The organism is Pseudomonas sp. GW-45, assembly GCF_056896675.1.
In genome coordinates this window covers 57672-115342 of record NZ_JBXHBH010000002.1, presented here as the reverse complement: position 1 = coordinate 115342, position 57671 = coordinate 57672, and the positions used below count along the sequence as shown (strand labels likewise).

Sequence of the window (57671 nt, the reverse complement as noted above, 5' to 3'; positions counted from 1 at the left end):
CTTCGTTGCGACGCTGGGTTATAGCCGCGCCACCTACGTCCGGTTTTCCGAGCATGAGCGTCAGGATGACTGGCTGCGGGGTATTGAGGAAGCATGTCATTATTTCGGCGGAGTGCCTCAGGAGATCCTGTTCGATAACGCCAAGACCATCATGATCGAGCGCGATGCCTACGGCGAAGGCCATCATCGTTGGAATGCGCAACTGCTGGCGACGGCGCGAGATTACGGCTTTATCGCCCGCGCTTGCCGGCCCTACAGAGCACGCACCAAGGGCAAGGTTGAGCGTTTTAATGGCTATCTGAAGAACAGCTTCATCACGCCTCTGGCGGCCACACTGAACCAGGCTGGCCTGCGACTGGATGTGCCCACGGCCAACGCTCACATAGGTCCCTGGCTTGAACGTGTGGCGCATCAACGTATCCACGGCACTACAGGCATTAAACCTCAAGTATTACTGGATCAGGAACGCTTCCAACTCAATCCCTTGCCGTCGCAGTCAAAACAGGCAGTACAGCAAATATCTATCGCCGCAAGGCCTGTGCCCAGGGAGAGCTTCCAGCATCCGCTAAGCACCTATGACCGGCTGCTAGAGGTGCGTCCATGAACCTGCAACATCAGCGTATCCAGTACGCCTGCGCGAGCCTGAAGCTCGATACGCTCGCCAGTGAATGGTCTGCGATGGCCGACCGTTGCGCCTCGCAAGAAGACACCCTGGCTGACTTCCTTGAGCAGCTATTGCGCCTGGAACTGGACGCACGGTCACTCCGCTCCCGGGAGACGTTACTCAAATTTGCCGGCTTCCCGGGGCGTAAGCTGTTTGAGGATTATGACTTCAAGTTCGCCAGCGGAGCACCGCGCAAACAGCTGAACGAACTGACGAGCCTAGCCTTTGTGGAGCGAGCAGAGAACGTCGTGTTCCTAGGCCCCAGTGGCGTTGGCAAAAGCCACCTCGCGATCAGTCTGGGTCACAAGGCCGTCGCCCAGGGCATCAAAACGCGCTTCATTGCCGCCGCTGACCTGATGCTGCAACTGGCGACCGCCCGCAAGCAGGAGCGTCTCGATCAGTACTTGAAACGCAGTGTTCTGGCTCCCCGGCTATTGATTATCGACGAGATCGGCTACCTGCCGTTTGGTCGTGAAGAGGCCAATCTGTTCTTTAACGTCATTGCCAAGCGGTATGAGCACGGCAGTGTCATCGTGACCAGCAACCTACCGTTCTCGCAGTGGTCCCATGCCTTCGCTGACGACACAACGTTGACGGCAGCGCTCTTGGATCGGTTGTTACACCATGCGCATATCGTGCAGATCCGGGGTGAAAGCTATCGACTGAAGGACAAGAATGCTGCCGGTATCGCGCCGATCTCGGCTAGCAGCAAGGATCTATTAAGCAACACTTAATCGCCAAGGGTGGGTCAGTTTTAAACTGGCGATATCGCCGTTAAGTGGGTCAGTTTTAAACCGGCGTTGACAGCACGCTCTGTTTGTACAACTGCTGGTTTAATACAACGATAAAGGTGACTTATGTTTGAAGGCGTCGAGAGCTTTGGTAGCAATATAAGTGATATTTTTATTAGTTTAAGCAGTGAATATCCTGCGATTCTCGACGCTTTTCTTATTTTCTTTGGCGCAGTTGGTGTATTTATCGGAGCAACAGCTGTCTTTGATGTAATTAAGATGGGTGGTCAGACTGGGCGTGGTCAAGGTAGCAGCGGGGTAATAGCAGGGAAGCTTATTGGCGGTGTTGGTCTGATTGACTTAGCGTTTTGGGCTAAAACATGGAGTTCTACAATATGGGCAAACGATGATCCTTTAGGTATTAGTTCTTATTCAAACACTGGTTCTTCTGATAATTCAGAAGCTGCTATAGCAGCTGCTCTCGGAATTATGGCCATTGCTGGTTACGTTGTAATAGGGCGAGCATACCTTGGCATAGCGAAATTAGGTCACCTTCAGCCAGATGCTAGAAGTGATTTAATAGGTAACATATTTGCAAGAATAGTTGCTGGAAGTGCTTTGATTTCAGCTACTCATATTGCTGCAGCATTTAAGAATTCATCAGGTTTTTAACTAATAAATGAGGTTTGAAATGGCATATTTAAAAGAAATATTTGTAATGCAGGCTTCAAAGGTAAAGCACTTAGTTCCATTGTTTTTAATGCTGATTTTTTCCCGTAACGCTTTTGCTTTAAAGGTAAGCGATTTAACAGCTGGGATGAGGTCTGAGACAAGTGAAATTGTGCCAGTATTCTTAATGATTGTTGCTGGCTTAGGTGTTTGCTTTGGGTCTGTTGCAGTTATTTCAGCAATCATAGCTAAGAAAAATAACCAGCCTTTGTCATGGCAAGTCTTTGGTGTAGTTGGTGGAGCCTTAAGTGTTGTCATTCCAATTATTCTTCTTGCTGCTGGCGGTTCGATGACTGGCGGTGAAGGTGATGGCTCAAACATGATGAATTCCCTCAACATTGATTACTAAGGATTAACTTTATGCAATTGAGCACTGTTCAAAATACTTCAGTTTTCGATAAATTAATGAGTGGCGCTTGGTTAGAGCATCCTTTGTTACTAGAAAATGGTATGGCAGTGCTCAAAAGCAATAATTTCACATGCACAATTTGTGGTTTTAAAAGTAAGCCATCAATAGGTTTAGATAATCCCCACGGATGGCTAATACCTGGACAAATGAGCCATGCAGGATATTTGCCTGTTACTAAGTCATCTAGTAAGTGTTATTGCCCTTTTTGTATTAGTTCTTTAGCGATCAATTGGGGCGTAACATCTAATATTCAAAATGGTCGCGAGACTGCAGCACCTGGTATGTTGATCAGTTTCTCGGGGATTTCACAAATACAGCTCAACAGGCTTTCAGTCTATATTGTTTCTGTTTTGTGCTCCCAACGTGTTGGTAATTCAGGTGGTGGTGTTGTTGCTGTTGCTACTGCTATTAATAGTGCTATGAAAAGTCGTCAGCTTAACCTTCAATCTGATTTACCCGTGTATATTGAAGGGCAGGACTCATCATTTGCTCGCTCTCTAGCTTTACTGCCTGAACATTTATACGAAAGTCGGTCAAAGGTCATGCACATGGTTCGTTGGTGGCCTAATTACGAATATTGGTTGGAACAAGGTAATTACTGGAATAAAACAACTTTCTCAAACTAAAATCTATTTGCTTTAGGGGTCTTGATGTCTACACAATTTGGTGTTGCTCTCTATGCAAATGGAAACCCAAGCTGTCGTGAGGGTAACTTTGCTTGTAGTCATCGAGGACAACCATTTGAATTTGCATCAACAAGTGATTTGCCGAGCCAAACCTTATGGGTAACTAATTGTTCGTTAAGTGATTTAGTAGAATTTGGCCTCCATAAGAATCCGAAGATTGCGCACAACGGTTATTTCCGTACACGCCTATCTCAGATGATTCAAGAATTAGGCGCTCATAAGTTAAACACATCGCAGCAAGCTGCTTTGTTAGCTGAATTGCTTGGTAACGCTGCAAATATGTCACGGTTACAATTAGGTCTTACTCAGTATCCTATTCGTGGTATTGCACAGGGTGTTGGTCAGCTTTACGGCAGTAATGAAGCTTCCAAAAAAAGCGTTGTTGGCCGCATAGCTGAACAAGCTTGTCAACGTTATACGTCATGCGAACGTGAAAGACGATATGAGCATGTAGATATATTTTCATTCTGGATGCCCAGGCATCAATGGGCGAGTATGGTTTTAGAAACCCCTTTACCACGTAACGATAGTCTTAATCTGTTATCACCCCAAACACTTCCTAATAATGGTCAAGATGCTCAGGCTTTAGTCGATTGGGCAATTGAAAATTCAATTCCTTTATTCGTGCGGGTGAAGATACACGGGCTTGAAGAAACTGTTGGCCGTCTTATGAATTACGGATCAGGGGCGCAGACAGTTGAGCGCATGGGGCAGGGCGGTGCGCATTATTCAGCACGGAATCTAAGAGAGTGGTGTTCATTACCCGAGCTTGAGGTTCTTGCTCAAGCAGGTGATATTCAGATTTTACAGGTCGCTACTGCTTCAGGCTGGGATCGTAGTGGTCTTCATGTTTACAACAGCAAAGTAGCATCTGTTTCTTACTCTTACGGACTTGTGGCTGAAAACCTATGGGCAGGTATCACTCGTAAACCTGACTCTTCAGGTGCTGTATCTAATAATTTGTCATCAGCGTGGGTTCAAGCTGTAGACCGTATGTCTTGTTTACGCATCGCTGAGCGAATACATAATCTCGGATTTGAGGTTATGAATTACGGTAATGGTCGCATTACTGTAGCTTGTCCTCCATCTGTTAGAGCTTTAATTCCTAATGTGGCGCGCGAAGAAAAGCTCATGTATCCCGCCTCACTTGATGGTCTTAACCACTATAAGCCAAGACCAGACAACCCAATGCATGTCCTCCAGCATCTTATTAATTCTCAGGACTTTGCAAATCTAATTAAGATTGATCAGGTGCTCCTTAAGGGCATGGGTGATTCTAGTGCAGCTTAATCCCCAACAGGTTGCTGTTGTAACTCACCCGTATGAACAATCATTGTTAGTTGTCGCTGGAGCTGGCAGTGGTAAAACCACGGTGCTTGCTCACCGGACTATCGCCATAGCTAACGCGCTTCCTTCGCACCAATCAGTTCAGATGCTTACCTTCAGTAACAAAGCTGCTAAAGAAATGATGCTGCGTATCAAGCGTATAGGCACCACGGCCCTTGATCGTATCTTATGTGATACTTATCATTCATGGGGAATAAAGCAGCTTAAGGCTGACCCTGAGGGGTTTGGTTTGAGTGAAGGTTTTACCCTACTTTCTGACTCAGATACTAAGCGAAGTATTAGGGCACTAGCTAAATCTCATGGGCTTCCCAAAGAGATTCCCCAAGAGGATCGCCGTCGATTAAATCCAAAAGCGTGGCTATCTACTTGGTCTCTAGCTAGACAAGCTGGTTTTGATGTGAATAACCTAGATAATTATCAATCACTGACTGACAGATTAGCCAAGGCACACAATCTTCAAGGTGACGAAATAGAACTAGCGTGGCAAACCCTTCGTGGTTATGAAATTGAAAAACAGAAAGCTAACAGTGTTGACTTTGATGACCTGATCTATTTGCCACTTTTGCGCCTAGCCAAGGATATCAATTTCGCACCTTCAATTAATTGCTCAATTGGTCACGTAGTAATTGATGAAGTGCAGGATTCTAACCGTATCCAATACGAAGTCGTTCGTCGCTGGGTTAATGGTTACTGCCCGGTAACAGCAGTTGGCGATGATGATCAGTCAATCTATGGTTGGCGCGGTGCGGAAATTAGCAACCTTCGTCGTTTCAAATCACATTTTTCAGCCTCTGAGCTTCGTCTAGAACAAAACTACCGATCTACTCAATCTATCGTAAATTGCGCGACATCATTGATTCGGGTCAATGTTGATCGTCTTGAGAAAACACCTTTTTCGACTGCCGATGTTGGGTCTGATCTGACAATGCGTCTTTTTGATACTAGCCGTGATATGAGTGAAGATCTTTGTGACCTAATCGCTCAAAAAATTGAAGCTGGCGTACCTCCTAAGGAAATTGCTGTTCTATATCGTACTAACAGAATGGCTATGTTAATTGAGCAAAGCCTTGGCAGGCGAGGCATCCCTTTTCACGTAGTTGGTGGTATGTCCCTTTTTGATAGAGCTGAGATTGTCGCTATCACTTCAGCAATTCGTTTGTCTTTCAATCCCCGTGATGTTTATGCCCTAAAGAACCTCACGCCTTATATCGACGGTATTGGTCCCGGTTCAGGTTACGTTGTACAGGAATGGCTTGAGTCAGATGATTCGTTTTCGCTCAGTAATTTACCGGATGAAATACCCGGTTTGTCTAAGGCTCGTAGAGATGCTTTAGATATTTTCTTTAATGACCTGGTTATGGAGGTTGGTACTTCTTCTTCTGCTGAGCAATTTATTCAGTGGTCTATAGACGGACCAATGCAGCTTTTGGTTAGAGAAAAAGATGACCAAATGCGAGAAAAGCGGGCTGTTTTTTTATCCGCATTGGCTGTTGATCTTACCCTTGAGTCGGCTGAACGCTTTGCAAGTGACGGAAGGTCGCGATGGCAAGATGTTTTGCTTGATGCTGCGTTGCGTGACGCTCGCCAGTCTGAGAGTGAAGGCGGACAGATCACACTAAGTACTGTCCACCGTGCTAAGGGCCTTGAGTGGGATTACGTTTTTATCCCCGGCTTCAGCGAAGGTTTAATGCCTCTAGCAAACCGTTCTGAACTAGATGATGACGAGGCTGGCTTTAGTCATACCGAAGAAGAGCGTCGATTGGCTTTCGTTGGTGTTACACGTGCCCGCCTTGGCCTGGTAGCCATGCATGCAGACGAGTATTTCTTTCCAGGCTCAAAAGATGAGCAAACGTTTACCCCTTCTCGTTTTGCTGAAGAGCTTGGTCTTTTTCTCAATGACTTTAGAAACAAGCCTTCAGTTGACGTTGACAACATTAATTTTGAAATTGGTAGGGGTTCGTTCGCTTCTGAATTGAGCCGCTTAATAACTCCAAGGAGTATGTAGAAATGATCAGTTTTCCAGACCGGATTATGGAAGGTGTTGACGACCTTATTCGTGGCGTGCGGGGCTTGACTAAGGCTGATCACTCTACTTACTTTCCAATTGTTTGCCCCCATAGCACGGAAGTTCTGGCTCTTCATAATGGGTCTTTGCTTAGTGTCATTAAGCTCAATGGGTATATGGGTCAGTATTTCCCCGGTGCGTTCGACGCAATTAAGGACAAGTGGTCTGACTTTCTTCGCAATATGTCAAATGACAAATCAGCATTAGGTTTTGATTTGTACTGGTCGTATGAATATGACCCTCAGGGCATGGGCATTAAAACCAGCCATTATCGTGAGCGCATGATTGAAGCTTCAGAACGTCGAGGTATGGATGTACGGGACATCTTGGAAGAAGAAGCAGCTTTGTATGGCCGCATTTGTGCAAATGAATCCCAGTATCTTCTGCTAGTCACTCATATTGACTGCCTTCCAAAAGCTGATCGTAAGCAGGCTACTTCTCGAATGGGTGCTGACTCGGCAAAAGCGATCCGTGGTGCCGGCGCTATGGATTTACAGCGAGGAATTAAGGGTATTGAAGCTGTTCATGAGCAGCACGTTAATAAAGTTACTACTTTTCTGGAAAATGCTGGGAAGGGTTATACCTACAAGCGATTGGATTGCTATGAAGCTCTGACGGCTATGCGGGTAAGCTTTACCCCAGATACTACCGCTGAAGAGTGGAAACCACGCTTGACCATGAGTGACTGTAGATTTCGCCCTACGGAAGATGTAAAGGCTTCAGAGCAGCAGCGTCAAGACAAGTCTGTTCCTCTTGATTGGTCATTCACAATGCCATCCAAGCTAAGTGAGCAGATGGTTCCTGATGGTGTTGTTGATTTGGGAAAATATGTTGTTGTTGGGTCTCGTACTTATGCCCCTATGTACGTTAGCGAGCTTGCCGTTCAGCCACGGCCAATTGAAGAGCTTTTAAAGATGTGTCACAAGCGCCGGCTACCAATGCGTTTGATTTTTAGCCTTACCTCAAATTCGGATGTAGCGAATTATTGGAATCGCTTATTCGCTAGCTATTTTACATTTGCTTCTTCTAGTAATCGTCAGATTCATAAAGCTGACAAAGCAATGAAAGCTTACCAAGAAGGTAATGGCTCAATTTTCGGATATGGAATATCGGCTACAACCTGGGCTGATACTGAGGTTTCATTCAATCAGGATGGTTCCGCTCAATACACAGTCGCTAAGCTGCAGCGCGCGGCAAGTGATCTTGAGACCCTATTACAACAGTGGGGCGGTCAGCAGGTTGACAGCATTTTTGGCTGCTCTGTGGAAGCTGTCATGGGATCAACGCCGGGTTATTGTTTGCCGACATCGAGCCCACTTGCGCCACAAATTGAAATGGATATTGTCACCCAGCTACCTCTCATGAGACCGGCGACTTTGTGGTCACCTGAAGAGTCAATCTGGTTCAGGACGCCAGAGGGTATTCTGTCACCCTATCAGCCTATGAGTAGCCGCCAAACATCTATGCTGCAGCTTATTTTGGGTGGCATGGGTTATGGTAAATCTAACCTCTTATCTGAAAATATTTTCTATTTTGCAAATCATCCAGGCGCTAAAACTATGCCTTATATCAGGGGTGTAGACTTCGGTGCTAGTTCAGCTGGTGTGATTGACATGATTCGCGAGTCACTGCCAGATGACAGAAAACATGAAGCTGTTTTCGAGATGTTTTCCGCAAATGGGAAAATGATTAAGAACATGCTCGATTGCCCTCTTGGTATGCGATATCCGCTTGAGGATCAAAAGCGATTTTTGGTTACTTGGTTGATGATCCTTTGTGATGACCTGATAGGGCCAGAGGGTCAGGTTAAGGACTTAGCTTCTGTGCTGTCGGCTACGATCCAGCGAGCTTATGAGAAGCGTGATGACCGCCATCAGCTTTTTGAAAGCGTAGTTTACGATGAGAAGGTAGCTAATCCAGACGTAGAAAAGGCGAGGCTCAAGGTTGGCTTAGAAATAGATGAGCACAGCAACTATTGGGAGGTCACAGACGCTCTAATAGCTTACGGGCTTGAGCATAAGGATAACGCTGTCCTGTATGCCGCTAAGGTGGCTCAGCGTTACTGTGTGCCGCGTTTTGAAGACCTGATTCATAGCTGTGACCAGCTCCGCGAGCAGTTTAAGTCTATGCCCGATGTAAAGGGTAAATCTATGGTCGAAGCTGTCGTCAACAGCCTGATGAATGCCAATTCTATCTTTCCTGTTTTCTCAGGGATCACGAATACAGATATTTCTGAATCGCGTGTGTGTGTATTTGATATGTCTGAGGCTTTTGGTAGGGGCACTTCAAAGTACGACGATTGGATGCGAAGCGTATATTTCTCTGTTGTTTATCGACTTTTGACTGAAGACCTTTTCGTCAACAAAACGCTCAGCGGTGACCAGATCATCACGCATCAAGACCATTTGGGACTGACTGATGAGCTTGTCGAGCATCATTTGAAGTATATGGAGGAACAGGATCAACTCATCAAACTATTCTGGGCTGATGAGCTTCACCGGCTTGGTGGCGCCTATGGCTCGCTGCAAATGATCACCTCAATGTCGTATGAGGCACGGAAATACAGGGTCGGCATGATTTTGGGTACTCAAATGCCTCAACATATCCCCGAGGACGTGATAAAGTTGTGCACCTCAGCATTTATTTTTGGCGTCAATCAATCGTCACAAATTGCAGCAACGCTGGGCGAGCTTTTTTCTCTCTCAGAAGATGAGCAAAAGTCTGTTTTAGAGATTACAAAACCGAACGCTCAGAAGGGCGCTGAGGTATTTGTTGTTCACAGAGTAGACTCTGGATCTCAAACGATGAAGCTTCATTTTCAGCTAGGCGCCATCAAGCGTTGGGCCTATGCAACTGAGAGTGAAGAGCGAACGTTGCGAAGCATTCTATACGCTGAGGGTAGCTCTACGAGCTGGGCACGTAAGGTTTTGGCTTCCAAGATTGTGGATGTCAAACACTCCATCAAGGCCAAGCAGAGCATGATGGGTTCACAATTGAGCGAGGTCGAAGCTATCAGGCAGATAGCTGACGAGCTTTTAGCTTTAGAGCGAACAGCATATAGAGAGGATTAGTCGTGCTGATAACTGAATATCTTGTAGGGCGTGATGACGATGGCAAGCCTATGTGTTTGGTCGTTAAGGATGTCTTGATGACAGATTGCAGCCCAGGTGCCGCAGCTTTAGTGGTCAAGGCGACACGGCGTGATTTAGTTCAGGCTTTCATTCAGGATGATGGTGGCCTTGAATTTATCTCCTTTCCAGATTTGCCAGCAGATGTGGCTGAACTTTTATCGTCCGGTCGAAGTCTATCAATCGTTGACGCGGTTGATAACATGACGATTGATTGTGTTCTGGAAACCAATACCCCTGCACAGAAGGTATATGCAAAGTGAAGGCTTCTTTAATTCTCGCTCAGTGCTCTTCTTTTGAGAAGCGTGGTCCTGCACAAGCCTCTCTTACAGAGGTACAGGGTCATCGCACCTTTATTCACAGGCAAGACACCGATTGGAGTGATATTGTTGGTGATAAGCCTGTAACTGACAACCGCTGTTCTGATTTGGCTGATTTGTACCCAAGGCCGCGTGCTGTCTTGTCTCAGATCTTGGGTGAGATTGAAAGCTCACCGCAGCAAAATCCCGGCCTTAAATTCCCATCAATGGGCTAGCTTTTTAGACAGCCTCAACGATGGTTATTGAACACCCTTGCTTGAAAGGCAGGGGTATATTCCCAAGCTGCGAGAAGTCAGACCGCTTTGAATGGTGACGCGGCTTATTGAATCTCACACGCTTCTCAGGCCAGATCCCTTCGGGAATAATAAAGGGCATGCTGGCGTAAAACATTTGACGCCGGCTGTCCTCTTTACTACCCCAAACCACGTTAGCTCGCACATGCGGCGCTACAGGCTCATGCCAACGAATATGCTTAGCCCCGCTATTGTTCACTACTGCAGCTATATCGAACGCCCCAAACTTGTTGAGTATTTCGTTGACTTCAACGAGAGTCATTTGGCTACTCGATTCTGAGTTTTTAGCGACGGTGAAGCCAACAGACTGAAGGTCTGTTTCTTCAAGGATGGTTACTTGTCTCCATGCATGCTTGGGATGCAACCTTGACGCTCCCATTGCACGGTAAATTTTCCGCATGTCTATTCTTGTGCAGCCTGCACTTTCAGCTGAATTCACAGCGGACTGAAAAGCGGCTTTAGCGATATTTAGGCTTTTAATGTCAGTAAGAGAATCATCGCTTACACAGAATACGCCAGGGTAGCGATTGACGTTGCCGTTCTCGGCATCGGTTGGGATTGATAAGTCACCAAGAGCTGATCGCAGTAGGTACGTTGGAGACCCTTCAATCTCAGAATACGTCGCAGAATCAAACATGATCCCGCGACTACTGGTTATACGGCCAAGAATCTCGTGTGATAGACACATGAGCTTTTCTAAGCTGGCTTCAACGGCGGTCTCTAGGTCTCGCATAATGACCTCACTACTAATCTTCAGTCTTCGCTCGACGCACAAGCTTTTTCTTAACGACACCGGTACGAACTGCCGAGCCATCAGTGGTGCTTGATTGGTAGCGGAAGACAGGTTGTTCTTTACCCCACCCGCCCTGAGTGAAAACGGTTGTTGGGTCTTTTATACCGCGTGCTTTTGCCTCGGTCAGAATGACTGATTTAACCAAGCCCCAATTATCTAGATTTTCCGAAAGAATTTGGAAGACTAGCCAAGCGAGAACTCTTGTGGATTGAGATGCTTTCTCAAATCCCTTATTAATTAGTCGATGGCCGCTTGTAACTTCTAGGCCTAAGATCGGTCCTATCGCGTAGTCAGGAAAGGATGGCTCGACCTTTTGAATTAGCTCAACTAAATCTGTCAATTTAGGTGGATCAATTCGAGGTATTTTGTCATCGAACAAGGCGTAAAGACGGAGCAGCAAGCTGACGTTCGTTTGCAGCGCTTGAGATGCCTTCTGCTTTCCATACAAAGCAGACGTATTAATGCCTAGAGCATTGCCTGTTTCTGTAAGCTTTAGGTCGTAATGTGTGGTTATTTTTTGAAGCTCAACACCTGTAAGGCACTTGGCTTCAGCAAATTCCTTCAGATTATTGTCAATTTTGCTATTAATATCACTTTCGTATTGAATAGGCATCTTGGGTTCCTCTTTATTTTATAATAGAATATCAGAAAATAGTTACCGGGTCGGACAATGCCTCAGATTAGCGTTGATACAGTGTTATTTTATAAGGGAGACAGCGATCAGCTCCCAGTTGAAAAGCAACTAAATTTTGAGGGTATCAACAAACGGTTTTCAGGCCTTCGATTGCCCAGCAATGGGCTGACATTCTTGTATGGCCACAAAAACCCCGGCCTTAATCACCTTATTGGTCTTGGCCCTTTGGTTGGCCTCGAAGCTATCAAGGTGGAGGCGACTGTTGATATCCAGAAATGGATTAAGCATAAAGTCACTTTGGCTGACGATCCTGAGCGAGGCTTGGCCTACTCACGCTTCCTCAGCTTTTCACGGGCGACTCGTGAGGTGATTTCGGCTATTGACGAAGCTTGCCAAGAAGAACCTGGTGTCAGCATATTTGGTGACAGTGGTGTTGTAGACAGACCTGATTTGCTTGACAGCCTCACTACCAACGATGCTTTCAAACACCTTTGGGTTATCGCTTACACAGTTGATACCAAAGAGGTAGGTCGTATGCAGGTAGCAACCGTATTTAATACGGATGCCATTGAGGACGTAGAGGGCAGTAGCGTGCTTGATGTCATCGAATTGATCATTTAAACGGTAAGCCCCTCCTGTTCTGCTCATCCTTTCTGATTTAACGAAAACCCCTTAGCTACACCGCTGTATCCCCCAGAAACTCTGATACCACAACGAATTGTTCCCACACCATAGGGGGCGGTTTGCTTGTGGTTTTTTTTTGCTCTGTTAGACTCATCCAATCGTTTAATAATACGAAACAATATTATGAAGCTAATCGAGCACCTGCCACAGAAAGCTGTAATAACCCCAGAGGATGCCAAGCGCTGGGTTGATGGCGTAATGCGCTTCGAGACTGAGCGAGCTGAGTGGCACGTTGATCGTTTAAGCGGGTTTGGTGGCTCTGATATCGGCGCGGTTATTCGTGGCGTTTCTGGTTCAAGAGAGTCTGGATTTTCGACGCTTGAAAGAGTTGTTGAGCAGAAGCTCATGAAGCGCCTGCCACTGCGCCAAGACCACAACATGCAGAGGGGTACGGTTCTCGAAGAGCTTGCGGCTCTGGCGCTCATGTACCGGCATGGCGCTGTGCGTGATACCGCAGCAATGGCAAAGGTAGCCTCAGGGAGTACTCGACCAGGTTATGAATGGCTCATTGGTAACCAAGACGACATCGTATTTATCAACAATAAACGCCTAATTGTTGATTACAAAGTCCCATCTACATTTTCCGAAGACATTGATTTTGACTACGTTGCCCAGCTTCATCATTACGGTCTGATGGCTCGTATGGCTGGTGTAAAGCTCGACGGCTATTTGTTAGCCAAAATGGAGTTGGCTCCAGAGCTTGCCAAATCATTGGTTGCAAAGTTTCCAACGATGTCAGAGGCCGACAAACACCAATTGGCGAAAACCATTGCTACGACTGACGTTCCCGGTATGCGGATCGTTGCCTTGGGTGTAGAGCATCGCAGGTCAATGGATTTGGATATCTTGGATATCGGGGGCTACGCATGGGAAGAATACGTCTTGAAGGGCGTGGTTCCTTCAATGAAGCCCACCGAGCTAGCTGTTTTAAGCCAAGAACAGATTCTAAATTTAGCCAACCTGCAGCAGCAGTTCGCTATGGCTAAATCAGGCATTTCTCACCTCGACACAATTGCTTCTCAAGCAGTCAGCAAGATGGGCGAGCTTTTAGCTCCTGTCGATCTGGCCAGTCAAAAGCTGCCTGTCAATATTGTGAATATCAGCAAGAAGAACTACGACAAGGTTCAGTTGGTTAACGAGGCGATTGCTCGTGGCGCTAATGAATCCGAGTTACTACCTGACTCACCTGCCTATTTAGTCACCGCTCTTGTTGAAGAGATTAAGCGTCTCCAAGGAGACCCATTAGCTGACCACCTTTTTGATCGCTCTCCTGATTCAGGTAAAGCCAAAACGTTCCTTGAATCCATCGAGGGCTATGACGTTGAGAGCTTGAGACAGGAAGGCATCAACGTTTTGTTATCTCGCAAGAAGGCTGACAAAGAAACTCAGCTTGGAATGATCGACTCAGCTGAAAGCGCTATGGCGCCTTGGTTTGAGCGTCATGTTATTGGAAATGATTTTGATGCTGATGCAGTTGTTGATGATCAGCTTGAGAGCTGGGGAAAAGAAGCGGCTACGGGGACGCTTCTTGGAACCGAGCTGGCAGCAGCCAGTGATGAAGAAAGTACTACCCATAAAAGCCCCATGACTAAGAGCGCAGGCTTGCGCTAGGAGATTCACAGTGAATATTGAACAGCAGGTTGCGCAATCATTTCAAACGCAACGTAAAACACAGTCTCGGAAGCCGTATTACCTCGCTATTGAGGTGGCGCACTTCGCAACAGAGAAGGGCAACCCTGATTCGTTCCGTGTTATGGGCAGAGATATTCACACTGATGAGCAGGTGGCTGTTTATTCAAAGCTGTCGGCATCAGGGCAAGCGAAGCCAGAAGTAGGCTCTATTTTTCGAGCTGACAAGGTTGAAGATTTGGGAGTTGCGAAGGATGTGAAGCGATTCAAAGCACCTTATTTTCACTCATACAACGAAGACTTCTTTATTGCCGCCACTATTCAGCCTCAGGCACCAAAACAGTCGTCTGAAAACAGTATGTGGAGCGCTTCTGTACGAGCATTGGACCATGAGGTGAACTGCAAGAGTGTATCGGCTGATCATTTTAACGCTGATGATTTACCCAACATCCTCTTGCCCTTGATGAAACCTTGGGCTTCAGAGAAGCAAAGCAGCATTACTCACGACCTCGCGGGGAAGGGCCTGTGGGATGCCCCGGTTAAAGGGCTAAATCCATTGGTTGCGATACGGATTGCGGGCACACCAGTTAATATCTTTGGTAAGCCCCCGGTCGAGGATGCTAATGGGAATATGCGCCATCCAACCGACAAAGAGATACTAGAGCACCTAAAGACCAGTATCGAAAGAAATAAAACCTTAGTCGCTCTGTTGTCTGAAGTCGGTAAATTCTCCAAGGACCAATTGGCAACGTTCTCTTTTGCCGCCATTCCCGGCTTCACTGTAAATGTCGGTATGGGTAGCCTTGGTGGCGAAACTCAAAAATACTTGAGTGCTCCGAAGATGTTTGGCCAAACAGAGGGCAACCGCCCAAACGAGATTACTGGGAAACCCAACGTCTTTTTTGGATGGAAGGAGGGCGCTTTCGCTCACCTGAAATTGTCTCGAACCAACCGCATGATTGTCGTGGATGTTGTACCAGGTAATGCAGGGAAGCTTCACAAAGCGATTCCACTTACCGTGCATGAGCTAGAAGCTCAGAAGCTTCAGAGCCCAACAAACGACACCTCGGCTCCAAACGAGCAGGCTAGCAGGGTTAAAGAACCCATCAACGACAAAGTACCTGACAGTAAGGTGAGCCCGCAGAATGATGTGGGTGACCAATACCCCGCGTCTGTTTCACCATCTGCAGGTGATGATCAATTCCCAGATTTTGACCCCGAAGATTATGAGCAATTTGCTGATGATATTGCGGCTATGGAACAAATGGGCTCAGGCACTTCTATGCCACCTCCCGATGACGACTTCGATGACATCCTGAACGTGGCTGAGGCACGTCTGCAAGCGCGTCGTTCACGTCCAACTATGTAATTACTTAAGAGCCCACCTGCTTTGGTGGGCTTTTAATTTGGAGGGGGGAGTGTTATGGAAAAGCCTTGGTTAGATTTAAAAATGTACGGGCTTCATCTTTTTATGGCCCGCGATACGACTGGCAAAACAAGCCATGTTCTTGTGGTCGCTGGCCCAGGAATTGAAAAGTACAAAGACAGGCTTTCAGCGCTTGGATTCAAGCACGACACACGATTTGTAAAGCAGTCCTATTGGACTAGGCCTATGTCTGGCATGACACATGGGCTGATTAAGCAACAGTTTGATCGGGCACCATTGATTATGATGCCGGTCGAAAAGATTATTCCGGCCATTGCTGTACGCCATAAGGCACCGGTCAAAACACAACAGAAGGGTTCAACCCCGGAGACTTCCAATGTCACTGAACTCACCACACCACGAGTCCTACCTGAACCTGCCCCTCGACGCGACAATGATGCCGGAAATGAAGGGAATGCCTTATTGGTCTCGGATGGTCCACGAGATAATGCTGAAGAGTCACCCTCAGTTGATGGCCCGCCTGAGCGAAAGCAACGAGCTGGAATCGTTTCTCAACCGACAGCAAACCCAGTTGCTCAAGGAGGCGGATCAGTTGGAGCGCCAGTGGCGCAAGATGAACCCTCTGACAGAGGACGCGGATCACATGCAACGAGTGAGCTGGAATCGACACGCGAAGATGTCGGCTCAAGAAATACTGATCAGCGAGATAGTGAAAAGTCTGGAACTGATGAGCCAAGAGGACCAGTAGAATTTGGAGGTGAGGCTCAAAATCTTACTTCGCTGAATTCAACAGAGCCAGAGCTTGATGAGTCATCTCAAGGCCATGCAGACGTAGCTTTATCGTCCGATATTGATGATTCGGTCAATATCAGCGTAGGAATTCAGGATGACTCAGAGGTTGCCGATCAAGCGTTTGTTGATGAAGACGAACTTTCAGTTCCAGCCATTGACCGCGTATGGCGCGGTATTACGCGCGAAGACATCGCTTTTAATGAAAACGATTATGGTGCCCGCGTAAGAACGTGGACAGCAATGGATGCTTTTTCTGTTTTGGATGGTGCTGAAACCAATGGTATTGCCAGTCTTACTCCCCGCGAGAAGAAGCAAATTGTTGCCTTCACTGGTTGGGGTGGCATTTATCAGGAGGTAAGAACTGACAATGCTAGGGATAGCAAGAACTTCTCAGGCAAGAGAGTGGCGGTTCACCTGGGAATGGATAGTGGGCGTTTTAATGAAGTCGTCGCAAAGAATCGCCTCGAAAGTTATTACACACCAAATGCCCTAACTCAGCAAGTGTGGCTTGCCGTAGAGCGTGCTGGCGTTCCGTCTAGTGGACGTTTCTTTGAACCTGGATGTGGTGCCGGCCATTTCTTTGCGAACGCTCCTGAGAGTGTTCAGCAGCATGGCACGCTGGTTGGGGTTGAGTGTGACCCTATTGCATTACGCTTTGCCCGTGTAATTGCCCCAGACGCTATTTACGTAGAATCAAGGCTTGAAAGTGCGGTTCTTGACAACAATTTTGACGCGGTTATTGGCAACGTGCCCTTTGGAGAAAGTAAGGTCTTTGATCGGCGCTACCCTAAGGCCACTCACGTACATGACTATTTCATTGTTCGGAGTCTAGACCACCTTAAGGCCGGTGGCGTTATGGCGGTACTTACATCCAGTGGCAGCATGGATAAAGCATCTTCAGCCATCCGAGAGCAGATGATGGATAGAGCTGATTTGGTAGCTGCCTTTCGTCTCCCAATTCAAGTATTCGGCAATCAAAATGCTTCCGTTACTACCGATCTACTGATTCTGCAGAAACGGCCACCAGGCACGCGGCCTTCATACGATTTCACTAGAACGGTATCGCAGCAGTTTGCTACGGGTGGCGAGCCTGTAGAACTTAACTTCAACCAGTATTTCCACGAAAATCCAGATCACATCATTGGCAAGCAAGCTGCCGTGATGGGTGCCTTTGGTTATGGTTTGCAGACCACTACAGGGAATGGCATTGGCACAGAAGCAGATGTTTACCACAAGCTATCTGAGCTTATCGTTGAAAATGTTCCTGAAGGCTTGGTAAACAAATCTTCGTGGGTTAAAGCCGAAGGCACCAATGTAGTCGCCAACAAAAGGATTTCGCCAGATTTAAGTGAAATAAGTACTGGTTTCATCAGCGAATATGCCGGGTTTATTGGTGACTACGCGATCAATGACGGCAAGGTAATCAGTATTTTAGATATCGTAGATACCTTTGACGACGAAGGCATTCACAACGGTAAACGGTATCTCATTGGTGACCCTGGTTACAGAGGTGACAAGCAGGAGCTGATCAAGGCATATATAGGCCTTAGGGATGCCGCTAGACAGCTTGTCACAGCACAGATGAGCGATGATGACGATTTGCTTGCCAGTGCCCAAGGTACAGCTTCCATGCTGTATAGCGAGTTCGTTGAGGCCTATGGCCCTGTCAATGGCAGTGCCGGCATGTTGTTCGGTGACGATGCTGGCTCTTCAGAGGTGCTGGCTTTAGAGATATGGGATGAAGACCAAGAGTCTGTTGTTGCCCTGTCCGATATTTTCACAAAGCGGATCATGCGCAATACCACTCAAGCCGTTATTGAAACTGCTGAAGACGCATATTTCGTGTCGTTTGACCGAACAGGTAAAGTCGATCTTGAATTGATGTCTTCGCTTTCAGGAATTGATGAAAGTGAGATTGTCCAATCGCTTAACGGAACCCTCATTTTCCAAGACCACCAAACGGGTTTGTGGGTAAGTGCGGACGAGTACCTTTCAGGAAACGTTGTTGCCAAACTTAAAGAGGTTGAAACCTCCCTTGCACATAGCGACAAATTTAAAATCAACTATGACGCTTTGCTCGATGCCCAGCCTCGGCTTGTACCTTTCAGCGATATCGCAATCAACCTTGGGGTGAACTGGATACCTGATTCAGACATCAGGGATTTCGTTTCATCGCTGGTTGGTGAAAAGCTAACAGAAGCTGATTTCAAAGCCAGATATAACGCAACATCCGGCATGTGGACCATAGATGTATCGGCAGGCTTTAAGCGTGAATTTGATGCCCAGCGTACAACCATATATGGCACAAGTAATGCGTCATTTGAAATTCTCCTAGAGAAGCTAATGAATGGGCAAAGGCCTACTCATACCTACAAAGATGTGACAGGTAAGACCCAAGTTGATGGCACGGCCACCCAGGAGTCGCGAGGGAAGCAGGACGAGATTAATAATGGCTTTTACAGCTGGGTGTGTGCTGACCCTGAGCGTGCAGAGCGCTTTGCGGAGATTTACAACGCTACCTGTAACGTGGTTCGTTTACCGAACCCAGACGGTAGCCGCATAACATTCCCCGGTCTCTCCGAGACGTGGAAGCCAATGCCCCATCAGTACAACATGGTTGCTCGTGCCATGATGGGCCACAACACTATGGCAGCACACCCAGTGGGAGCGGGTAAGACATTCGAGATGGTTGCCATTGCAATCAAGCTGAAGCAAATAGGGATGCACTCAAAGCCTGTCATTGCCGTGCCTAATCACATGCTTGGTCAGATTACTCGTGAAGCCAAACAGATGTATCCAGGCGCACGAATCCTCATGGTCACTAACGACGACTTAAGTGGCAACAACCGTAAGCGCTTCCTTGCTATCGCTCGTAATAATGATTGGGACATGGTGGTTTGCACGCATAGCCTCCTTAATCAGATTAGCGCGCCGCTTGATGTCCAGCTCAACAACCTAGAGCAGCAGATTGATGTATGTAACGCAAAAATATCTGAGACTGACTCAAGGAGGGCAGAGCGCTCCCTACAAGCACGCTTAAACACGCTCGTAAGTCAGCGATTAGCATTGATCGAAGCTCATGAAGCCGACACTGAACGCGCGCGTATCATCAGCATTGTGGATCTGGGCATTGATTGCATGCTTGTGGATGAAGCTCACCTGTACAAGAACCTTGCACTTAATAGCAGCTTGAACGTTCTAGGTATCACCACAGGTGGATCTAAACGTGCTGAAAATATGAGCAATCTGGTTGATTACCTACGTGACTTGCATGGCAAATCATTTGGGGCATTCTTTTTCACTGGCACCCCTATCTCAAATTCGATGTGTGAGATGTACGTTCATAACCGAATTTTGCGGCCAGAAATTATGGAGCATATCGGGATTGGTCATTTTGATGAGTGGGCTAAACGATTTGGCAGGGTAGTCAGTAACCTCGAAGCGCTCCCAGAAGGTAACGGTTTCAGAGTCAATGAGCGCTTTGCTCAGTTCGTGAATTTGCCTGAAATGATTAAGCTGTTTAGGACATTTGCTGATGTGAAGTCTAAGACTGAGCTGAAGCTACCTACGCCGCTTGTAAACACCAAAATCATAGCGCTTGAACCTACCGTTTGGCAGCAAGCATTTATGGGTCACCTCACCCGGCGCGCTGTCGCTATCCGCAATGGGTCAGTGAAGCCAGACGAAGATAACATGCTGTCAATTGCTACTGGTGGCCGTAAAGCTGCTTTGGATATGCGGTTACTGAATCCAAAGCTGCCAGATGACTCATCAAGGAAGATGACTGCTGTAGCCAAGAATGTTTATGAGGTTTACGAGCGGCATTCAGACATTAAAGGCACTCAGCTTGTCTTTGCTGATTTGGGTACACCTAACAAGAATAAAGAGTTTTCTGTATACCAGCGGCTTAAAGATGAGCTGATGGCTTTGGGTATGCCGGCTAAAGAAGTTGTGTTTATTCACGACGCTAAGACCAACGATGCAAAGGAGGTTCTCTTTGCGAAGGTGCGAAGCGGTGAGGTGCGCGTTCTTATTGGTTCAACAGAGAAGATGGGGGTAGGCACTAACGTTCAAGATCGACTGTGTGCTCTACACAACGTTGACTGTCCGTGGCGACCATCCGATATCGAGCAGCGAATCGGACGTATTGCGAGACGCGGTAATCTCTTCTTTGATGAGGTTGATGAGTACCGATATACCACCGTAGGTAGTTTCGACATATTTTCGTGGGAGACGAATAAGAGGAAGCAAGACTTCATTACTCAGGCTCTTATGGACCCAGACAACTGTAGCCGCGAAGCCAGTGAAGAGATGGATATGGGTCATGCTGAGGTATTGGCTGTGACCACCGGTGAGCCCAAGGTGCGCGACAAGGTTATGACTGACGATAAGGTTGCAAAGCTGCTGAGGGCTAAAAGGAATTGGGAGGGAGACAAAGTAAATCGTTATTCGGCAGCTAACCGGTACAACAGGGAGCTGGCATTTATTGATACTCGGCTAAGCATTGAAGCAAAGGTACTGGCTGCTCTCCCAGATTCAAAATACCGCGTAGCGACTGTACGAGGCTCAGTCATGGGCGTGCAGGATGCTGATACATCTTGGCTATACGCTAAGGAGGTTGGCGAGGCCATCCAGTCTCGGGCACCAGTTCTAGAAGCCAAGTTAATGAGGTCTAACGAAAGCAGAGTCCCACTCAATATCAGCGTTGGTGAAATACAGCTGAGTATTCACATGAATAACCTCAAGGAGGTGACTATTCGCGGGATGATTGGCGATCAGGAGCTTCCTACGAACATAACGAATATTTCCAAGAATTCAGTCGTGCTAGGCCGTGGGGCACGTGACTGGTTTGCAGCTGATGAACGGATTGAAAAGCTCAAAGTTGATCAAGCCAGGTTACACCGCTCATTGGAGATTCTGGGGGCAGTTGATTTCGATGAGGTCTGGGAGCATGAGCAGGAGCTTGAAGACGCATTGATGGCTAAGGATGAGCTGGATAAATGGTTCTCAGAGCAAAACTTTAACAAGGTTGATAACGGTCCCGACCCGTACCTGACCATGCTTGAGGACTACCTTACTGATCTGATCACAGAGGATGAAGACAGCTTATTACAGGCTCATGATGGAAAGCTTATTGAAAAAGACCTTTTTACCGATGATTTGGCTAATAGCACTGAACAACAGGTGATATCGGATGTAGAGCACCGAATGAAGGTCGGTTAGCTAACATAAATTACCCTAAGTATATGAACCGCCTTGATTATTCAGGCGGTTTTTTTGTTTCTGTATGGTGTTTTTTTCAGCATCGCTCGTGTTGACTTCAGCAGTAATTCGGTAGAGTATTACAATACTGAATATTAGTGAGGTTCAAAGTGACACGATTCTTAATAGTTTGTGCTCTGGCAATGTTGGCCGGGTGCGCAGCTTCTCCCAAGCAGCCGTTGATGACGCATGGCGATCCAGCTGTCGATGCACTCAATGAATCCGCACTACGAATTGCCCGTGCTGCTGAGCAAGCGGCGTTAGCTGAGAGCGTTAAGAATTCCCCCTCACGTGTAACCCAAGAATACGGAATCGACCTTTCAACGGTGCCAAGTGAGCTTAGAGCGCCGCTGTTGCTGGAAGGCGGATTTCATGGGGAGCTTGAGGTTTTTTTGAAATCCTTAACCTCCGCTATTGGTTGGGCTGATCCAGTCGTCTACGGCAGCAAGCCTCCGGTTCCAATGATGGTTGTTCTGACTGAGCAGCGTAGGCCTCCTATCTATTGGCTAGCCGATGCGGGCTATCAGGCCTCAGATAGCGCGGAGGTCATCGTCAATATCGACATGAAAGCGGTTGTTCTCACATACAAGCTGCCAGGGGATTCAAGGAAATGAGTGCAACTGTTTTTCGTCGCCAACTACGGATGCAAATAAAGGATGGGGAGGCGTCCATTGACTCTCTTCTCGTTAAGCACATTGAGGCACTTGAAGAGCAGAGCCCTCATGTAATGCAGGAGTGGATGCGTCATGCCCTGCGAAACCAATTTAGTCGCGATCAAGCGATTCTGAACAAAAGGTCTGGGGGTGGGGTTGATGAAGCATAGATTTGTGGTGGCAGCGGGGATGGCCTGTATAGCCTGTGCATCATTCGCGGAAGCTGGCTTTGCACTTCATGGAAGCGGCGTTACTTCTGATGAGCAGGGCTTGATGGGTGCTCGCACTCATGCTTCACCACAAGGCTTCGGTGCGTTTCGCCAATCACCAGCAGACATGAGCGCACGTCAACGCCGGTTAGCTGATGCAGAGCTTTTAGTTGATCTGGCATACATGCCTGTCACGCAGCGTGGATCTGGTACACCAAGTGTTGTTGAAGGTTTTGCGGATGAGGTGCCTTTCCCTACCGGTATGTCAATGATCGTTCCTCATGGTTGGCAGATATACCGAGACCCGGATCTGAAAAGCAACAAAATCCCAGACGATATTTCCTACCTTGGGGGTGAAGCTTGGCCAGATGTTTTGGCCCAGCTGGGTGATCGTTACGCTTTGCAATTCCACATCGACTGGTATGACCGCGTAGTAATGATGAAGCCTGGTCGCGCTGGGTTGTTGGCTCAAGTAGAGCGTGTACGAATTATCGAAGAGCCAAAGCCGGCAGTTGTTGAGAAGCCTCAGGTAGAAGAGACCAATTCAGAATTAGCCGCAGCCAATACTGAAAAAATGGAAGCGGGCGTGAAGGTCATCGCACAGCCTGAAATCCCAGCAGCTGAGCCAATCAAAGTAGTGCCAGTTCATACCATGCTTGTCCTCAAAGGCACGCTCTTTGAAAACGTAGTGCGCCTATCCGAGCTTAATGGCTGGAATGCCCCTAAGTGGGACATTGAAGGTGATTACCGCATTCAAGCTGACTACACCATCAAAGCAGAAACCTTCCAGGAGGCGATGGCTAAGTTACTTCTGCTTCATCCAATTGAGGCTGACGTAAACCTGAGTCAGCGCAAAATCTATGTTCTGAAGGAGATTCGTTGATGCGTTTTTCAATGCTTGCGCTGAGCTTAGGCTTAACAATAGGTGTGGTCGGCTGTACGACTCCGAATGGCCAATATACGACCACAACCAAAAGACACAGCCAAGAGGTTGCGGATTGGCAGAAGCAAATGGAAGCGCCAAGAGAGTCCCGTGTTCGGATTACTGATACGCCTAATGTTGGTGAGCGTATCGAGCTTGAGCGTCACCGGTGGTTGCGTGACAAGAAAGTAACTCTAAATCCATCACGCGGACAAACAGGCATCACTGCCCACACAATTGCTCAAATGCTTCGTGAGCAGGGCATTGCTGTTATGTCCACGTTGGCTCTTGAAGGCTACCGGTACAACGGTTTCGGTGTAAATGGCATTGATGGCGTATCCGCTATGCGGATGCTGTTCGGCCCTATGGGGCTGGACTATGAAGTAAGTGATGAAGGCAATTATGTCGTCATCATGCCAAACCGGGCCAGAACGTTCTATGTGAAGCTGGGAGAGCGTGTAACGGAGTATTCATCAGGTTCGATGACCGGGAATATCGGTACTGAAGGTGGTGGTTCAAGCGGCGGATCGTCGGGCACTGGTAGCGAATCTACTTCACTGGGCGTTTCAACTGGGCTTGATACCGGGACTGGTAAGGTCACCATAGAAGGTGATTTCTGGAAAAACATTAATGAAGAGCTGCAAGCTCTAATGACGCAATGTATTCCAAATTCTGTTGCGCCTTCTTCTATTCCTACGATGGCAAATCTACCCGGCCTTGCTGGAATAACAGGCATGCCAGCTGCAGGCGCTGGACCATCAGGGGGAGCGTTTGGAGCACAGCTAGGGGCGATGGCTAACATTCAACAGCCGGATTCTGGTTCTGCTAGTCAGTATTGCTCGCCCCAGCAAATTGGTCAGGCAACAGTAAACCCATCAACAGGCGCCATCACAATTCAAGCACCTCATTGGGTGGCTGAATCGGTTGCCAAATACATAGACAACATTAAAAACGACAACGGCGTAACTCTCATTTATGAAGGGATGCTGATTGCGGTAACTACCTCAAAGGACCGCCAAGAAGGTGTGGACATGGCTGGGTTCGCCTCATTTGCAAGCGGCGAGCTTGGGTTGGCGGTCACTAACAATGCACTGGGTGGCGTAACCGTATCACCCTCAGGTGTAGCCGCTCCCGGAGGTGACGCTATTGCTGGCAGTCTGATCGGTATTCAAAAGCTAACAGGAAACCCAGCGCAGGCATTTCTTGCCTACCTAGAAGCTAACGCTGAGTTCAGTGTTATGCAGCGCCCCCGAGTGGCAGTAACTAATGGTGTTCCTGGTGAGTTCGGTCAATACGACACTTTGTTTTACAACCAGATAAGCCAGGACACCGCTTCAGGTACTGGCGAAGGAAGTGTTGTAGGAACTCGGAATGAACTTGTTCCATTCAAAGTCGGCAATTTGCTGCGGATCGTTCCTTATTTTGACGCAACGACTGGCTACGTGCGGTCGCCAATAACATTTAGTCAATCTGTCCAAACAGGAATTTTTGAATCTGTCCAGTACATCACGGGATCAGATGGCGAAATACAAAGCATCCCTAGTGTCATTCCGCTAATTCGAGATTCCAATTACAGCGGAGAAGTACTAATGCGCGATGGCGATATGATGATCATTGGGGGACAAATTTCAGAATCATCAGACTCTTCAGGATCAGGTATTCCAGGTTACAACGCCAACAATAATCCATTTTCAGCATTCATGGGTCAAAAGAAGTTTTCTGACTCAAAGAGTACCTATTACTTAGCATTAACACTTCGGGTGAATAAATAAATATGAAGATGATGCAGCAGCGCCATAAAAGTGATGGTTTCACGCTTATTGAGCTAATAATAAGCGTGGTAATACTCGGCATATTGATTGCTGCTGTAGCGCCGCTAGTATCGTCAGCATTCATGTTTATGGAAGCAGCGAAGAAAGATGAAAATGAGATTACAAACCGAAATCTTGCAAACGCGATGATAGACTTTTCACGTACAAGAACTGGGGTTATGAAATCTCGTTTGCCAGACCCTGTGAACACTTCAGCACCAATTGTTGCAGGTTTGTTTAACGAGGCCTCAACGAATTCAGAATCAATAGCACTTGGTGTTTTATTAAAAAGCACGGGTGTTGGGCCTAACCAAATTAACTTTGATAATGCTGTTGTACAAAATGCAAGGGTATACCAGCGTGTTTCTGACTTGACGTTCAACATGCCTTTATTTGTTACTACAGGGCCGTCAATGCGTCTCACGTATGATTATGCAGTTGTATATAGTACGAGATGTGGCGCAGCGACAGCATGCTATACGTCAGCAAGCTCAAGTAACCCACCAGGTGACAGCCCGGTTTTAACTTCAGGAAACTATTCTAGTTGGAAAACAGTAGGATCAGATTATGGCGCAGTAGCGTTTAGTAGTCTTTCAGAGCAGAAGAATTTGCTAAAGATTACAGCGGGCCGTTTAAATATGTTGACTGAAAGATTTAATGTCGATTTTCATAACAAGGTTAGGCTTTCGTCAGCTGATTCAACTACGAACTTTTTTCCAACGAACAATGGTGGGTTAGATCTAGGTAATACAAATCCAGTCGCAAATATGGGTTGTCGTGATGGGTGGTATACATTGTCTGCGGCAAATGTCGATGTTTTAACGCAGCTTGGTTTGGACAAATCAGAATATGGAGTAACACCGTGGGGCGGAATTATTAGTTACTGTAGGGATTATGACCCAGCAGGAACGGGTACACATAATTCACCGCCTCATTATGGAGCTTTAAGAATTAACAAAGGTACTACCTCTTTAGGCGTGCCAACAGTAATAAGCGATGCAGCAATACTAACTTTTTAACTAGTAAACAAACGGAGCAATACAATGAATGTAAACCTGATGTCCAAGCGCGCCCCGAAGAAGAATCAAAAGGGTTTCACGCTTATTGAATTGATTGTTGTTGTTGTAATCCTTGGTATCTTGTTTTTCCTTACTGTCTCTGCACTAGGCGGCGGTACTAACTCAGCTAACGCAGCAGCAGTGCGGTCTATGAGCAATGAGCTGGGTCGAGCTGTAGGCTTTTTAAACGTCAACTTAGGTACAGGGATTAATACGTCTGCATCAAACCCCATCTCAGCGTCAGGTGACGACATGATGGATGTACTTGTAAAGGGTAATGAATCTGTTGCAGCAGCATATAAGGATCGTTTTGACCAGCTTAATATGCGTCCATTGCAAGGTAAGATTGTTGTTAATGGTGCCAACTTTACAATGATGAACTATGACGTAGGGTTCACTATGACCTCCTGCCCAACTAACCGTGTATGTGTCGAATTTGGTCGCGTTCCAAATGAAGTGTTCCGCGAGGTCGCTTCTAAAGAAGGTGTGGCTTACACGGATACGGCTAATACTACCGGTGAGACATTGCGTTGGACTGCGCCTACTGGTGGTCTACGCACTATCACAATGCTAATTTACCCATAAGGTAAGCAAAAATGGCCATATTGATATCTGTCGTGCTAAGTGTCTTCTACATGGTAGCAATTGATATGGCCACTGCTCCAACATTTGAAAAATATGGTCAATCACGTAGCGAGTTGATTGCAGGTGATATCGCAGAATTACAGTTTGCAATTCATGACCAACGCTTAGCAGCAGCCTCGTTAAGTTATAATGATGTACAAACAGCTAGAGCAGAACCAGGTTATGAATACCTAAATGTAAATAATAGATCAAAGCTTATCAATAGCGATGCTACAGGCTCATATTTAACTCTAAATGGATGGCGTTTTTGGCGAACCGGTCTATGGTACGAAAACCCTAAACTGCCTCTAGGTAACACAGATTATGTATTAGGTGTAAATAATACGTGTGGAAGTGGAGATTTTCAGACAGGTTTGTTGTGGTGCGGTTCGGTTAATAGTTTGTGGGCCAAGCTTGAGACCCTTGATGATTATGAATTAATTATGCAAGGAGAAAGTGCTCGACTGAAGCGTACAATAACAAAGTTGTTTAGGCGATATAGTAGCGATTCCGTATTTACTGATATTGTTGATGGCACAACAGTATCCTTGCCTTTAGCAGTTGGGTACACCGGTAACGCAGTCTCATGCCAAGGGGTATACATGTTAGATTCTGTAGTCCCTTTAACATGTGATGATTTGTTTAATTATTGGGGCCAAGGGATATTATTAAGTAAGCGTAGTAAAAACTCTATAGCCTTAATCAATCGAACATCTTTATATAGATACAATCAGCCCGTTATATTGGCGGAAGAAGCTATTCTGGAGTAATCATGGCAGCGAATCTGAACGATACAGAAGTAGACCTGTTGATCAATAAATGGGGCTTTTCGGAAACAGCAAATGAACTCATTTATGAGCACGCTGCCAACGTTCTGGGATTAAAGGGTAAACGTGTAGGAGAGATTCTTGTCGGATTAGAAATATCAAGTTCGACGATTGTGGATAACCTTTTGCTGTCGAAACCTAAAGATGTTCGATCACTTGAATATCTAAGGGGTTCTATTAAAGGTCTGAGCACACGCATTGATGAAATCCTATGTGTTCAGATCGGATTACCGTACATATCGAGAACAATGCAAAGTATAGTTGTTCATCCTTTTGCTAAGGGTGTTAAGAACAACCTAAGCCACGAAATGAATCTGTTAGATGTGATTCCTGTTTTATGTGGTGAAACAGTTGTTATGATGTTCGGTGATTTTGAAAAGATGATGCATTTTCGGACTATGGGCAAAAGTGAAAGATTACAAAACCCACTTTATACCAAGTTCGCCGAAGAGATTGGTAAAAGACCAGATCGAGTTGAGTTCCATACTGCCGTAGCTGAAAGCACAGTCTTCTCATCTTATCACCAGCAGATTAGTGATGGTGATGGTTCTCGGGTAGCTCAAGAACAAGCACTGCAGATAATTTCGCAGTCTGAAGGGGCTAAAGACCCAGTAATAGCTCAGATTGTAAGGATTTTAAATGAAGCTATCAGTCAAGATATCAATGATGTCTCTATAGTTCCTGACTACGAAAATGGAAAGGGAATTATACAATTTCGACGTTACCAGCGATTAGAAAACACTCAAATAAGTTTGACAACAGAAGAGCGAGAGTCTGTTGTCAGACTATTAATTGCACGTAGCCGAGCAAGTAAAACTGCTGGAACGTTACGTCAGCCAGCTGATGGGAATTTAAGCTTCGAGGGTAAATTCGGTCAGGCGTTCCTTAGATTGTCATTTATACCGCTAGAGGAATCTAGGTTTCCTGCAATTTCAGTTTCAATCCGTATCATGCCGAAAACTACCAAAAGTATTAGCTTGGCGTCACTTAATATTAGCGCGCTGGTTCAGAAAGAACTTAATTATGCCGCTCGCAGGAAATATGGCTTGTTCGTTGTTTGTGGTCCGACTGGTTCAGGCAAGTCAACCACTATTGGAGGCATGATTTGCAGTCACAATGATGAATATGGAAGTACGCTTAAGCGCGTCAGTGTAGAGCAGCCTGTTGAGCGTATCTTGCCAGGCGTTCACCACATTGACGTTTCTCAACATCATTATGTTGAGACAGGTGTTGATAAATTCGGGATGTCATTAAGGTCTATACTTCGGCACGATCCAGATTTGATATTTGTCGGTGAGGTACGAGATAAAGAGAGCTGTATGGTCTCGATTGATGCGGCTAACACTGGTCACCTTGTACTAACTACAACACATGCTAATGACCCCGTTCTTGGCTATAGACGCTTAGCTAGCTTTTTGGACAAAGAGCGCCGATTTGATTTGGTAAATGTTCTAGATGGAATATTAGCTCAGCGGTTGATTCCGACATTGTGCCCTGTTTGTAGCACCGAAAAAGAATTTACAGATGAAGACAGGTCAAAGTTTTTACCTTATGCAGCGAGCAGGGGGCTAGACATTAATTCTGTCAAAATGCCTAAAACGCATCGGGTTATTAATAAGGAAGGCTGCAAAAGCTGTTCGATGGGGTACAACGCAATGGTTCCTGTGCATGGTCTCATGACAATGAACCCTCAAGTGCGCGAGCTGTTGCTTAGTAACGATGAGTCTGACTGGATGAAGGCTCAAGGGGCTTCTGACTCTGATATAACACTGTTTAAAAGTGCCTTTGTCTTTTTTCTAGACGGAACAATTGAATTGGACTCAGTATTACTATGAATAAATCAGCTAGTAAGATAACAAAGGCCTCCGAACTTCGTGATGTCGCATTTATTCTGAGGAACCTTTTAAATGCCGGCTCCTTATCCGCATCTGAGGTTTTAAAGAACACTGGTGATTTACTACCAAAATACCGTACACGGTTACACCAGGGCGCCATCGCAATTAACACAAAAGGTGTTCAGTTTTCCGAGGCTGTAAGCTCTTTATTCGATGAATCAACGCTTTCAGTTGTTCGTGCAGGTGAAGAGTCTGGAACGCTCGGCAAAGTTTTTGAGCAAATCTGGATTGCAGCAAAAACCCAATGTGAGATTCAAAAGATTCTGAATAAACTAGTTTTGCCTGTTGTGCTTACATTTTTTGGAGTAATTGTTTCGTTGGTGTTTTTTATTGGGCTCATTCCTATGATATATGAAAGCCTTTCAAATGGGGCTCCTGCTAGTTATGAACCCAGTATGATGATACAGATGGCAATTGCTACCAATGCCTTCTTTATTTCAAATATTGAATCAGTATCTATAGTTTCACTAATTATATTAATTGGTTCGGCATTCATGATTACAAGACCATCTGTTCAGTCGTATATGGTAGATCTAGTCATAAGCTCTATCATTAAGGTGCGTTTCATTGGTTCTTCTTATGCCAATCTTAAATTTGGCGTTTTAGCACAATATATTCAGACCGTCTCTGCAGCTGGCCTCGACGCGAACCGCCGTATTGACCTCGTAATCGACATCCTTCCGCCCCCATTACGAGCAGGGATGTTAGCTTTCCGTAAAGATTTCCCAATTAAAGGAATTGCCTATGCTGCTAGGTCGGAGGGCAAACCTGAAAGTGATCCACGCCACTCAGATGTATTATGGCCACCGTATTTACGCCTTGCTTTCGCACAAGCTGATGATGGTGATTGGGAAACTCCTATGCGTGAGTTTGGAGCTGTCATGCTAGAAGATGGTAAAGAGATTATTCAACGCCGCATCGGAACTCTTCAAACACTTGCATTGGCAATAGTTGGCGTTTTGATTGTTGCGCCTCTTGGTCTTCTTTATACAACAATGGGCGAAATGCTCGCCTTGCGTATGTCAGGTCTTTAATTGAGGGTCTATTAATGATTTATGTATCATCTAATTTACAATTAGATTCTCTTATTTCTGAAGGCGTTAAAGAGCCAATATGCCTTGGTGGTGAGCTTTGTTTTTTTACACATAGTAAAGAGGCAATTGATGATCTTGATGACATGGATAACGAAGAATATGTTATCCAGCCAAAACGTAAAGCAGCCAAAGGCCGTGGTAAAGGCCACCTTTATGTAGCACTTGATAAGCAAGCCGTAAGTATTGTCAATCAATACCAGGGTTTAGTATCTGTTTCGGTTGATCAATATCTGGCTTACGGTTTAGCTCAGAAAGAAAATACAATTATTATCGGCGGTGGAATAAATACATCTAGCTCTCAGGTTTATCTTGAAGTCTTAGTATTTACTGGTTTTGCATTACAAGCGACTTATGAAAAGCATTCTGATTTTAACGGCATGATGGTTGACCTCATGCTTAAGGAAATCGTAGACGCATACCCTGATCATTTAATTCAATGGTGTGATCCGCTTCCTGAGCCTCCTTTATGTGATTTGGTCGAGTTGCCTCAATTTTCAATGGCAGGCAGGGTTGTTCAGAATTCTTCTATTAAAAGAAAGATCTTTTCTAAAAAACAAGGTGTTGAAGAAAGCTGGGAACCGTTAGCTGGTGTGATGTTGAGTTTAGGGGGTTTGGCTATATTCACCGGCGTTTTAGCTTGGGCTTGGTTTGGTTTGCAGAATGAGCGTGATATTTATTATAGGGATGTTGCTGGATTTGAGGAAACTTACCAGAATTCAACGCAATCATTAGATCTGTTGCGTTACCGCGATTTTTTGTTAGGTGAGGACAATAGCAATCGTAAAGTTATCGACATGTTAGATACTCTCCTTGGCCGTGTTTCAATGCTTGATGGTGTTGTAATACATAATATTCAGGTATTTGGTTTTGATTCTGATAAAGCGGCACAGATTCAAACTCAGGGTGGTATGCAATCAGTTGGTGATTTTGTTGTTGAAATCTCATTACCTCAAGTCAATGATAGTGCGCGTGTACAAGGTGAATATGTTATTCGGGGATTAAGCGAATCCTCTGGTTTTGACTTTCGTTTAGTCTCTCATCGTGAAGAGGTAATTGCTTCTAATGAAATTGAGCGTGATTACTGGCGTTATCAGTTAATGGGGAGTAAACCGCATGCTAACTAAAAAAATGATTTCTTTAATTGTTGGTATTAGCTTTGCGTCGGCATTCATCGCTTCAATACCGTCAGCCGTGAACAATATTAATGTAATCAAAGATCGTCAACTTTCAGCCAATCAAAGATTAGCTGAATGGAAAGCAGCTTATCAGGCTTTACAACCAGTTAATGCTGTATGGGAAAGAACCTTTACTTCATCAGATAACACTAACGATCTAGTCGAGCTTTACCGTGGATTTGATCTTGAACGCTATGGTCTGATGGTTAATGCTGACACTATTTCACAAACAGGTTCTGATGTAATAAGTGTCCAAGGAGTTGATGTTGGGCTTCAGAAGCTTTGTATCGGTAGCCAGGGTAATTTCCTAACGGTTAAAGCAAATAATATCGGTCAGCTACGTCAGGGCCTAAGATCTGTTTCAGAGCGCAAAGATATTTCAATTGGTTCGGTTGCAATTGGCTTTGATAAAGATTCGAGAAAGCCTTTTGCTGAGGTTAATGATTTTTGTTTGAAGGTACGCACATGAAAATTGAAAATAGTCTCAGCTCAGAGCATTTGAACTTATTAGTATTAGCTGCGGGTGTTTTTGCATCTGTTGTTTGTTGGAATCTTATTTCAGGACGTACTGCTGAGCTTCAATATGAACCTGTATATGGCGAAGTTAATTCTTCTCCAATAGAAGGTTCGATTAGTGCGAAATTTAAAGATCTTCCTCTTGTTGAGGCTAAAACTGATGTACAAGCTGTAGAGGTCACTCAATTGAACGATATGTTGATTGAGGCTGCTTTCAGAGAGCCAGTTTTCTCAGTTCCAGCCGAGGTAGCACAAGAGCGCCTACAGTCAGAATCAGATAATGGAAACCTCTCACAAAGTCAAGTTGCAACGACTAGTCAGCTTTTTCTACTCAACTATAGACCGCTCATTGGTGGTGTAAATAAACTTGGTGCTGTTGTAAATGGTGACTTTTGGGGTTGGGGCAAATCAATCACAACTATGCCTATTCGTGACACACAAACTGAAGAGATTCTGTTCCCAAAGTTGAAAGGGCTTTCCGGTAACAATGTTATCCTCTCAGTTGCTAATGATGATCTTAGCGTAGAGTTTGAGCGATTCTAGGAGCAGTTGATGAGTGATGATCAGCTTGATCAGCGAATTGCTGATCTGGATAAGCGTTTAAGAAGACATAAAGCAGAGCATCATAATCTACAGAAGATGATTTTGAAAAAGCCTAAACCAAACGATAGTGGGTCGTCTGAATTGTTTGATGCCTATACTCAATGGAGATACGAGCATCCGACTGCGGCCAGATGGTCTGCGCGTGTATCCTGGTTGTTTTTAGTCGCGATTCTTTCTGTTTCCTTTTGGTCTGTATCATCATCATCGGTAGGTAGAGCACTTGGTCTTGAAAGCGTTAAAAACAGAATTGTTTATACTTATTATGCTGGTGTATGGGCTGCAAAGGTTGGTGATCAGGCTAATTTAGAAGTCATGAAAGCAGAATCATATCAAGGCTATATTGAGCGTGTTGTTGGTGACATGATGGTTGTTAAAATCTATTCAAATGGGCAGCAGCAGCGTCGGATAATAAAAGCAGCTAATGTTGTCGTTCAAAATCGTGGCCAATTTAAACAATGGGCTGAAGGCTTTAAGCTTAAGTCAGTACGTTTAGACTTTTATCTTGTTCTCGGCCAGGTAGGAGGTCGTGACGTATGGGCCACTGTTATTTGGTTAAACCGTGAACCGATTAATGTTCAGTTAGTTGAGCAGGATATTGGGTATCCTGAGGTTTCCCCACCTACAGCTGTAGTCAACAAGCTCTACAGCCTCTATTACTGGCGCAAAGCAATTAACGGTGACTGAAGTTGACTTTTATAATCACGAATGTTCTAGATTGGAGATTTAAAATATGATTGTTACTGGAATATTTAAAGCTCTTTGCGTCACATCAGCTTTGGGTCTGGCTTCAATGCCGGTGTTGGCTCATGCGGCGAGCTGGTACAAAGATACGTTTGGAGATTCGACTTATTCAGGGCAGATTTTATTAAATAACGGTATGGGGTCTGAATCTACTTTTGAGCGTTATGACTCATCGGCCACTGCGCCTTTGTGGGGAACATCCGTTGTTCAAAGCCCTATCGTTGTTGCATCAGCTTCTCAAATGGAACTGGATATTTCAATGATGCGTACTGGTGTGGAAGCTACTAAGTACCTATGCGATGCTGGTCAGGACTGGAACGTTACTTTATCTGTTACTAATTTTTGTGCTAATGGCGTAGCTCACGATATTTCTGGTGTCCGTTTGAGTGTTGATGACATTGATGCGACTACCTGGAAGCCTTTGATGCACGTTCATGTTGCTGGCTATGGGTGGCTTGAGGTTAGCAATAGTGATTGTGGTGTTGTAGAAGCTAAGCAATTTTGCACCGCGCCTTGACCTGATTTATGCCACTTTCTACTGAGCAGTCCGCAATTGTTGTGCATCCTATTGATAAGCATGCTGTAGTCCTCGCTGTTGCGGGCTCCGGTAAGTCATTTACGATGATTGAGCGTATCGCATACCTCATTGAAGCTAAGAGGGTCGATCCAGCACATCTCATTGCAGTGATGTTCAACAAAGCTGCTTCAGAGGAGATGTCAGATAAGCTCTCGAAACGTTTAGGTAAGCGCAATTCACCTTTATCGGTCACCTATCATCGCTTGGGTACTCTTACGCTTAAGCGGCTTGTTGCTTCAGGCTTTGCGCCTGCTTGGGAGTTTGACGCCAATCCGAATAGGGCACGGTATTTCACTGCAAAGGTGATCCAAAAAGAATGCGAAATCCGTGGTCACAAATACCCGAATCTTGTGGCTGATGCCTTTTTAGGGTTCATTGACCGCGTTAAAAGTGATCTTTTAACGCCCGGTCAGGTTTGGGCTAATGGTGATTGGCCTTCACAGTACATCTGGTTCATTGATTATTACGCTATTTTTGAGAAGGCTCGTGCGTCTGCTGAGCTGCGTTTCTTTTCAGATTTGATTTACGACCCCGTTATGATAATGAAGTCAAACACCAAAGCTGCAGCAGCTGCAGCAGATCGTTACAAGCATATTATCGTTGATGAGTACCAAGATATCTGCGAGGCCCAGCAAGCTCTAATTCGATTCACAGCGGGCTCTGTCGCGCGCGTGATGGTTGTTGGTGATGATGACCAGACGATTTATACTTGGAGGGGTGCAAAGCCGTCTTATATCCTGCGTGACTTCCTGCTCGATTTCCCCGGTGCGATTAGCTACAGGCTAACGCGAACTTGGCGTTACGGTCACTCGTTGAGCTGTGCAGCAAACTATGTAATCACAAACAATACGGATCGAGCTGATAAGCTTTGTATTTCAGGTGATCAAGCGCCAGTCACTTCCCTAACGCTTCTTATCGAGCACCCTAAGACTAATCCTGTTAAAGACACCATCAATCGTGAGATTACAGCTGGGCGCAAGCTTAACGATATTGTCTTGCTGGCCCGTGCTTACTCTCACACGGCTTCTGCTCAGTTCAGCCTTTTAGAATCATGCATTCCTTTTCGTCTAGAAGGAGGTGACAACGCTTCGGTCCTTGATAATCCGTGGATCGTCTCTCTTCTTGGTTGGATGGGCATTGCCTCTGGCCGCATTGCACCCAGGGCGTATGTTGGTGAGCCCGATATGAAGTCTATTTTTGAGCTACGCAAGATTATTCAGTGCCCACCATTTCTACAGTCATTCGAGCACTCCAAGCAGCTTTGTGCATGTGTTCTAAATGAGCCTGATCAGGGTCGCGGCTTCGCTACCTTCGCTTCATCTCACTTGAAAAAAACTGAAGGTCTTCTTTCTGAAAAACTCCATGAAAAAAGATTGCTCTGGAATAAGCTTCGCGCCCTCACGCCTAAAGCTAAGCAGGTAAACCCCTTTAAATTGTTAGACTCGATCTGTAGTCAGCTCGACATCGAGACATTAATTAAAAACTCAATGTCTAGTGCTGCTGATGCGGATGATGCCATATCTCTAGTTCTCGCATTTAAGAATTACGTTAAAGAGTTCGGTGGTTTGTCGCTTATTGGTTTCCTAAACCACATTGATGATTTACGTTCATTTTCAGATCGTGCGAAATCCTCAACTGACGCTATTCATATCACAAGCATTCATAGGTCAAAGGGACTTGAATGGCCGGTTGTTATGATGATCGGGCTCGCTCAGGGTCGGTTTCCAATGAAGATGAAGGCTCAAAAGGATAAGGTCATTTCATTTGATATGATGTCTGCACACCTTGAAGACGAGCGCCGGCTTTTTTATGTAGGGATGACGCGGGTTCGTGAAAAGCTTTTCCTTGTCTGCCCGCCAGATGATATTTTGGCTAACTGGCTTAAAGGTGGCTCTGCAGGTAGCCCGCCACTTACCGATGATGGGACACGCGCAAGCCAATTTGTATATGAATCAAATCTCTTTTTATCTAGTAATATGCACCGACAGGTGATTCGACCAAGCCCTTTAATGGCTACTGACCCTTCTATTTTTAACGATTATCTTGAGTGTCTTGGTATGACTCACAGGGCAATAAAAGCGTAACTGAGGATGAATAATGTCTCTATATCTTGAACATAGAACTAAGCTGCAAGCACTTGAAAAGCTGAAGGCCGAGCTATCCCAATTAGAGGAATCACAGGCCTTCAAGCAAGAGAAGGGTTTCACTGAGGGCCTAAAGAAACTGATGAGTGATTACGACATGACCCCTAACCAGGTTCTGTCGGTGTTGAACATCAAAAACGAGTCTGAGGTTTCAGCTAAATCTAGTCGTAGAAAGAGCGCGCCGGTGACCTATACCAACCCGAATAGCGGGGAGAAGGTTATCGCCAAAACCCGTGCTAATAAGCGTGTAAAGGCTTGGATTGCTCAGTATGGGCGTGGAGTCGTTGAAGGTTGGGCGTCCCGCGATTGAAGCGCTAATTTCAGTCTGCGCATTTGTTCGGCGCCCTTTCTGGGCGCCATCCAACATCCTTAATTTTCTTGCTTGATCCTCTCTAAAACTTCCAATCGAGCGTTACGAAACGCGACAGGATTGTTGATTGCCGCTAGTGCTACTGGCGTACCTCCCATTCCGCGAATCGTCAACGTGCCGTACCCGAGTAGCCTGCCGGCGATTGATTGATCAAGGTTTACAGACTCAACTCGGTAGTTATCGAACTCGAAGGTGTTTCGCGCGATTAGACCTGTTTTCCCGATCACACGCTTATTCGTAGCGCCAAGCTCAGTTGAGAAATAATAAATGCCTCTGACCACGAGCTGCACAAGCGATGCTGCATAGGCGAGGGCTGCAAGAACTTGGACGGGGAACAGCCCATCGAAAGCGCTCCCTGCAATGCTAATTATTAAACCGAAGCCCGCCCACATTCCGGCCCCAAGAAAAACGACCCAGTGAGGCTTAGCGATATGCTCTATGTGTTCTCCTGGAGCTAGGTTCGCACGAATGTAACTGTCCATTGATTAACCCTTTTTATTCAGTAGGGGAGCTAACAAATCTCGTGCAGTCTTGATGTCTAGGCCTGCGCTCTTGATGTCTGTTTCTGGATACACCAGCTGCTGACCAAGGAAGTCGAGACCTTGCTCAATGCTTGTCTTTGCAGACAGTTCATTGGAGTTGAATCGCATTTCGGTCTCAACGAGCGCGTCATAAGACTGCTCATATTCAACAGAGCCTGCCATCCAAGGCATGTTGTGGAGATTTCTTTCAACAGCTCTTGCCATCGAGCTTGTAGGGACCACAAGTGATTCGGTCTGAGCCGTTGCTGGCTGATTATTAGGATCTGAACCCATAACAGCTATAGCCGGTTCGCTTGCCGTGCTGCCACCGGGCTCTAAGGAGTCACTTTCGTCGAGGAACATGTTGAGCAGGCTATCGCTTGACTCAACGTCAGTTATTGCATTGTGCTCAGGCTTGTTACCCATCCCGCCTGTCCCGGCTCCGCCATCATCTCGATCATCATCTGTTGGATTGAATAGATCTTCGTCGTCGTTTGGATCGTACATAGCGAGGTTCACACGCTCGGCTGTTTTGCTTAGTTTGACCTCCGCGATACTGTCATCTTCGGACATTTTCGCGAGTAAAGCCGGTGCGTCTCGGTAGCTATTTAGTGGTGCTTCTAAAACCTTTGCTAATACACCAACAATTGAATCTGAATCGTCCAGTAAACCTAAGTCGTCGTCGTCTTCTTCTCTACCGTTTACAGATTCAAGAATCTCCATCAGACCTGCTGATTTACGGTACGCAGCTGATATCGAGTTGATGCGCAACATTGAGCTAAAGTAAGTTGTCATTTCGGACAGCATCATCCGAGTGTCGTCACTTACCATGACGGCAAGCTCTTGCCACTCTTTGATATCCGGTGCCAGCTCCATCAACTCCATCATCATATCAACGTCAGGTAAGCGGACCTTTGGCATCCGTACCGAATACCAGTGACCCAAATAACACATGGTTGGGTCTTTGTGTCTCTCCTGAATGCCGTGGTTAAAAACTTGTGTTTGGTGAATACGGCCTTGGTACATGATGAAGGCTTGGCCTAACCCTTGGCGCTTGATCGCTGTTGAATCCAGACGTTTACGCCGCTCTATGGTCACACCCTCATCGGCGTACATGGTTCCAAGGTCGCCCTTGAGGTTGAAGCGATTGCGGAACATAACTTGGGCATCGCCAGAAAATTCGATGGCAAGCTCAGTCGTCTCTTTGTCATCCAGGTACATGATCTGTTTGAAGGCAGAGTTCGCCATGATCTGTTTCGTTGTCTTTGAAATATTCTCAAGCATGCCGGGGGCATCCTGCGTCCCTGTCATTACCCCAAAACCAAGGCCCCGTGCCTGAGCGTTAATCATCTCTTGGCCTTCTACCAGCATGTACGCATTTTCATCATTCATTACCCCATAGGGGATGTCTGAGTTTGTTGGCAGGTTGTGGACGATATCGTCTGCGCTACCTTCAAATGCGGTTCCCAGACCTACGACCATGCCGTTGCGGGTGGCTGTTAAAACGATCTTGCCAAGGTTCGCTAGTTCGTCGCCTGACTTCTCCATTGATGGCAAAAGAGTCATCAGAATTCTTCCGTTCAGTACTGCGTCTTGGTAGTCAATCTCACCAAGGGCCGTCAGATAGATATGGCCGTAGGTGTCGGATAGAGATGCCAGTGAGCGCGTGAAATACGCTTGTGCGAAGCCGAACTGGCGTGAAACCTCTTCAGGCTGTTTGGATACTTCTTTGGCTTCATCGAAGCCAGGCAGCGATTCCAAATAGGCCAACATTGCATTACGCGAGCGCATTGAAATGAAGTTATTACGGTACAAGTCACAGAACTGCTTAAACCCCATGAATTTCCGTATTACAGCTGGGTCGATTTGCACCTTTGCTTGTCCGCGTAGGTCTACCAGAGCTGGCATAACCGCAGATACCAACGCAATTGCTCGCTCTGAAAAGAGCTTATTGTCGCCTTCGCTTGGTGGAAGCAACGCAATCAGGAGCTGAGTATTTGATTCGGCGGAGCCCCTTGCAAATACAGCTGCATCGTTTGAAAGGCGTTCGGCTGGGTCGCGTTTATCTGAGGTGTTACCGGTGATGTAGTTGGTAACCCTAAAGTCATCATCGCGACCAAAAATCCGGCAGAATGTTGCCATCTGAATCATGGCCTTTGGTGCAGCTTTCGCGTCCTGAAACGCTACACCTGAACCGACAGCCAAATAATTGACGATATAGCTCACAATGCTTTCGGTCTTCCCTGAGCCAGTGGTGCCGAGGATAAGGAAGTGCTGTGTCAGAGCTTTGAACGAGGCCCAGACCTCAATGCCTGTACCAATTATTCGACCGATAAAGAATGAACCGCGAGCCTTGTAGTATCCATTGCCATCACCAGGCTTTGGATCGTTAAGGTCATCCTTTTTCGCGTCCATAGGGAGGTGGATTGGTAACGTGTCAGGATTCATGCCCACGGCCATCCACAAAATGAGCTGTACAAGCATCATAGGGACGATAAAGGCTGGCTGTATCACGATAATAGGTAGCGCGATTAAGGCCCATGCTAGCGGAATCCAAGGCTTTTCAAACCAGTCCCATACTCTCTTCCAAAACGAACGGGGATCTAGAACAGTCCTAGCTTGGCTTACCTCTTGGTGCTTTTGAATGATTTCGTTCTTGCTCATGGTTCATCATCCTCAGTCGCACCGTTCTTTCGTCTTTGCGGTGTAGCAAAGGTATTTCCCAACATGCTTTGCTGGCCACCCTGATGGGTGCCGGTACGTGTTCTGCGATTAGCCCGCTCAGATTCTTTGGTTAGCAATTCGTTTGCTGCAACCACTTGCTGTTTTTGGAATTCTTCGCTGTACTCGCCAGGATCAATCCAGTGCTCTTTTGACATGGTTGTTTTCAGCGCATGAACTGCGCCGGCAACCATTGGCTTTGGTATCTTTCTACCCATTTTCACTTCTACTTGAGCGTGCGCCCACGGGCCTGCAGCCTCCCAGTAGGGAACTTGCCCACCTTGACCGCAGAGTGCGTACCACAAGGTTCGATTTACCGGCTTTAGCCAGAGAAAATTTGCATGCATCAAGCGCCCTTTTTTGCGCGCTAATGCCAAGGTGGCAGTCAGGACGTTGTTTTTATGAGCATGTAGGTAGGTGATGGATAGGATATCTTTTCGATTTCCGTATTTTTTGAGCATCTCATCGGTGCCCGTAGTATTTGCATAGTGCGGAGTGACTAGCTTGCCCTTAGCGTCTCGCTTGCCTTCACGAAAGCTAAATCCAAGCTGCTCAATCATTTTCCAAGCCTCACCTTGCTCACCACACCCTTGCGCGCAGAACGCTGCATAGAGCGCTTTCTCTAGGGGAGGTAGCTTTCCTGAGCCTGACCAGAGTTCACCTGTTTGCTGAATGAAAAGAGCGTTTGCGCGCTTCAGGCTTAACAGAACATAACGCCAGGAAGGGAGCATTAACCGCTTTTCTCTGAAGTGCTGAAGCTTTTCATCGGGCAAGAACGCCGGGATAGGCGCCATCTTGTTTTCGTCTAAGGTGTCAGCGCCTGTAACACGCTTTGTGGATGTCCATAAGAGCTGATTATCAAGCGCAAAGTCGAGGGGGAGGGTATATGTGGCCCACGGGCCTTTGTAGGGATGTGTAGCAAGCAGGTTCTTACCTTTGATGATTGCGCTTGCAGGGAAGTGCTTTGCTTGGATGTCGATTAGGTCGTACACGGATTTAATGTCACGACGATATTTAAATCTAACGACATGCCGTTTGGATCTGAAACCCACCCAGAGCATGATAGGAACAGCCAGCCATCTCAGAATGTACCCATGTATCTCCATGAGCATTATCAGAGCGCTGAGACCCTGTTCGGGAGGCTTTACAGATGGTATCGCTGCCTTGGCATTGATGAGCGTATTGATTTCGCTCTGCGTCATTAGCCAGGTCAAATGTTGATAGAAACCAAACATGTAATATGAGCTATAAAAACAGATATAGAGCAATGGGGTCTTCAGTAAGAACCACAGGCCGACAACCAGAAGAAGTGCAATGATAGGGAAGAAAAAGGCTTCGGACGCTTCATATCCGCCTGGACCCTTATTCATCGCGCAGACCCCTGACTTGCGTACAGTCGGCTAAAGGCATTTCGCAGCAGGCCTGCGTATCGTTCGTTGTGTACTGGGGTTGCAGAGTGGTATCGAGCTAATGCCTTAAGGTATGAGTCTTCATCGTTGATGCCGCTTAGAACACGCTCATTCATCACAGAGCGCTGAAGAATCCATGCGGCAACATTGGCATTGGTGCATCCATTATTACGCAGCTGTGACTCTGTGATGCCCTTCGTCCGTATCTCAGGTAGGTGCATCGAGTTGATTTGAAATGGGCCTATGTCGTAGGTGCCATTGGTATTGCCAGCGTTGTCTTTGCCTACAGTGCCGCCCTCTACCATCAGAATGGCGAACAGGACATCAGTATGAATCCCGTACCGTTGAGAGACATCTTGTAGGCATTGATAGCTTAGAGGCGTTATTGGCTCATCGGCTTGTGCTTGTGTGGCTATACCCGTCACAAACAGGCTGATTGCTACTGCTTTAAACAGGAGATTGTGCATGCTTAATTTCCAGATTTTGTTCACGGCCCGGTGCGAGAGTTCGCAGAGCGCTGAGCGCTGAGATTTCGAGGCCTTGGTAGACATTGTTGAAGTCACTGAAGACCTCATCTAAAGGACAGCCACTCAAGACAACCTCACGCTGTTGTTCTTTGCTGAGGCCCTTAACGTACCCAAGCGTCTGGCTTATGTTATTAGCCCATGAATTAGCTAGCGTTCGCCCTGCTTGATGTAGAAGGCTGACGCCAAGGTAGGCTTTCTCTTTTGCCCCAAGGTTAAATCGTTCGGTTAGGTCATTAAGCGTGCCGTGAATTACCCGATCATCAAGAAAGTCAGTGATTTCCTGAGACACAGATTCGGCGTCGGTCCTGAAGTAATTAAATGAGTGGTACTCAGCCATAACATCGGCTGTGGCCATCGTCAGTGAATTGATCAGCTGCCAATTCGGGTCGGATGGTGAGCTGTAGTACGATTCACTAATGCCCGCTGCTTTCTTACCTAAGTTGATGAGGGGCTGCAGGTATCGTGAATCACCGGGTTCTAAGATCGCACCGTTGTTCCGCTCAATAGCTGAGACTAGCAGCGTCATTATTTGACCGCTGACTTGAGATGTCAGCCAAGTTGGCGCGTCTGCAGGGCCAATGCCGTATGCCTGAATAACCTTTAGAGCATCGTTTCTGACTCTGCTAAGAACCTCTCCAACAAGAGCTTCAAATTTATCGGGCTCTGTATCTGGGTTTGTCCACTTCGAGGCCGCTGCTAATAGGGGCGAGAGAACTTTTACGCCATGACTTGCAGCTTTAATAGCGGAGTCGATTTCGTTGTAGGCATCTTGTTCCTCGCCTATCTCACTCATCGCGCTGGCTAGAAGAAGCTCGATATCACTTTTGTGGCTAGCTGCGGAGCCTGAGGGATTAGCTTTTGACGTGACCGGAATGTCACTCATCGAGCTTAGCTGGCGGTCCAGCTCATCTTCGCTAAGGCCTGATGGTGATTGCTGGCTGAGGTATAAATCAAGAGGGATACCTTTTGTCATTTTATTGCCTGCTTAGCTTGGTGACGACATGTTTAAGATGCGACTGCGGTTCAAGCTCGAATCCTTTGAGAGCGCAGCACCGGGCTTAGCTGATTCCAAGGTTTGAAAATCGAGCAGGGTAGGCCAATTTAGAATTTGGTCCTTGGTATCGCCTTGTTCTAAAGCTTCGGTAACCCAGCTGGTTTGTAGATCAGCAAAGTAAGGCTCTAGAGGGATGACGCGCTCGTTCTCGGGCAGCTGGTCCCATTCAGATGGCTTGTAGCCCAGGTTGTGCATGCCCACACAAATAGCGTGCTCTAGAGCGGCATCGAGTAGGTTGAGTGCAAGGGCCATCGGGAGCCTGCCCTGTTGAATACGCGCCTCACTACCATAAGGAGCGTCGGGCTCACTCGCGATTGTTAGTGGTAAGAAATTAACCTCGTTTGGTTTTGACGCTCCGCTAAGCTGAGCAATAGCGGTTGAATGCAGTACAAGAGCCCATAGAAGAGGGCCGCTAGCTTCCATAGCAACATCAGCGGGAATGGGTTCATCCTTGAGGCTGAACGCTAAGCAGCCCATTTCAGCCGCTCGTGATTCAAGAACATCAGTTACGTGATGCATTGCACCGTCAGAATAAGTGTTCATTAGGTTAGCCGACCTTAAATATGATTTAATAACACTATACGGGATTTTAAGGACGCATCAATGTATAAAGCGGTTTTCAAGATTTCAGGCCTAGAAGCCACCAATGTCAGTGGAATTGCCTACGTCGCCTTTAATTCGGCTTTTATAGGGTTGCTAATTGAGGGGGTTGAGGGGGAGGCTAACCTTGCAGGCATGACGGTAGTGCTTGGTTCACAGGTCATAGACACATTAGGTTCGGCTTTACCTGCAAAGATGGTCTGGTCGAGCGAAGTGGGTGGTTTTTTTCTGCACTGTTCTGGTAAAAAAGTCGGCGTTATCCTGCTAGATGAGCTGAAGGCTGCAATCATGGTTCAGCCAATCGTTGGAAGGCGATCAACGGCGTGCGAGGTTATGTTTAACGCCAGTGGATTAGCTGTTTGGCGTAAAGGGCTGCTCGATCAAAGTACCGGGACCGTTATTGCTCTGACTCAAAATGAATCTCTCTCTTACCTACCGGCTACTGTTTTCGTGACCGCCCTTAGCGCAGGTGACAGCCAGTCAAGAGAAGGAGTGATTCACTCATTAGACCTTAGCCCCGGCCAAGTGGATAAAGCGTTCGCGCTAACGCTACAACAGCTGAATTGGTTAAAAACGCAGGCAGGTTCAACTATGAATGAGCCTGAAGGGAGTGAGAGCACATTTGACGGCTTGTTAGAGCTGGGCGAGGCCGTAAAGACTTTTCTAACAAACGATATGTCGATGAATCACTAACCAATACCTAAGGCCTTTTTTATATCAACACGCGCTTGATGGTCGTATGGCGCGTTCTGCACCTTCTCTAGAGCTTGGTCAATGCTACTGCTACGCAGGAAGGGGAGCAGCTCTGAGCTAATAAGTCTGTCTTCCAGCTCGCTCTGCTTACCATGCGCTCGCGCGTATTGTGCTAATAAACCACTTGGTTTTTTGTCACTTATAACCTCAACACACAAAGCTTCAAGCTCATCAAAGCCAGGGCCGGTAAGCTGGAAATCACTGACAGTACGAGCGATATCTTTCCCGTCATCCCTATGAACTATTGCGCGTGCAGCGTGAGCAATCATCGGTGACCATTTCGATACAACTGCCTCATCCTGATGAAAGCCGAAAGATTCCTGAATGTCGCTTATAGTAAGGCCTGAGACCTTAGAAGCTCGATGTAAAAGGGTGTCCTTAAGGATTCCGCATGAGGATTCGAGGTAGGGCTTTAACCGCAGCATGTATGACGCTTTATCCTCAAGCGACAGGCAAGGGCGTCCATTTTGGCAGATATCGTCTATGAAGGAGGGGAGGTCTTTTGCCTCGCCTTTTAGTTCGTTAAAAGCTTCTAGCCCAAAGGCCTCCATGAATGTGTCTGGGTCATGGCCTTCAGGAAGGCTCATAAGGCGAATGCAAACACGAGGGTCGTAACTGTCCATGATGACAGCAATAGAACGCTCAGCAGCCTTCTGGCCCGCTGCATCGCCATCGAGGCATATCCAAATCGACTTAATGCCTTGATCAATGAGCAAGCTGATCTGTTGATGAGTAAGGGCAGTTCCCATAGGCGCGACGGCAAGCGGACAGCCATGCCTGCTAAGCGCAACAACGTCCATGTAACCTTCAACAACAACGGCATCACCTGACGATTGGATGGCGGCTTTGTTTTGGTGTAATCCGTATAGCAATTCACTTTTGTTGAATAGCTCAGTTTCTGGTGTGTTGATGTACTTTGGTGTTTTTGGGTCGTCACTAAGCGTGCGGCCACCATAACCAACCAGGTCACCATGATGATCGCGGATGGGGAAGATTAGCCGGTTCCTAAAGAAGTCCAGTAACCTGTTTGAGTGTTCAGGGGTTGTCAGTAACCCAGCATCGACTGCCGCTAAACGAATGCGGTGAGAGCTATAGTGATCAACAAGCCCGCGCCATTGATCTGGTGCATAACCGATTTCAAATTTACGGATATCGGATGAGCTTAGGCGGCGTTTGCTGACATAGGCACTAGCGGTATCGTGAGAAAGATGGCTTTGAAAATAGATGCGGCCAACCGTCAACGCTTTGCTTTGATCTTGCTGACTACCCGCCATAATTGCTCCAGTTGGTTACTTATTGATCAAGGCCCGTGAAAACCCTAGCATGGTGCATGAACGAGTTATCTACAGGTTTATTCACAGAATCTGTGGATAACGCCGTATTGAGACCTATCAAAATGAGCAAAATGCTCTAATATGTTGACGGTATAATAATATTAAATAAGGTAAAAATCTTTAAAATGTCTTGTGGTGTTGGATTTAACATGTATTATAAGAAGCATACTTCTATATCGGGGCGCAGAAAATGACAGCTAGCTATCGTGGATTAACCACTGCAGTTCTACTCTCAGCAGGAATTATTTTGGCCGGTTGTGGAGGTGATTCAGAAGCTGATTCTAAAGCGGCAACTCAAGGCAATAATTCGCCTTCCTCATCATCTGCAGCGCCAGAAACAATTCAGAAGGGTGGTGATGATCAGCTGGGTGAAGATGGCTTGCCCAAGGTTGCGCGTAACACGTCTTACTGGGTTTACCACTTTGAGCCGGTTGATCGCGCTGCGCGTGAAGAATATTCGGATATGAGCCAAGACCGGTCGGCCTTCAACATCTACCACAAGAAACGTACTTGGGCTGAGCCAGCGCTGGAGGTTGTTAGTTCAGGGTCATGTAACTGCGCTGACCTGTTTGCTGAGTCGGGCAAGAGTGCCGTCTTCATGAAGGATCGCGCTGACCAGTATCCATCTGACGATCAGGCCAAAGCACTCAAGCTTCTCGAAGATCAATTACAAGTGACACTGGATAATACAAACTATTCAGATCGTGTCTTTGAAAAACTTACTCCAGCAATCACAGTCTCATATAGCGAAGAAGAGGGCGGTTACATCTTGCCTGATGGTTTAGTGTCTTCAACTGAGCGGGTAGAAAGACCGCGAGCTTTCAACGGCAGCAAGGTTCAGCACGGATTCGTATATAAAGGTGGGTTTGATAAAATCACAGTCGAAGATCAGGACGTAAGAGCCAAGATTGATTCAACAATCGCGGCTGGTTCGCTGTCACTAGCTGTATATGGTTATGTCGAGTCTCTGTCTGGCCGTAAGCCAGGATCAATCAAGCATGATCGTTTTGTTCAAATTAAGCCTCAGCTAATTGATATGGTCGATGTTCGCACCGGCGAAACTCTGTACAGCGTAGAGCTGTAAAGGATTACGTTTCTTATTTAAGGAGATACTATGAGCGATATAAATGGGTATCCTGACAATAACTCAAATGAAGACACTTTGAGCCGGTATGGGGTCACGCTTAAAGATTTTTTTGAGTCAAAAGGTTGGGACGTAACCTCTACAGGTGGCGGTTTTTGGGGGGTTCATCTTGAGCTAGATGATATCGGGCTTGAGGTCTTCGCAATTAATGATGCTGACGAAACCTTATTGCCTGATCCAAGTGGGCCACTGTTTGCTTCGCTAAGTAAGTCAGACGGTTTGCGACTAAATAGAACAGGTCATTTCAAAAGTCTAGAAGATCTACAGCTAGCTGTTAAGGATTGGAGTGCTGATTTTCAAGATGGTTTGTTGATAGAGGTGGAGACTAGGCTTCAGGCTAACCCTAAGCAAAGTGCTCATCCAAACTTCACTTCTATAATCCCGTTACTTGAGAATCCCCTTGATCGTGAGTTGATCAATGGCATCAAAGATACGATTGATGAGATTCTTGACGGCGATGAAATCACAAATTACCAAAGCTATGAAGCTTTCTACGAGTGGATTCAAGATCAGCTTTATTATGATCGGCTAGATGTTGGAGATGATGCCAGCGACCGTTCTGAATCATTACTGCCTCATGCGTATGCTGAATTATTTCTGCAATCTATGATGACTGAAGAAGCATTCGATAAATCCTTATTTGATATCAATGTTTTGAATCCATTTGATTCGGAAAAGCTAATTCACTTACCCATCTTTATGAAGCACCTGCAGGACGTTTTTCGCGATAGCGCCTTAGCCGACATGAGCGCTGGTCGGGCTCCTGACAATATCGCTGCCTTCGACAAGGTAAATAAGATCATCAACCTTAGCGATAACGAAGAAGATCGCGAGCTTCTTATGTTCCTGGCGAATGACCTATGGGTTGGTGATAGTGTTCCGACCCCTAGCATTTTGCGAGTCAATACAGGGCCGTCGATGTAGCGCTGGTTTCAACCAAATTAAAGGGTGGCAGTGCCACCCTTATACTTTATAGTTATTACTTCCCTAAATGTCTATTTGAGGAAGTAATAAAACCCGACATGGATCAGGAGATGCATCAATGCTGATTGTTACCCGTACACGGCAGCACGTTCGTTCTCTATCGGCAGATGAGAAATCTCTGGTTCATGGGTTTTGTGATCAGAGTCTAAGTGGCAGAGATACAGAGCGTGCAAATCGACTTTTGCGGCAGATCCGACAAGAGGACAATTGGCTCGTTTGTGACTGCGTGGCGCCGGCACCGGTGATGCACGTTGCTTTGCTAGATTCAGGCAGGCTGGTGCTCAGGAACAATCCCGGCAATGACGCGCATGCACCAGGTTGCATTTGTGGCAAGTCGGTCCAAAGTGGTAACCGTACTGTACAGTACGCCAGTACACATAGTACGGTACGCTTTGACAGCAGTGATCAAATTGCGCTGCACGTTGAATTTAGCAGCACTGAGACCCTGCAAACGCCTCAGATTTCACGTAGCAGCGCGAACGCTAAAACAGGCCCCAAAAAGCCTATTTTGTCGTTATTATTGACGCTTTGTGATGACGCAAGGCTGAATGACTACAATCCAGCGCATAAATTATCAGTTTCAGAGCAGTTTGCACGAATTAGGCGGGTTTCTGAACGATACTCTCTTGCTCAAGGTATCCCTTTATCCAATGCGATGGATACCAAGATTGATATGCCGCGAATGATTCAGCTAGGTAAAAGGCTGGCCGGTTATGAGAAAGCAGCCACGCGGCCAATGGGTCTTCTATTTGACCGCGTTAATGGAGCTAAGTCACGTAAGCTCTCATTGCTTGATGGCAAGTCGATGGGGTTCTTTGGTCACGTTGAGCGATATGGCCCTATTTCCGAACCGATGCTTGCGATGGCCACCGTCACCAATCAACAGCCAGGTTCTAAGTTTTTCGAGCTGGGCCATGTAGCGTTAATCCCATCTGTGAGCGACCGCCTTCTTTTCCCGGTTGGCTCCAAAGTTGAGCGAGAGCTTGTCGCCCAACTAATCGGCTTGCTTGATTGGTTACATGGCAAGGGAGTTACCGTCACCCTGCACCGCCACCTTTTCGCTGGCGATGATCAGCCTAAGCTTCAGCTGAAAGGTCGCGGTCGAGTTTTATCTATACTATTGCGCGAAGGTGGGGTGTCCGACCCCCATCCATCGCCACCCTCCCCTGACCTTTTAACCGTTGTCAGTGCGGAAGAATTCACTTCAATAAAGCGGAAGGTCGCAGGTATTTTTATGTCGGATACTCACGCTAAAGGCGCCGATAAATGACCGATCTGCAGCTATATAAAGGCTTTGACAGTAACCTTGTCATTGACCGAGATATGATGCGCAAGGTCTATCAACGGTTTGTTGCACCACTCTCGCCCTCTTCTAGAACTACGTTTCGATACGCATTACGCCAGATTGCAAAGGGTCTTGGTCTCGATGCCATCAACCAAGATGTCGAGACTTTGCCTTGGTATCAGGTCACCGCAGATTCATTTTCAGATTTGATTTTGGGGATGCAAGGCGTGCTTGAGCCATCGACTATTCGCCTCTACATGCATGCCCTACGTGGGATATGTAGAGCGTGCTATATATCAGGGTTAATGCCGGCGTCACAGTTCATGTTGATTAAAGAAGTGAAGCTGCCTAAAGGCCAAAATCGAATTGGTCGCGGACGCTCAGTTGCACGCACCCACAGTGATGCATTGCTCAAGTGCTGTATTGAGGATGAACGTATACAGGGCATACGTGATGCTGCGTTAATCGCCGTTCTATTTGGTACAGGAATGCGAAGAGCTGAAGCAGCAAGCATTGATGTTGAGGCCATGAACCTAGACGAAGGTGAAATTAGAGTTAGAACCAAAGGCAACAACCTGGACATCAAGTATGTTCAAGCTTGGGCCATCCCGCTGATCCATGAGTGGCTGCAGGTTCGTCGCTCTGAGGGCTTATATGGGGGGGCTTTCTTCACCTCGATCCAAAAGAACGGCAAGGTTACAACGAAGCGAATTACTGGCCGTGGAATTCTTTACCTGCTTGAGCGCAGATCAAAAATGGCTGGAATCCCATTCATTGTAAGGCCTCACGATGCCCGCAGAACGATGGGCACCCAGATGATCGAAGAGCATGGCGAGCTGGTAGCACAAAGGGTGTTGAAGCATGCAAACCTAAGCACGACCCGCATCTACGATAAGCGAGATGACAGCATGGTTAAGTCAATTTTTAAGGATAAACACTGAGACAACCTATCTCATTGTTGGGTAGCTGGGTTGGCTTTGCGTTACTGGTTTTTCTGCTAAAGCACTGTCAAAGGCATCAAAGTGGACCTTGGCCTTGCTACCAACAGACGATTTGGAATTGGCCTCAATGCTGGCAAGCGTTTGATTCATTGTTTCCATCGCGCTGCGTGACGCTTGATCTTTTTTATCTGGACTGGCAACTGTCTTGTTAGCAACCTCAACCTCTTCGCCAAAAAAGTCCCGGCTAAAATCGGTATACCATTGCTCTGGCTCCCCTCCCTCCTGAACAATATTGCCCTCTTGCTGCAGTCGGAACATTAGGAAGTCAGGTGCAGAATCTTTGGCTGCAAACATCGCTGTTTCATACAGCTGTTTGTTGGCGGCAATGCGGTCTGGCTCAGCAAGCGCCATGCGTTGTGCCCGCTCTTCCAAGTAGCTTTTAGCCGCTATGCCGTCCACCATTTTTGAAATCGAGCTGGTGTGCTGCCTTAGTGTTGAATTGTAGTGATCTTGCAAACGATCCTGATAGTTGTCGTATGCGTTTTTGATTGAGTTAGCTGCAATGACATATCCGTATGGGGTCGCGCTGGCCGCAGCAATTACTAATGCTCCACTGATATCAGCGGCTAGGTAGCCTTTGTTGTACTCATTTGAAACCTCGCCCACTGCAGCTCCTACGATGGTTTTGACTCCCAGGCGGACTAACACTGCTTCAGGGGAAATCAGCATTGACACGCCAGTTGAAGCAATTTTTGAGCCCTGAACCAGCTTGTCAGTGTCATAACCCCGGCTTTCATTCAAACCGGTATCCGGGTTAGACGAATTCTCTTTGTGCATCAGGATATCCATGCCCACCTGAAAGCCTACTGAGGATGACTGATCGAGGTCTGCAGCCTGCACAGGCTGGGGTATGAATGAGCTGATTGAGATAGCCGCGATTACCGCGCTCGACAGGGCCTTAGTCAATGCGCCGCTGGTATCCCCCTTTGAAAACAAAGTGGCTGTAGTGGCTCCAAGTTCCTTTAATGACTTGATGCTCATACGGCATCAATCGAAGGTGCCGGCGCCATGCTGACGATTACGTTGCTATCACCATCTACCGCGTAGAAAGGAAGTGATAAATCGTAGGCTTGTAGTAAGGCAAGAGCCACCCCGCTTAGGGTGTGTTCAACCTCTTCATCAATCAATAGCTCTAGATCAGACCCGGATTCGCTTGATCGGTAGTGTGTGAGTAATGACCAATTCCCGATTGCAGGGACTGTGGAGCCAACGTGTACAACCAAAGCGATGGGTCTTCCTGCTTCAGAATTTAGAACCCCTACCGCGTGTTTGTTGATTTGACCCATTCAGTAACACCCTTAGTTTTTCGGCAATTATTAACTATCGAACAATAATATTATACAATCACCATGCCAATGAAAATGCTTTCCGCAGCTAATGTATTTATGGGGTCGTGAAATGATCAAAACAGTAAGATCAGTGATGGTTGCTTGCTTTATGGGGCCGTTAATAGCGCTTGCTGGCCCTACCGCAGAGCCCCAATGTGCTCAGGTAATATGCTTGTCACCTGCTGATGGAACGCCTGCACCGCCAGAGTGCGGCATGATTCGTCAGGTGTACTTCAACATTAGGGTTTTCAATCCCTACTACAACCCTTCTGCGACATCCAACCTTCGTCATCAGTACATTGCCGTGTGCAGCACTGCGCGCACAGTGGATCTGAACAAGATCACACAGAAGTACGGCACCCTCTTCTATGATCCTATGGTGTACTGATAAACCGGGAATGCCAGAATTAGGTAGGGCGGTATAGGTTGAACCTAAACCGCCCTTTTTTATGCTCGCGAATCAGCCACAGCTTGTCCCAAACTTTACCTCATCCCTTGGTGCAAGAGCTTGGCTTGGTGGCCTTCATCAAGCTCGTAGCCAAAGTCTTCAATGCGGCTAACAAGGTCAGCTGTTTTGCTTAGGATTGAGATTCGAGACGTATCAAAAATCACGTTGTTGTAGGAATGCTCAGAGTCTTTGTTACGAGTAAGCCCATCTCTGTATTTGATTCCCTGTACGCCCAGGCCAGCAAGGCTTGAGCAAGCAAAATCCTCGGCCACCAAATCCTTTTCTGATCGCATCTTCAATGGATTGATGAATAGCGATTCGTAAAGCACCTCACCAGGTTCATCGGCCAAGATGGCTTTAGCTAGCTCATCTCTAAACTTTAGCGGCAGATCAGAGCTGCTGCCGGCGAGGGTTTGAAGAGCATTTTTAACCAAATCGGATTGATCCGAGAAGGGTGAATCGAGCAGAAAGTATTCTTCGTCCTCGATGTCGATATCTAGCAGATACATGAGCCCAGACGGTATTGGTCGTTGGATAGTCAAAGGCCAGTAGGTTGAAACAAACTCTGCAGCGTCTTTGGTTTTTCTCAGGTTCCACTCGGCGTCGAAGAGCTGAGACGTGAGATGTCCGTGCTCATCAGTGGTGGTTAGCTTCTCTTCGATTGCTTTCACAACCGCTTCAGCGGCTTCGATGTTTGTGACTGATTCTAAATGCGTGTGGAAAGCCTCTAACAGCTCAGCATCATCCATCTCATTACGGACAAACCAATGAAGCCTTGACTCGATGTGGTGAAGCCCTGATCGCATAGCACCATCGCTAAGATCGTTAATCTCGTTGAGCGCCCTAGCGCCAGTCACGGGCATGACCTTGATATCACGGGTAGCATGTTTGTTGTCCATCACGCCCTTGCCAACGTGTTCTAGTATCTCGCTAAACTCAGGGTAACTATTGCGTACCGATTCTTCGTGATAGGGCGAAAATGTCATGATGTTTAGGTAATGGCGTAGCGGAGCTTCAAGGGTGTTCACGGTAGGCTCAACACCCAACAGCTTATGCAGTGCATTAGCTGATTCTAAATATTGAGGGTATTGGGCACAGATCTTTGGCACGACATCTTCAATCATCGCTTCCGCTGTTTCGTACAGGATGTGCTCGTAGAAATATCCACTGGTCTCGAACATCCGCTGATAATACGCGGCTGTGGGTATTTGGCCTGCAGCGTAGACACCGCGTCCGAAAACTTGAGCGCCTTCACCTGTTCCCATCTTTGATAGATCGAATTCATCGAACTCGTGCTTGCTTCCGTGGAACGCCAAGTGAAACCGTGAACCTGTACTTGCTTGCTGGGTATGCTGAGCCAGCAGGGATGTTTCTTTGTTCCATAAAACCAGCTCACCTGAGTCGTCTGCCCCGTTGATGCCGGCTTTCTCTAGAAGCGCTAACGCCTTGTTTAAGTCACCGTGCGTAGCTGCCGCAAGCCAGACTACTTCCATACCGGTAATGGGCTCGGCATCTTTGAGCGTGACAATGCCATTTAGCCGCTTGCGCAACCCATTACTAATCTGATCCTTCCAAGGCAGTAGGTTGTGCTTATTGGGTACTGGAAAACGCTTCATCTGATCTGACTGATTGCGAATATCGTTGAGTGCGGCCTTGGTAGCCTGAATACGCTCTTCGTTACGCTCTGGTGCCTTCTGAAGCCAGACCATACGGTCTTTAAGCAGAGTGATACGGTCTTCGAGGGAGCGCACAGTATTTTGGGCTTGTTGCGACATGTGCTGGCTTGCCTGATTGCCCTCACCACCAATGCGGTAACCCCTAATAGCATCGAGGTTGAAATTGGTTGAAATAGACTTTTGCCCTGCTTGAAAGGAGAGCTGCAGAACCTTATTGCGATTGGCAGACAAATCGGTTTTTGAATACCGCTTGGTGCTCTGTTTAGCCATTGTCTCAGGATGGTATGGCTGAACTTTAGAAAGGCGTGTGCTGGCGCCGGCGTTATCGTTGGTGATGACAGGCATTGGCCTGCCACTAAGCATTTGTGACTGGTTAAAGATTCGATATTCGTTAGTCAGCTCTGAACCGTGTTCGACCGCATATACGGCGCCGTCAAAGCCTGCCTGCTTAAGCTTTTCGACCCACACGGGGTTATCGAGTATTAAGGCGACCGGGATTAATGCAGGTTCAAAGACAGAACCGCTTATACCTGCAGTACCGGTAGCTTTTAGCTGCCCGCCTCCTTGGCCCACGCGCAAGAAAACGTCAGCGGCCATTTCATGACCGACAGCACTCTCTAGGGCGGTTAGCGTAATGAATGGGCTCTTATATGAGGCACCAGGTAGCGGGTTTTGTACGGAGATATAGCTTGGCGTTATTTGGTGGTGTGATGGCGCTGCGTCATTTTGATGTGATTCTGCTTCATCCCATGCATTACTAAAGTCTGTGAAGCGCTTAGAGCCCATCCCTGAGGCGAACAGCAACTCAGCCTTGTCGTCGGCCATTGATTCAACTGAAAAGAGCACCTTGGGCACACCAGCGGCATTGACGGCATGTGTCCCTTGGCTCCATTGCTCGAAGTTATCCCTTAGAGGTGACACTGAGCTAGCGGCCAATGCGTCATTCGTTGTGAGGCTGAACAATGGCAGGCCCACTTGAACGCGCTGGCGCATTTCATCGGTAACCGCATACCCCACAAACTGCATAGGCATGCCATCGTTGATGCTGGCGCCCAGGTTGTCGAATGTCACCACATCAGGCTTTGTTTTCACTGTGCGTAGTAAGTCGCGCAGGGCTTGAGGAATAATCTGATCATAGAAGGCAATCATCCCTTCTCCCCCGATACTCAAATCAAGGCCAGAGTATGAGTGTTCACCTTGGGGCTCATTTCGCATGCGTTCGGCCAGCTCTTTGCCGACTAACGCAGGCAGAGAGCTAGCGCTGACAAATCTGCTGAGCACTATCGCGCTCCCATCACCCCCGAATGCATCAACTTGAAAGGTATCCGAGCTATCACGGAAGAACTGAAGCTTACTGACGCTGTTGCTCAGCTCGGCCCGCTTAGCTGATTGCACGCCGTCTATAAAAGCCACCTTGTCGTAACCTTGTTCGGTGGCATAGGCCATGATTCTGCGTAAGGCTAATGAGGTCCATGTTTTTGTATTTTGGACAAAGGGGCCAGTAGGTAGCTGATACCCGTGCTCATCTTCATAGCCCTCATACTCAAACTTGACCTTGTTCTTCAAGCGCACCAGGTATTTCTTTGCCTCGGCTTCAGCGCTTACATCGGCTGTGGCCGGCTTCATAACGAAGGGTTCACCGTCTTCAAAGATGATGAGGAAATTATCATCAAACCCAACTAGGTCATTCCCATTAGTCTCGTTGGAGGCATTGCGAGCTGAGAGCCAGTGTTGAGCTTGGTAAAGCTCCATACCCTGTGAGGTAACAAATTCATGCCCCGTCATGATTCGAGCCTCAACCACGGGCACCTTAGGCTGAAAGTCATTCATAAAGCCGAATTCGCGGCCTTCCTGAGCCCAGTCAGATTGTATTTCTTCGATGAATAAAACAGATTCACCGTTGGCATCCACACGGTCCTTCATCCGTATGTGTGCCAGCACATTGCGTTCGTCCCAATGTGAGGACTGATAGCCCCGGTCTTTACCGAAAATACTTCGGTAGCTTTTCACAGCCCCTGAGTAGCTATCGGTTTTAATCACCGTCTTACCTTGAGGTGATGTGAGGCTGAATGCTGGCTCACCTTTGCTTGCTGTTGCGTCGTGCGCAATCACCCAACCTTTTCCCAATACCTGCTTAAACGTTAGCAAAAGCTCACGGTAATTCTCACCCTGAGGCAGCGTATAGACTTCGTACTTGGTGGTGTTTGAGTTGTGCTTGCGTGTGTCATTGCGCTCAGCAATTAGCGCATTGAACCAGCGCAGCGCGTAGCTAGTGACCTCTTCATGTGAGTTGAAGTACTGCTTTGAAATGAGCTTGTTGTCAGAGGGGCTGTTTGCTTGCCAAAACTCATCGTTATAGTCAGCAACCGTAATTTGTTCGGGAGTAACCAGGGGCTCAACTTCAGTAGAGAAGGTAGCGTGTTCAACTTCCTCAACCTGTAGGCCGTTTTTGTCAACAAAGCCCACTAAGTCAGCAACGGAGACCTTGGACTTTTGTAAGCTCAGCCATTCGTTGATACCAACCCATTCGGCCTCTTCTTTCTTGAATGCCCCATTAGACTGCTGGGAGGCCAACCAAGATTTAGCTTGATCAGCGTTTATCAATCCGTTCTTGTCAGCAATTTTGCCAATTTGGCTAATGGTCTGGCCCAATGCAGACTTATACCACTGGCGCCCAAGGCTAAACAAAACAGGCGAGCTGGTTTCATCAGAAGCATTGCTAGGCATAGGTGATGCTTGATCAGGGTCCAATACTTGCCATACCGTGTTGGCATTGCCTGATCGGATATCAGCGTAGATTGCGCCATCAAATCCAGCGTCTCTCACTAAACTGATTGTGTTGCTGCCCATCAGCTTGCTGACTGGAATATGCAGAGCATCCAGGCTCAAGCGCCCATCTTCAAACACCTCAGCCAGATCTGAAAAATCAGTATCGTGTACTAACTCTTGCCACACGGTAGAACCATAAATCTCTTGCTCGTTGAGCATCATGATAAAGCTGGCGCTATCGTCGCCCAGAGCCTCACGCAGCTGCTTGAAGGAGATGTATGGGTCAGTAGGTGTGTTCACTATGGGATTGGTCAGGCTTAGCGCTATGGGCGCTAGTACAGCGTCCTCAGCAAGGCCAGCATCGACAAGTTGATGTAGCGCCTCAATAGGTGCAAAGGTAAGACTGTCTCGCGCCAGTTGAAATAGAGGCCCAGCTTCATCAGGCGCTGGGGCGTTAGAACGAGGGGAATAACGGTCAAACAAGGCCGGGTAATCAGCTATAGCGCATGGAATAGAGCGTTTAGCCAATGTCCCAGCCTGCATGGGAGAATTCGTGTGCTCTACTCCTACCGACCCCTGCCCTTCCTTGTAGTGCTCGATGACAGTCTCATCAGGAGCTTCATCGCCGGCGTTCTTATAGATGACTTGGAGTGAATGACTACCATCAGAATTCGGGTATGCGGCCATAGCTAGGCCCGCTTCGGAAAGTTGCGCGGCTACTTGGATCTCTGTTTCGGTCTGTAAAGCCACTTCAAGTAGTTCACCGGCCAGCGGAATCAGATGCTCACCCATTTCACCAGCGGCCATGCGAGCTATTGCAGGAGTGTATTCATCCAATAGCGGCGCTATGTCGTAAGCACCCGCTGCTTGCAGGCCATATAGATAACCGGCTAGTTGTTCCGCGTCGAGGGTGCAGAGGATTGCTTTTCGCTCATCAAAGGATGAGTCAAACAGTTCACCCAGTACCGCGTGATCAAGAGCATCGACCCAGCTAACAGCGTCATCGCCGTTGAAAGGAACGTCACCAAGCTCAGCAGCTAAACTGTTTACAGATTCACGGGCCAAAGCTGCGATGTCTTGCGGGCGCAGTGTGAAACCATCTAGCTCATTTATCTCTTCTAGCCAGCGCGCAACAGGTGACCGGAAAAGCCAGGCACGAACCTTACTCAGGCATTGCTGACCCAGTGCATAGCCACTGTCACCACCGTGCATAGCTACTTGGTCATTAGCCACCTTCTCAATCAGGTAGGCAAGGTGCTCACTACTTACGTTCGCGTCGGGTGTGTTGCGCGGTACGCGCATTGCCGCCCACGTAGCGTAGGCATCACCTTCTCTGAGCAGCTTG

At 47.0% G+C, this 57671-nt stretch carries 46 protein-coding genes (2 of these 46 cut by a window edge); 34 read left to right on the top strand and 12 right to left on the bottom strand.

From position 1 onward, the window contains the following. The 9 genes from istA to AC1XYH_RS19555 form a co-directional block, all read left to right on the top strand. On the top strand, window positions 1–604 hold the 3' portion of the coding sequence (istA, locus tag AC1XYH_RS19595; protein ID WP_483326449.1) for an IS21 family transposase. The gene continues 416 nt to the left of window position 1, outside the view; only the last 604 of its 1020 coding nucleotides appear in the window; its start codon lies off the left edge, out of view; its stop codon occupies window positions 602–604. After that, the gene (istB, locus tag AC1XYH_RS19590; RefSeq protein WP_483326448.1) at window positions 601–1398 is read left to right on the top strand and encodes an IS21-like element helper ATPase IstB; all 798 of its coding nucleotides are present in this window, start codon (window positions 601–603) and stop codon (window positions 1396–1398) included. Before istA ends, istB begins: the two co-directional genes overlap by 4 nt. A 123-nt stretch (window positions 1399–1521) precedes the next feature. Continuing rightward, complete coding sequence (locus AC1XYH_RS19585) at window positions 1522–2067, top strand: hypothetical protein (protein ID WP_483326447.1); 546 nt, start codon at window positions 1522–1524, stop codon at window positions 2065–2067. 19 nt (window positions 2068–2086) lie between these two features. Further along, the gene (locus AC1XYH_RS19580; protein WP_483326446.1) at window positions 2087–2473 is read left to right on the top strand and encodes a hypothetical protein; all 387 of its coding nucleotides are present in this window, start codon (window positions 2087–2089) and stop codon (window positions 2471–2473) included. Between the two features lie 11 nt (window positions 2474–2484). Next, window positions 2485–3159 (top strand): hypothetical protein, encoded by a 675-nt coding sequence (locus AC1XYH_RS19575; RefSeq protein ID WP_483326445.1) that lies wholly within the window; start codon window positions 2485–2487, stop codon window positions 3157–3159. A gap of 24 nt (window positions 3160–3183) precedes the next feature. Then, window positions 3184–4509 carry a hypothetical protein gene (locus AC1XYH_RS19570; protein WP_483326444.1) on the top strand — a complete coding sequence of 442 codons (1326 nt, stop codon included), beginning with the start codon at window positions 3184–3186 and terminating at the stop codon, window positions 4507–4509. Continuing rightward, on the top strand, window positions 4499–6571 hold the full coding sequence (locus AC1XYH_RS19565; protein ID WP_483326443.1) for an ATP-dependent helicase: 2073 nt from the start codon (window positions 4499–4501) through the stop codon (window positions 6569–6571). The genes AC1XYH_RS19570 and AC1XYH_RS19565 overlap by 11 nt, the downstream gene beginning before the upstream one ends. A gap of 2 nt (window positions 6572–6573) precedes the next feature. Beyond that, a complete protein-coding gene (locus AC1XYH_RS19560; protein ID WP_483326442.1) occupies window positions 6574–9702 on the top strand; it encodes a hypothetical protein in 3129 nt (1042 codons plus the stop codon). A gap of 2 nt (window positions 9703–9704) precedes the next feature. Continuing rightward, window positions 9705–10022, top strand: a complete 318-nt coding sequence (locus AC1XYH_RS19555) for a hypothetical protein (protein WP_483326441.1) — start codon at window positions 9705–9707, stop codon at window positions 10020–10022. 276 nt (window positions 10023–10298) lie between these two features. On the opposite strand, the gene AC1XYH_RS19550 is transcribed toward AC1XYH_RS19555, so the two are convergent. Together AC1XYH_RS19550 and AC1XYH_RS19545 are read right to left on the bottom strand one after the other, a co-directional pair. After that, on the bottom strand, window positions 10299–11105 hold the full coding sequence (locus AC1XYH_RS19550; RefSeq protein ID WP_483326440.1) for a hypothetical protein: 807 nt from the start codon (window positions 11103–11105) through the stop codon (window positions 10299–10301). Between the two features lie 13 nt (window positions 11106–11118). Next, window positions 11119–11778, bottom strand: a complete 660-nt coding sequence (locus AC1XYH_RS19545; RefSeq protein ID WP_483326439.1) for a hypothetical protein — start codon at window positions 11776–11778, stop codon at window positions 11119–11121. Window positions 11779–11835: 57 nt separating this feature from the next. On the opposite strand from AC1XYH_RS19545, the gene AC1XYH_RS19540 reads away from it, so the two are divergent. The 19 genes from AC1XYH_RS19540 (at window position 11836) to AC1XYH_RS19450 (ending at window position 36712) form a co-directional block, all read left to right on the top strand. Further along, a complete protein-coding gene (locus tag AC1XYH_RS19540; RefSeq protein ID WP_483326438.1) occupies window positions 11836–12420 on the top strand; it encodes a hypothetical protein in 585 nt (194 codons plus the stop codon). A gap of 186 nt (window positions 12421–12606) precedes the next feature. Next, complete coding sequence (locus AC1XYH_RS19535; RefSeq protein WP_483326437.1) at window positions 12607–14094, top strand: YqaJ viral recombinase family protein; 1488 nt, start codon at window positions 12607–12609, stop codon at window positions 14092–14094. Window positions 14095–14104: 10 nt separating this feature from the next. Further along, a complete protein-coding gene (locus tag AC1XYH_RS19530) occupies window positions 14105–15481 on the top strand; it encodes a hypothetical protein (RefSeq protein WP_483326436.1) in 1377 nt (458 codons plus the stop codon). 54 nt (window positions 15482–15535) lie between these two features. Further along, window positions 15536–21514 (top strand): N-6 DNA methylase, encoded by a 5979-nt coding sequence (locus tag AC1XYH_RS19525; protein ID WP_483326618.1) that lies wholly within the window; start codon window positions 15536–15538, stop codon window positions 21512–21514. A gap of 221 nt (window positions 21515–21735) precedes the next feature. After that, entirely contained in the window at window positions 21736–22167 is a 432-nt protein-coding gene (locus AC1XYH_RS19520; RefSeq protein ID WP_483326617.1) for a DotD/TraH family lipoprotein, read from the top strand. Window positions 22168–22365: 198 nt separating this feature from the next. Further along, window positions 22366–23298 (top strand): hypothetical protein, encoded by a 933-nt coding sequence (locus AC1XYH_RS19515; protein WP_483326616.1) that lies wholly within the window; start codon window positions 22366–22368, stop codon window positions 23296–23298. Beyond that, entirely contained in the window at window positions 23298–25109 is a 1812-nt protein-coding gene (locus AC1XYH_RS19510; protein WP_483326615.1) for a hypothetical protein, read from the top strand. The genes AC1XYH_RS19515 and AC1XYH_RS19510 overlap by 1 nt, the downstream gene beginning before the upstream one ends. A 2-nt stretch (window positions 25110–25111) precedes the next feature. After that, the gene (locus tag AC1XYH_RS19505; protein ID WP_483326614.1) at window positions 25112–26167 is read left to right on the top strand and encodes a type II secretion system protein; all 1056 of its coding nucleotides are present in this window, start codon (window positions 25112–25114) and stop codon (window positions 26165–26167) included. Between the two features lie 24 nt (window positions 26168–26191). Continuing rightward, a complete protein-coding gene (locus tag AC1XYH_RS19500; RefSeq protein WP_483326613.1) occupies window positions 26192–26791 on the top strand; it encodes a prepilin-type N-terminal cleavage/methylation domain-containing protein in 600 nt (199 codons plus the stop codon). Window positions 26792–26802: 11 nt separating this feature from the next. Continuing rightward, window positions 26803–27600, top strand: a complete 798-nt coding sequence (locus AC1XYH_RS19495; protein ID WP_483326612.1) for a hypothetical protein — start codon at window positions 26803–26805, stop codon at window positions 27598–27600. 2 nt (window positions 27601–27602) lie between these two features. After that, window positions 27603–29492: a GspE/PulE family protein gene (locus AC1XYH_RS19490; RefSeq protein WP_483326611.1), complete on the top strand. Its 1890-nt coding sequence runs from the start codon at window positions 27603–27605 to the stop codon at window positions 29490–29492. After that, entirely contained in the window at window positions 29489–30586 is a 1098-nt protein-coding gene (locus tag AC1XYH_RS19485; protein WP_483326610.1) for a type II secretion system F family protein, read from the top strand. Before AC1XYH_RS19490 ends, AC1XYH_RS19485 begins: the two co-directional genes overlap by 4 nt. A 14-nt stretch (window positions 30587–30600) precedes the next feature. Continuing rightward, entirely contained in the window at window positions 30601–31770 is a 1170-nt protein-coding gene (locus AC1XYH_RS19480) for a hypothetical protein (RefSeq protein ID WP_483326609.1), read from the top strand. Further along, window positions 31760–32290: a hypothetical protein gene (locus AC1XYH_RS19475; protein ID WP_483326608.1), complete on the top strand. Its 531-nt coding sequence runs from the start codon at window positions 31760–31762 to the stop codon at window positions 32288–32290. The genes AC1XYH_RS19480 and AC1XYH_RS19475 overlap by 11 nt, the downstream gene beginning before the upstream one ends. Then, a complete protein-coding gene (locus tag AC1XYH_RS19470) occupies window positions 32287–32880 on the top strand; it encodes a hypothetical protein (RefSeq protein WP_483326607.1) in 594 nt (197 codons plus the stop codon). The genes AC1XYH_RS19475 and AC1XYH_RS19470 overlap by 4 nt, the downstream gene beginning before the upstream one ends. 9 nt (window positions 32881–32889) lie before the next feature. Then, window positions 32890–33624: a hypothetical protein gene (locus AC1XYH_RS19465; RefSeq protein WP_483326606.1), complete on the top strand. Its 735-nt coding sequence runs from the start codon at window positions 32890–32892 to the stop codon at window positions 33622–33624. Between the two features lie 46 nt (window positions 33625–33670). Further along, window positions 33671–34198 carry a hypothetical protein gene (locus AC1XYH_RS19460; RefSeq protein ID WP_483326605.1) on the top strand — a complete coding sequence of 176 codons (528 nt, stop codon included), beginning with the start codon at window positions 33671–33673 and terminating at the stop codon, window positions 34196–34198. A gap of 8 nt (window positions 34199–34206) precedes the next feature. After that, window positions 34207–36342, top strand: coding sequence for an ATP-dependent helicase (locus tag AC1XYH_RS19455; RefSeq protein ID WP_483326604.1), 2136 nt, complete (start codon window positions 34207–34209; stop codon window positions 36340–36342). A 13-nt stretch (window positions 36343–36355) separates the two neighbouring features. Continuing rightward, window positions 36356–36712: a histone-like nucleoid-structuring protein, MvaT/MvaU family gene (locus tag AC1XYH_RS19450; RefSeq protein WP_483326603.1), complete on the top strand. Its 357-nt coding sequence runs from the start codon at window positions 36356–36358 to the stop codon at window positions 36710–36712. Between the two features lie 59 nt (window positions 36713–36771). Here the strand turns inward: AC1XYH_RS19450 and AC1XYH_RS19445 are convergent, their stop codons facing one another. Genes AC1XYH_RS19445 through AC1XYH_RS19420 form a run of 6 tightly spaced genes read right to left on the bottom strand, consistent with a single transcriptional unit; the run spans window position 36772 to window position 43547 of the window. Continuing rightward, window positions 36772–37254 carry a PH domain-containing protein gene (locus AC1XYH_RS19445; RefSeq protein ID WP_483326602.1) on the bottom strand — a complete coding sequence of 161 codons (483 nt, stop codon included), beginning with the start codon at window positions 37252–37254 and terminating at the stop codon, window positions 36772–36774. Window positions 37255–37257: 3 nt separating this feature from the next. After that, window positions 37258–39957, bottom strand: coding sequence for a type IV secretory system conjugative DNA transfer family protein (locus AC1XYH_RS19440; RefSeq protein ID WP_483326601.1), 2700 nt, complete (start codon window positions 39955–39957; stop codon window positions 37258–37260). Beyond that, the gene (locus AC1XYH_RS19435; protein ID WP_483326600.1) at window positions 39954–41384 is read right to left on the bottom strand and encodes a secretion/conjugation apparatus DotM-related subunit; all 1431 of its coding nucleotides are present in this window, start codon (window positions 41382–41384) and stop codon (window positions 39954–39956) included. Before AC1XYH_RS19435 ends, AC1XYH_RS19440 begins: the two co-directional genes overlap by 4 nt. Further along, entirely contained in the window at window positions 41381–41890 is a 510-nt protein-coding gene (locus tag AC1XYH_RS19430) for a lytic transglycosylase domain-containing protein (RefSeq protein ID WP_483326599.1), read from the bottom strand. The genes AC1XYH_RS19435 and AC1XYH_RS19430 overlap by 4 nt, the downstream gene beginning before the upstream one ends. Then, window positions 41871–42923 (bottom strand): hypothetical protein, encoded by a 1053-nt coding sequence (locus AC1XYH_RS19425; RefSeq protein WP_483326598.1) that lies wholly within the window; start codon window positions 42921–42923, stop codon window positions 41871–41873. The genes AC1XYH_RS19430 and AC1XYH_RS19425 overlap by 20 nt, the downstream gene beginning before the upstream one ends. Before the next feature lie 12 nt (window positions 42924–42935). Further along, complete coding sequence (locus tag AC1XYH_RS19420) at window positions 42936–43547, bottom strand: hypothetical protein (protein ID WP_483326597.1); 612 nt, start codon at window positions 43545–43547, stop codon at window positions 42936–42938. A 60-nt stretch (window positions 43548–43607) separates the two neighbouring features. On the opposite strand from AC1XYH_RS19420, the gene AC1XYH_RS19415 reads away from it, so the two are divergent. Then, window positions 43608–44297 carry a hypothetical protein gene (locus tag AC1XYH_RS19415; RefSeq protein ID WP_483326596.1) on the top strand — a complete coding sequence of 230 codons (690 nt, stop codon included), beginning with the start codon at window positions 43608–43610 and terminating at the stop codon, window positions 44295–44297. On the opposite strand, the gene AC1XYH_RS19410 is transcribed toward AC1XYH_RS19415, so the two are convergent. Next, the gene (locus AC1XYH_RS19410; RefSeq protein ID WP_483326595.1) at window positions 44294–45631 is read right to left on the bottom strand and encodes a DNA primase; all 1338 of its coding nucleotides are present in this window, start codon (window positions 45629–45631) and stop codon (window positions 44294–44296) included. The genes AC1XYH_RS19415 and AC1XYH_RS19410 overlap by 4 nt on opposite strands. A gap of 250 nt (window positions 45632–45881) precedes the next feature. Between AC1XYH_RS19410 and AC1XYH_RS19405 the strand changes: the two genes are divergently transcribed. From AC1XYH_RS19405 to AC1XYH_RS19390, 4 genes are all read left to right on the top strand, one after another. Next, entirely contained in the window at window positions 45882–46775 is an 894-nt protein-coding gene (locus AC1XYH_RS19405) for a hypothetical protein (protein WP_483326594.1), read from the top strand. Between the two features lie 30 nt (window positions 46776–46805). After that, window positions 46806–47759 (top strand): hypothetical protein, encoded by a 954-nt coding sequence (locus AC1XYH_RS19400; protein WP_483326593.1) that lies wholly within the window; start codon window positions 46806–46808, stop codon window positions 47757–47759. A 118-nt stretch (window positions 47760–47877) separates the two neighbouring features. Continuing rightward, window positions 47878–49089, top strand: a complete 1212-nt coding sequence (locus tag AC1XYH_RS19395; RefSeq protein ID WP_483326592.1) for a hypothetical protein — start codon at window positions 47878–47880, stop codon at window positions 49087–49089. Then, window positions 49086–50045 (top strand): site-specific integrase, encoded by a 960-nt coding sequence (locus AC1XYH_RS19390; protein ID WP_483326591.1) that lies wholly within the window; start codon window positions 49086–49088, stop codon window positions 50043–50045. The genes AC1XYH_RS19395 and AC1XYH_RS19390 overlap by 4 nt, the downstream gene beginning before the upstream one ends. A 6-nt stretch (window positions 50046–50051) precedes the next feature. Here the strand turns inward: AC1XYH_RS19390 and AC1XYH_RS19385 are convergent, their stop codons facing one another. Further along, complete coding sequence (locus AC1XYH_RS19385) at window positions 50052–51086, bottom strand: hypothetical protein (RefSeq protein WP_483326590.1); 1035 nt, start codon at window positions 51084–51086, stop codon at window positions 50052–50054. After that, entirely contained in the window at window positions 51083–51391 is a 309-nt protein-coding gene (locus AC1XYH_RS19380; protein WP_483326589.1) for a hypothetical protein, read from the bottom strand. The genes AC1XYH_RS19385 and AC1XYH_RS19380 overlap by 4 nt, the downstream gene beginning before the upstream one ends. Window positions 51392–51605: 214 nt before the next feature. On the opposite strand from AC1XYH_RS19380, the gene AC1XYH_RS19375 reads away from it, so the two are divergent. Continuing rightward, window positions 51606–51821, top strand: coding sequence for a hypothetical protein (locus AC1XYH_RS19375; RefSeq protein ID WP_483326588.1), 216 nt, complete (start codon window positions 51606–51608; stop codon window positions 51819–51821). Window positions 51822–51916: 95 nt separating this feature from the next. On the opposite strand, the gene AC1XYH_RS19370 is transcribed toward AC1XYH_RS19375, so the two are convergent. Then, window positions 51917–57671, bottom strand: the 3' portion of a protein-coding gene (locus AC1XYH_RS19370) for a hypothetical protein (RefSeq protein WP_483326587.1). It continues 698 nt past the right edge of the window; only the last 5755 of its 6453 coding nucleotides appear in the window; its start codon lies beyond the right edge, outside the window; the stop codon is at window positions 51917–51919.

What these genes read in the sequence shown, in the direction of transcription:
- istB (WP_483326448.1), top strand. Translation starts at nt 601, where the DNA reads ATGAACCTGCAACATCAGCGTATCCAGTACGCCTGCGCGAGCCTGAAG.
- AC1XYH_RS19585 (WP_483326447.1), top strand. Translation starts at nt 1,522, where the DNA reads ATGTTTGAAGGCGTCGAGAGCTTTGGTAGCAATATAAGTGATATTTTT.
- AC1XYH_RS19580 (WP_483326446.1), top strand. Translation starts at nt 2,087, where the DNA reads ATGGCATATTTAAAAGAAATATTTGTAATGCAGGCTTCAAAGGTAAAG.
- AC1XYH_RS19575 (WP_483326445.1), top strand. Translation starts at nt 2,485, where the DNA reads ATGCAATTGAGCACTGTTCAAAATACTTCAGTTTTCGATAAATTAATG.
- AC1XYH_RS19570 (WP_483326444.1), top strand. Translation starts at nt 3,184, where the DNA reads ATGTCTACACAATTTGGTGTTGCTCTCTATGCAAATGGAAACCCAAGC.
- AC1XYH_RS19560 (WP_483326442.1), top strand. Translation starts at nt 6,574, where the DNA reads ATGATCAGTTTTCCAGACCGGATTATGGAAGGTGTTGACGACCTTATT.
- AC1XYH_RS19550 (WP_483326440.1), bottom strand. Translation starts at nt 11,105, where the DNA reads ATGCGAGACCTAGAGACCGCCGTTGAAGCCAGCTTAGAAAAGCTCATG.
- AC1XYH_RS19545 (WP_483326439.1), bottom strand. Translation starts at nt 11,778, where the DNA reads ATGCCTATTCAATACGAAAGTGATATTAATAGCAAAATTGACAATAAT.
- AC1XYH_RS19540 (WP_483326438.1), top strand. Translation starts at nt 11,836, where the DNA reads ATGCCTCAGATTAGCGTTGATACAGTGTTATTTTATAAGGGAGACAGC.
- AC1XYH_RS19535 (WP_483326437.1), top strand. Translation starts at nt 12,607, where the DNA reads ATGAAGCTAATCGAGCACCTGCCACAGAAAGCTGTAATAACCCCAGAG.
- AC1XYH_RS19525 (WP_483326618.1), top strand. Translation starts at nt 15,536, where the DNA reads ATGGAAAAGCCTTGGTTAGATTTAAAAATGTACGGGCTTCATCTTTTT.
- AC1XYH_RS19520 (WP_483326617.1), top strand. Translation starts at nt 21,736, where the DNA reads ATGACGCATGGCGATCCAGCTGTCGATGCACTCAATGAATCCGCACTA.
- AC1XYH_RS19515 (WP_483326616.1), top strand. Translation starts at nt 22,366, where the DNA reads ATGAAGCATAGATTTGTGGTGGCAGCGGGGATGGCCTGTATAGCCTGT.
- AC1XYH_RS19510 (WP_483326615.1), top strand. Translation starts at nt 23,298, where the DNA reads ATGCGTTTTTCAATGCTTGCGCTGAGCTTAGGCTTAACAATAGGTGTG.
- AC1XYH_RS19505 (WP_483326614.1), top strand. Translation starts at nt 25,112, where the DNA reads ATGAAGATGATGCAGCAGCGCCATAAAAGTGATGGTTTCACGCTTATT.
- AC1XYH_RS19500 (WP_483326613.1), top strand. Translation starts at nt 26,192, where the DNA reads ATGAATGTAAACCTGATGTCCAAGCGCGCCCCGAAGAAGAATCAAAAG.
- AC1XYH_RS19495 (WP_483326612.1), top strand. Translation starts at nt 26,803, where the DNA reads ATGGCCATATTGATATCTGTCGTGCTAAGTGTCTTCTACATGGTAGCA.
- AC1XYH_RS19490 (WP_483326611.1), top strand. Translation starts at nt 27,603, where the DNA reads ATGGCAGCGAATCTGAACGATACAGAAGTAGACCTGTTGATCAATAAA.
- AC1XYH_RS19485 (WP_483326610.1), top strand. Translation starts at nt 29,489, where the DNA reads ATGAATAAATCAGCTAGTAAGATAACAAAGGCCTCCGAACTTCGTGAT.
- AC1XYH_RS19480 (WP_483326609.1), top strand. Translation starts at nt 30,601, where the DNA reads ATGATTTATGTATCATCTAATTTACAATTAGATTCTCTTATTTCTGAA.
- AC1XYH_RS19475 (WP_483326608.1), top strand. Translation starts at nt 31,760, where the DNA reads ATGCTAACTAAAAAAATGATTTCTTTAATTGTTGGTATTAGCTTTGCG.
- AC1XYH_RS19470 (WP_483326607.1), top strand. Translation starts at nt 32,287, where the DNA reads ATGAAAATTGAAAATAGTCTCAGCTCAGAGCATTTGAACTTATTAGTA.
- AC1XYH_RS19465 (WP_483326606.1), top strand. Translation starts at nt 32,890, where the DNA reads ATGAGTGATGATCAGCTTGATCAGCGAATTGCTGATCTGGATAAGCGT.
- AC1XYH_RS19460 (WP_483326605.1), top strand. Translation starts at nt 33,671, where the DNA reads ATGATTGTTACTGGAATATTTAAAGCTCTTTGCGTCACATCAGCTTTG.
- AC1XYH_RS19455 (WP_483326604.1), top strand. Translation starts at nt 34,207, where the DNA reads ATGCCACTTTCTACTGAGCAGTCCGCAATTGTTGTGCATCCTATTGAT.
- AC1XYH_RS19450 (WP_483326603.1), top strand. Translation starts at nt 36,356, where the DNA reads ATGTCTCTATATCTTGAACATAGAACTAAGCTGCAAGCACTTGAAAAG.
- AC1XYH_RS19445 (WP_483326602.1), bottom strand. Translation starts at nt 37,254, where the DNA reads ATGGACAGTTACATTCGTGCGAACCTAGCTCCAGGAGAACACATAGAG.
- AC1XYH_RS19440 (WP_483326601.1), bottom strand. Translation starts at nt 39,957, where the DNA reads ATGAGCAAGAACGAAATCATTCAAAAGCACCAAGAGGTAAGCCAAGCT.
- AC1XYH_RS19435 (WP_483326600.1), bottom strand. Translation starts at nt 41,384, where the DNA reads ATGAATAAGGGTCCAGGCGGATATGAAGCGTCCGAAGCCTTTTTCTTC.
- AC1XYH_RS19430 (WP_483326599.1), bottom strand. Translation starts at nt 41,890, where the DNA reads ATGCACAATCTCCTGTTTAAAGCAGTAGCAATCAGCCTGTTTGTGACG.
- AC1XYH_RS19425 (WP_483326598.1), bottom strand. Translation starts at nt 42,923, where the DNA reads ATGACAAAAGGTATCCCTCTTGATTTATACCTCAGCCAGCAATCACCA.
- AC1XYH_RS19420 (WP_483326597.1), bottom strand. Translation starts at nt 43,547, where the DNA reads ATGAACACTTATTCTGACGGTGCAATGCATCACGTAACTGATGTTCTT.
- AC1XYH_RS19415 (WP_483326596.1), top strand. Translation starts at nt 43,608, where the DNA reads ATGTATAAAGCGGTTTTCAAGATTTCAGGCCTAGAAGCCACCAATGTC.
- AC1XYH_RS19410 (WP_483326595.1), bottom strand. Translation starts at nt 45,631, where the DNA reads ATGGCGGGTAGTCAGCAAGATCAAAGCAAAGCGTTGACGGTTGGCCGC.
- AC1XYH_RS19405 (WP_483326594.1), top strand. Translation starts at nt 45,882, where the DNA reads ATGACAGCTAGCTATCGTGGATTAACCACTGCAGTTCTACTCTCAGCA.
- AC1XYH_RS19400 (WP_483326593.1), top strand. Translation starts at nt 46,806, where the DNA reads ATGAGCGATATAAATGGGTATCCTGACAATAACTCAAATGAAGACACT.
- AC1XYH_RS19395 (WP_483326592.1), top strand. Translation starts at nt 47,878, where the DNA reads ATGCTGATTGTTACCCGTACACGGCAGCACGTTCGTTCTCTATCGGCA.
- AC1XYH_RS19390 (WP_483326591.1), top strand. Translation starts at nt 49,086, where the DNA reads ATGACCGATCTGCAGCTATATAAAGGCTTTGACAGTAACCTTGTCATT.
- AC1XYH_RS19385 (WP_483326590.1), bottom strand. Translation starts at nt 51,086, where the DNA reads ATGAGCATCAAGTCATTAAAGGAACTTGGAGCCACTACAGCCACTTTG.
- AC1XYH_RS19380 (WP_483326589.1), bottom strand. Translation starts at nt 51,391, where the DNA reads ATGGGTCAAATCAACAAACACGCGGTAGGGGTTCTAAATTCTGAAGCA.